Genomic DNA, 57,080 nt, shown 5'->3' with positions numbered 1-57,080 from the left:
TCGCACCGAGGCGCAATGGTACAGCGCCCCCATCAACTACCACTGGCGCGCCACCGCAGTGGCCGGTCATCTGGATACCAGCGACGAACTTGGCCACAACGTGAACTGGCAGGGAGCCGGCCTGGAATATCGCGGCCGCGACTGGCAATCACAGTTGACGATCAACAACCAGAACTGGGGTCAAGGCAACAAGATGGGAGCCAGCCTGCAGGCCGATCACGCGCTGAGCGATCACTGGAGCATCGGCGGCACCCTGGACTATCGCACCCTGGATATTCCGAACCGTGCCCTGGCCGCAGACATCACGGCCAATCAGGGACAAGTGCGGCTGCGCTGGCAAAACGGCCCCGAGCAGTGGGTGCAAGCCGCCTACACCGCGACAAAATTCTCTGACGACAACGTACGTCAGAGCCTGCAGATCACAGGCAACCAACGCATCTACACCGGCCCGCGCATCAAGGCCGACGCCCGGCTGGAACTATGGGCTTCCGGCAACAAAGACGAAGACAAACCCTACTACAGCCCACAACGCGAATACATGGCGGTGCCGGCCCTGCGCTTGGAACACCTGATCTATCAGCATTACGACGAGCGTCTGACCCAGGCGCTGACACTGGGCGTGGGCATACATCACCAAAGCGGCTATGGCAGGGCTGCCGTCGGTTCCGTCGCCTACGAACTGAACTACCAGCACGACCGCAATCTGGAAGTCGGCCTGCGCCTGCAGGCCCTGTCCCGCCCCTATGACGGCCAGCGCGAACAACAGTACAGCGGCATGGTTGAACTCAAGATCAAATTCTAAGCGGCCACGACAATGAGCACACCAATCCTGACCCTTCTGATATTGGCCTTCAGCGCCATTTTATCCGCCTGCAGCGTCAGCCCGCCGGCCCTGTATGTGTCGCCCGAACAGCGTCGCCTCGAACAGCAAGAGCAACCCTGGCGCAATGACGAGCTGATCATCATCGCCTATCACGACGTGGAGGACCACGATCCTAACCAGGCGTACCTGAGCGTCAGTACCGAGCACCTGCGTCAGCAGTTTTCCTGGCTACAGGAAAACAACTATGTGCCAGTCAGCGTGGAGCAAATTCTACGCGCCCGCCAAGGTATGGAGCCTCTGCCTGAAAAGGCGGTGCTACTGTCGTTTGACGACGGTTACCAAAGTTTCTATACCCGCGTGTTCCCGCTACTCAAAGCCTACCACTGGCCTGCACTGCTGGCCCCGGTCGGAAAATGGCTGGACACGCCTGAGAACGAAAAAGTGGACTTCGGCGGTCTTCCCACCGAGCGTTCGCGCTTTTTGCACTGGGCACAGGTCAACGAAATGGCCCACTCCGGTTTGGTGGAAATCGGTGCGCACACTCAAAACATGCATTACGGAGCCATCGCCAACCCACAAGGCAATCTCCAGCCGGTGGCCGCTGCACATCGCTACCTGACCGATCAGAAACGTTACGAGACCGATGCCGAGTACACCACCCGCTTTCGCGAGGATGTGCGCGCCATCAGTGCCCGCGTCAAACAGCACGCTGGCAAAACGCCGCGCGTCTGGGTCTGGCCCTATGGCCGGATCAGCGGCCTGGGCCTGCAAATTCTGGAGCAAGAAGGCTATCAAATGGCCCTGACGCTGACCGACGGTGTGGCCAACGTCCACGACCTGATGAATATGCCGCGCTATCTGGTGGATAACGACCCGGACCTCAGCACCTTTGCAGGCTTTATCACCGCCCGTGAAGATCGTCAGGCCGAACGCGTGGTGCATGTGGATCTGGATTATGTGTACGACCCCGATCCGGTGCAGATGGAACGCAACTTGGGGGCCCTGGTGCAACGCATCGCAGACCTGAAACCACGTAGTGTCTATTTGCAAGCCTTCGCCGACCCTGCCGGCGATGGCCTGGTGCGCTCGGTCTACTTCCCCAACCGCCACCTGCCCATGCGCGCCGACCTGTTCAACCGCACGGCCTGGCAATTAAGTTCGCGCGCCCACGTCAATGTCTTTGCATGGATGCCCGTGCTGGCCATCGAGACATCCGAGCCGGCGCAATACGTGCTGCAATGGCATGCCGACGGCAGCCCGCCTTCCCTATCCACACAAGGCTACCGCCGCCTGTCCCCCTTTGACCTGCGCACCCGCCAGATAATGGGCGATCTGTACGAAGACCTGGGGCGCAGCGCCATCTTCTCGGGTGTCGTATTCCATGACGATGCCACGCTGAGCGACTTTGAAGATGCCTCGCCCGCCGCCCTGGACGCCTACGAAAAAGCTGGCTTTGGCAGGGACATAGGGGCGATACGAGCCAATCCCGAGCAATTTGAACGCTGGACGCGCTTTAAATCGCAAGCCCTGATCGACTTGACCCAGGAACTGGCTGATCGGGTGCGCAAGCAGCGCGGCCCGCAGCTCAGCACGGCCCGCAATATGTATGCCCTACCGGTTCTGCAGCCCCAGAGCGAACAGTGGTTCGCGCAGAACCTGAACGATTTTCTGCAAGCCTACGACTGGACTGCCGTGATGGCCATGCCCCGCATGGAAAACATCCACGATCAGCATGCCGTGACCTGGCTGAACGCGCTGGTCGACAAGGTGGCCAGCCACCCAGAAGGCCTGCGCCGCACCGTGTTCGAAGTGCAATCCGTAGATTGGCTCGGCCAAGGTCAGCCATCCCGTCCACTGGATTCCAAACTGGTGGCCGGCTGGCTCAATGCACTGAAGGCAAGAGGGGCACGACATGTCGGCTATTACCCAGACGACTTTGTCAACAATCAGCCCAAGATGAACGTGATTCGTCCGGAAATCACGATTGACTGGTATCCAACGAAAAATGATTGAACGACTGATCGCCCTATTGGCCCTGTGCCTGATCGTCGGTATTCCCCTGGGAATCACCGTCGCCCTGACCAGCCACCTACTGCTCTACTTCATCTTCATGTACCCGCTGTTCATGTCGGGCATATGGATAGGCGGTGGCTTGATCTTCTGGTTCCAGCATGAACGCCGCTGGGCCTATAAACCACACGCCCCTCCTGAACTGGAAGGCATGCCGCTGGTCAGTATCCTGATCCCCTGCTTTAACGAACAGGCCAACGCTCGCCATACCATCCTATCCGCGCTGAACCAGGTCTATCCCAACATCGAAGTCATCGCCATCAACGACGGCTCCAGCGACCACACCGCCCAAGTGCTCAATGCACTGAGCGAGGAGCACGACAAGCTGCGCGTCATCCACCTGGCCCAGAACCAGGGCAAGGCACTGGCCCTGCGCATGGGAGCGATGAGCGCCAGCGGCGATTACTTCGTGTGTATAGACGGGGATGCCTACCTGGATCCGGAAGGCGTCAATTACCTGGTCGCCCCCATGCTGCGCAACCCGGAAGTCGGTGCCACGACCGGCAATCCGCGCATCCGCACGCGCTCCACCCTGATCGGCCGCATCCAGGTGGGCGAGTTCTCCTCGATCATCGGGCTGATCAAGCGCACGCAGCGCGTCTACGGAAAGATCTTCACCATTTCCGGCGTGATCGCAGGCTTTCGTCGCCAGGCCCTGGACGAAGTGGACTACTGGAGTCTGGACATGATCACCGAGGACATCGATGTGACCTGGAAGTTACAGCTGGCCGGCTGGCAGGTGTTCTATGAGCCGCGCGCCCTGTGCTGGGTATTGATGCCCGAAACACTGAAAGGCCTGTTCAAGCAGCGTTTGCGCTGGGCTCAGGGTGGTGCGGAAACCTTCCTGAAATATACCCCGCAAGTCCTGCGCTGGGAAAACCGCAGCATGTGGCCCCTGACCCTGGAATACCTGTGTTCAACCTTATGGAGCTTCGCCCTGGGCGTGGCAGTACTGGTCTGGGCGCTTGGACAAGTGCTGCACTTGCCTGCCGCCACCCAGATCAACGGCCTGTTCCCGCCCTCGTTCACCGGTATGGTGCTGGCCGGCATGTGCCTGCTGCAGTTCGCCGTCAGCATCTGGATCGACCGTCGCTACGAGCCCGATCTGCCCCTGTCGATGTTCTGGATCATCTGGTACCCATTTGTCTACTGGTTGATCAATTTTTTAACCACGCTGTGGAGTTTCCCCATGGTCATGCTGCGCCTGCGTCGCAACCGCGCCCGCTGGAGCAGCCCCGACCGGGGTATCAAGGAGCTGTCATGATCATCACGACTCAACGCCATCCCGTCACTCGCTGGATAGACCGTCTATTGACCATCGCCGGTTGGTTCGCCTTTAGTTACCTGATCGCCAAAGGCTTGCTCCTGTTGATCGGTCACACCATGGACAAAGCCGGCTACGAACAAATAGACCCGATCTTCCCCACCCTGAGCACCTTTCTGTTCTACGGGGCGGTTCTGCTGACCAACGGCTTGCTGCTGCTGGCCTGGTCACGCTGGCGGCGACAGCAGCGCCAGCAGCGCCATCTGCGCCAGGCTCTGTACCGCCAACGCAGCCGCTCGCATCGCGCCAAGCAGACACCCCTGCCGCACTTTGACCACGAACAGATCGATACCGTGCGCCACAGCCGCATCGTCGTCCTCTACAACGCCCAGGACGGCGCGGTACAGCATGTACATGCCGCCGATCCGTTGCCCATGCAGCAGACAACTGGCACTCACGACGGAAAGCCGCTGGCCCCGCTGATCTTTCGTCCGCGCGTCTACCCCAAACAGCCTACGCCGAATCAGTAGTACCAACGCACAACCACCCTGCGCAAGGGCAAACAGCCTAGGAAATGCGGCTCATGTAAATGCAGATGACCGTCTCTACCATAGTCAGTAACGCCGATGTATCAAGCCGTAAGGCGAAGGAACAACAGGTGCTGCAATGACAAAACCATACCAACAAGGGGCCGTGCTGCTGGCAATGCTGTGTGTCATGGGCAGTGCCGCCGCACAACCGGGCAGAGACACCGGCAAACCCAAACCAGCCAACTTCATGGAAGCCATCCGGCAGGCTGAAGTGGTTCGCAAAAACCTGTTTGACGACCCGCTCTCGGGCATCGTCATCAACCGCACCGTAACGGTGCAAGGACAAGACTTCTATCGCTACTTCAGCAATCGCTGGCGCGAGCTGAGCGGAGCCAGCTCCTTCACCCTAACGGTGGTGGAGCGCCCGTCGGCCCGCTGGGGCAGCGAAATCTGGGTTGAATACCGCCGCCAGCGCATGTACCACGCTTTTCTCACGCCCGCGCGCTCCGGCACAAAGAAGGCCAGTGAGCGGGCCGTGGATCTGGTTCTGGAAAACGTCAGTAAAAGCGAAATCGAACGCGTACTCATCAACAACCCGGACCTTGCTCCGGACGAACTTTAATAAGAGAGACATAACGTGAAGACTTTCCTGCCCCTTGCCTCCGCTCTGCTGACCGGTGCGCTATTTGCCCCCGTCCATGCGACCGAACTGATCTATACCCCCGTCAATCCGAACTTCGGCGGCAGCCCGCTCAATGGGCAATGGCTGCTGAACTCGGCCCAGGTCACCAACAAGCACACAGACCCCGACGCCGAAGACCTGGGCTCGTCCTTTGAGCAGCGCACACCCTTTCAGGACTTCAACGATCAGTTGGAACGCTCGGTACTCAGCCGTCTGGCCTCGGCCGCGTCCTCGCAGTTTGTGGACAGTAACGGCAAATTTGTACCCGGCACGTTCGAGACTGGCAGCTTTACTGTCAGCGTCGTCGATATCGGCGGCGGAGCACTGACGATCACCACCACGGACCGGATCACCGGCGCCTCCACTACTTTCCGGGTGATTCAACCATGACGAGCACATTGACCATCCTGAACGCGCGCCCAACGCGCCTGCTAAGCGTGCTGGCCCTGACCTCGACCCTGGCCGCCTGCGCCATGCCCTCCACCCCGGCCGATGTCAAAAGCTCTGCCTATCTGACGCCTCCCTCGCCAGCCACGCACGATCTGCTGGAGCTGCCTGCGCCCGCCCAGCGCCTGACCGTGGCCGTCTACGGGTTTCGTGACCAGACCGGCCAATACAAGCCCAATCCGGACAGCTCCTTTTCCACCTCCGTCACCCAGGGAGCCGCCGCCCTGCTGGTCAAAGCCTTGCGTGACTCGCGCTGGTTCACTCCGGTCGAGCGCGAAAGCCTGCAGGAACTGCTGACCGAGCGGCGTATCGTGCGCGCCCTGGACGGATCACAGGAAAACGGCCAGCGCACCTCTATCAACATCCCGCCGCTGGCCCCGGCCGAAATCATGATGGATGGAGGCATCATCTCCTATGAAAGCAATGTGCGCACAGGCGGCGCGGGCGCACGCTTTCTGGGCGTCGGCCTGTCTACCCAGTATCGGGTCGACCAAGTCACCGTCAACCTGCGCGCCATCGATGTACGCACCGGCAACATTTTGCAAAGCGTGTCCACCACCAAGACCATCTTTTCCTACGAAGTTCGGCCCAGCGTCTACAAGTTCGTGAACTTCAAAGACCTGCTGGAAATCGAGGCCGGCGTAACCAACAACGAACCGGCCCAGCTCTCGGTCAAAGAAGCCATTGAATCGGCGGTGGTGCATCTGATCGTGCAAGGCATGAAGGAAGGCCAATGGAGGTTGAAAAACGAGGCCGACCGTAACAACCCCATCGTGCAGAACTACCTCAAACAAAACGAAACCTACCGGAGCCTGCGCACCCAGGCCTCTGCAGCCGATCCCGGGACCATGCAGCCCAATGAAGCCACAAGCAATGCGGTGCAAACCGCTCCGGTCACCGGCAGTTGAACACGAGCAGACAGCGCGGTGGTTCCGAGAAGACCGGCCACCGCTCTTTTTCCAAACAACGGTCTTCGACATGCACTGAGGAGAAGTATATGAACGGCAAACTGTCCACATTAGCTATGGCCCTGGGCACCGCGCTGGCACTGCCCACACTGGCGCTGGCTGACAACGCCACCGTAACGCAGACCGGCAGCTTCAACAAAGGCGTCGTTCTTCAAAGCCACAACATCAACGCCAACGCGACCATCGACGTGAAGGGAGACCGTAACGACGATTACATCAATCAGTGGGATAACGGTACGGTTCGCACCACCGTGAAGGTCATCAACGGCAACGACAACAAGGCTGTAGTGGAACAAAGTCGCAGCGGCGGCAACGCCACGATCACCATCACGCAGTCGCGCAATCGCAACGACGCCTTTGCCAGCCAATGGCAGGCAAACGGATCACAAATCGGCATCAAGCAAGTACGCTCGGACAATCAAGCAGTTGTGGAACAAGTCCGCAGTACCGGTGACCAAGCCTGGGTAAACCAAACGGGGCAAATGGGCGACGCCTATGTCAATCAATACCGAACCCGTGACGCACTGGCTGTCATCAACGACAGCGGCGCGCGCAACGACTCGGTCATCGAACAGAACAACAGCAGCAATGTCAACGCCTTCATTACCCAATCGGGGTACAAAGGAGATGCGTATATCAATCAATACAAAAGTACGGGCTCAACTGCCAGCATCACCGACAGCGGCAAGTACGACAAAGGCGTGATCGATCAGTGGAATGTCTCCAACTCGAACGCCTCCGTCGTCCAGGGTGGTGGCCACAAAAATGATGCCACCATCAGCCAAACCGGCACGTGGTGGGGCAATTCAGATCGCCTGCACGCCAGTATTGTCCAGAGCGGCTCGCATAACAAAGCCGTTACGGAACAGACGGGCTACAGCAACGACAGCAACATCATCCAAAGCGGCCTGGGCAACGACGCCTACAACTCCCAAGCAGGTATCGGCAACGACTCCTACATCAGCCAGGGTGGCGGCTACAACAAGGCCGTGGTCACCCAGGTCGGTTTCAACCTGGACTCGTCGGTTATGCAGAACGGTTGGGGCAACCGCGCCCAAGTGGTGCAAAGCGGCCTGAACCACAACAGCACCGTTACCCAAACGGGTAATTTCAACAATGCGTATGTCAACCAACATTAACCGGCTTATTTAAGCTACCTGTCAGCGGCGGTATGTTATATAGTAGTCGCCGCTGACAACACCCAAGCCATTGATATGAAAAAGATTTAAGGGTTATGGAGCGTAGGAGTAACCCCAGTTTATAAAGCTTTCCAGATACCTAATCCGAGCTTTTTGGCACAGTTTGGCGTTTAAATAATCAAGTTTAAACAAATCCAAACAATCATTAACAATTTCACATAATTCGTCAGCCCTGAATATGGTTCGTCACCTGATAATTAGGCTGCGCAACCGCGATACAGAAACGAAAACACCCATAACGACCAAGAACAATGACACAAGCAATCCAACAAAAGGCTTATTCAACGTAATGACATAGAGCCTATAGACGCTGCTAGGGAGACATAAAATGACAACAATTATCGTCATGGAACCACACACCTTATTCAGGTTGGGTATCGTACGGCTGCTGGCAGACACCCTGCCCAGTGCGGAGCTGCTCAGCATGGATTACGAGTCAATGGAAACAGGTCTGCAGACACGGCGTTGTGAGCTGCTACTCTTGTCAGTACCATCCGCCGAGGCCTGTCTGAAGCTGCTGGCTGATGCACACCGCAGTCTGCAACCCAGCGCCGTACTCTTGATGGCCGAATCCTACTACGAGTTGCCTGCACTTCAGGACATGCCTGCCGGCGTCATGGGGCATTTGCTCAAGACCGCCACACCGGAGTTGATGGCGGCTTCCATCAATCTGGTATTGGCCGGTGGCTCCTGTTTTCCATCGCCTGTGCCCCAGCGTCCAACGACGACAATGGCCACGTCTATAACGAAGCCATCGAGTCCCTCGCCTTTTCCGGCGCAGCCCGACAATCTGATTACTTCCTACGAACCCGTACGCTGGCCGCCCGCCAATCCAGAAACTGAGCATCTTGACGAAGCACGGTTGTTGGGCCTGACGCCGCGCCAGTACGAGGTGCTGGTGCTATTGGCGCGCGGCATGACCATCAAGGGCGTGGCCCGGCAATTGAATATTTCGTCGGCTACGGCCAAGGCGCATGCCGAAACCCTGTATATGCGAATGAACGTACACAACCGCAACGAGGCCGTCTATCACGCGGTCTCCAAAGGGGCCAGGCTAGGGATGCCCAACACCCCTATCGAAAAAGCCTGCTAATCGCAGGCTTTTTCAGGATTACAACATGCCCAGTTGCAAACGGGCTGATTCACTCATCCGTTCCCGGCTCCATGGCGGGTCCCAAACCAAATCCACCACCGCCTTTTCCACACCTTGGATGGTCTCCAGCTTATAGCGGGCTTCATCAGCGATCATGGTGCCCATACCGCAACCCGGAGCTGTCAGCGTCATGTCCATGGTAATGGAAAACGTGTCTGGCCCAGTCTGGTTTACGTGACAGGCGTACACCAAGCCCAGATTAACAATATCAACCGGAATCTCTGGATCATAAACGCTAGCCAACACAATCCAGGCGGCGTCTTCAATGGTTTTTTCGCTCAGGGGCAGCTCAGGTACAAAAACCTCGGGCTTATCCTGGGACTCAAACCCCAGCGCATCGGCATCGACACCTTCAATCCGGTACAGGTTGCCCTCTACCATCACGGTATAGCTGCCACCCAGCTTCTGGGTAATCGTTGCTGTACAACCCGCTTCGATCGTAACGGGAGCACCGTAAGGGATACTGACAGCCGGGCAATCCCGGCTGACCAGCACATCATGTCGTTCAAAGTAGCTCATGGCTTGTTTGCGCCTTTATTCGGTTTGCGCGGTTTCTTTGGCCTGATTGATGGCGTTATGCAGGGTATGCCAGGCCAGCGTGGCACATTTAACCCGTGCGGGAAATTCACGCACGCCCGATAACACTTCCAGCTTGCCCAGATCTCGATCGGGATGGGCCTCTGTCAGCATGGCATGCATATCTTGAAAGAGAGACTCAAACTCGGCCAGACTCAGGCCCTTCACCGCTTCGGTCATCAGAGATGCCGAGGCTTTGGAAATCGCGCAGCCATGCCCCACAAAACTGACTTTCTGCACAATGCCATCTTCAACCACGGCATACACAGCCAGTTGATCCCCGCACAGCGGATTATGGCCATTGGCAAAATGGCTGGCATTTTCTATTACTTCAAAGTTACGCGGGCTACGGTTGTGGTCAAAAATGACCTCTTGGTAGAGCTCGCGCAGCCCGTCGAAATCCTGGCTCATTTAGCCAACTCCAAATAGTTTTTGAGCTTTGCGCAGGCTGCCCAGCAAAGCGTCAATATCAGCGTAATCGTTGTACAAGGCAAAGGAGGCACGAGCCGTACCGGGAATGCCAAAGCGCGTCATCAAGGGCATGGCACAGTGGTGACCGGCACGCACGGCTACGCCGTCCATGTCCAGAATGGTGCCCAGGTCATGCGGGTGAATGCCATCGACCAGGAAGGACACAATGCCTGCCTTGTGTGCAGCCGTACCGATAATGCGAATACCTGGCATGGCCAGCAAGGCTTGTGTTGCATAGTCCAGCAACAAGGCCTCATGATCCGCTATGCGCTGCATACCGATATCCATCAGATAGTCGATAGCGGCAGCCATGGTAATGGCACCAGCGATATTGGGCGTACCCGCCTCAAAGCGCTGTGGCACAGGCGCGTAATTACTTTTCTCGAAACTGACGGTGGTGATCATGTCACCGCCGCCCATCCAGGGCGACATGCTGTCCAGAATCTCGTAGCGCACGTACAAGGCGCCCATGCCGGTAGGACCGTACAGTTTATGGGCCGAAAACGTGTAAAAATCCGCATCCAGAGCTTGTACGTCCACCACACCGTGGGGAACGGATTGAGCACCATCGACCAGCACTTTGGCACCGACAGCATGTGCCTGACGGGTCATTTCAGCAACAGGGTTGATCGTACCCAAGGCATTGGAGACATGCACCAAACCCAGCAAACGGGTTTTCTCGTTAAGCAGTTGCTTGAACGCTTCCTGGTCCAGCTCACCATTATCCAGCACAGGCACTACGCGGATGACGGCGCCTGTGCGTTGAGCCACCAGTTGCCAAGGCACAATATTGGAGTGATGCTCCAGGCCTGTCAGCAAGATTTCATCGCCTGCTTTCAGGTTGTCCATGCCCCAGCTATAGGCCACCAGGTTGATGGATTCTGTGGTGCCACGCGTAAACACAATTTCTTCGTCGCGCGCGGCATTCAGAAATGCCCGCACTGTACTTCTGGCCTGATCGTACAGCTCAGTAGCATGCTGAGACAACCAATGCACACCACGGTGGATGTTGGCATTGGACTGCTCATAGAATCGCGCTTCAGCCTCAATGACCGAGCGCGGCTTTTGCGTCGTCGCACCGTTGTCCAGATAGGACAGACGTTGGCCCCGAATGGGACGAGCCAGGATAGGAAAATCCTCGCGGTGATTCAGCAAACCAGCAGCAGTTACGGGCATAGGCGCATTCATGCAAGCTCTCCAAGGGCAAGACCGCCAGGCAACAAAGCATTGATACCAACTGTGGCACGGCTACGCAGGCTCTCGGAAGCGATACGTTCCAAGGACTGAGCGGCAAATGCGTAGATCAGCATATTGCGTGCATCTTCCATGGTCATGCCACGCGAACGCAGGTAGAACAAGCTATCTGCATCCAACTGCCCCACAGTGGCTCCATGGGCGCACTTGACGTCATCGGCATAAATTTCCAGCTCGGGGCGGGAATCTGCACGGGCCATCTTGGACAAAAGCAAGCTATCCGAACGCTGTACCGAGTCCGTACCGTCAGCACCCTTGCCTACCAGGACACGACCGCAGAACACACCTCGGGCCGTGTCGGCCAGAATACCGCGATAGAACTCACGGCTTTGGCAATTCGGCTGAGCATGATCAATGATGGTGTTGTGGTCTACGTGACGGCGACCGTCTACAAAGTACAAACCATTGAACAGGGTTTCGCAGCGTTCGCCGTTAAAGACGGTAGCAATATCGTTACGGGCAATACGAGCACCGAACGACAAAGAGTGCGAATTAAACACCGAACCACGCCCTTGCTGCACATCAATGGCAGCCAGGTGGAAGTCTTGCACCGCTTCCTGCTGCAGTTTCATGTGCGTCAGGTTGGCATCAGAGGAGACGTTCAGGCGAGTCACTACGCTGCTCAAGGAAGCGTCAGCCCCGTCCTGGCCCAGATAATGTTCCACCACAGTCGCACTGGCACCGGACTCCAAGGAAATCAGATTACGCGTGAAGCTGGCACTGCCGCCTTGCGTGCGTACAAAAACCAAATGAACAGGCTGTTCCAGGTGCTTGCCAGCAGCAATATGCAAGGCAGCACCATCCTGAGCCAAAGCCAGGTTCAAGGCAGCAGTCGAAGCGCCCCGGGACTCATCCCCGTAAGCCTGTTGCAACCAGTCTGCATCCTGTTCCAGACAGGCACTGAGCGAGGCCAAGCGTACGCCCGCTGGCAATTCATTCAGGTGCGACAAAGCCGCATCGTAGTGACCGTCCACAAAGACCAGGAAGTAGCCGTCTTCCTGTTGGCGCACCGAGGCCACCAGTTCCGCAGCCGAAGCCGATTTCTGAGGCGCAAAACGTTGCTGCTCCAGCAAAGCCAAAGAGGTGTGATGCCAGGCTTCAATACGCGTCGTTGGCCAGCCTTCCTGTGCGAAACGATCCAGCGCGCGCTGACGCACGGCGCTTAGCCATGGCAGGCCGGCTCCAGGTGCTTGTGCAGCCTGAGCGGCAAAGCTGTTGACCCAATCCGGCAGACTCATACCGCAGCTCCCTTGGCTTTTTGTTCGGCGGCAGCTTGTTCCAGCACCCAACCGTAGCCGCGCTCTTCCAGTTCCAGAGCCAATTCACGGCCACCGGAACGAATGATCTGGCCACCGGCCAACACATGCACAAAGTCAGGCACGATGTAGTCCAGCAGACGTTGGTAGTGAGTGATCACCAGCAAGGAACGCTCGGGGGAACGCAGACGGTTCACGCCGTCAGCAACCACGCGCAACGCATCAATATCCAGACCGGAGTCGGTTTCGTCCAGAATGGCCAACTTCGGTTCCAGCAGGCTCATTTGCAGGACTTCATTGCGTTTCTTTTCGCCGCCAGAGAAGCCTTCGTTCACGGAGCGGTACAGAAACTCTTCACGCATTCCCACAATCTTCATTTCCTCTTTCACGCGCTTGAGGAAGTCCATGGCGTCCAGCTCAGGCAAGCCCTGATGACGACGCACAGCGTTCACGGAAGCACGCAGAAAATAGGCGTTGGACACACCGGGAATTTCGATGGGGTACTGGAATGCCAGGAACAGACCGGAACGGGCGCGGTCTTCAATCTTCATTTCCAGCAGGTCTTGACCCTGCCAATCAACCGAACCACCTTCCACAGTGTAGTCTTCACGACCAGCCAGAACCTGGGACAAGGTGCTCTTGCCCGAGCCATTCGGGCCCATGATGGCGTGGACTTCACCGGGTTTGATTTCCAGGTTCAGGCCTTTAAGGATAGGTTTATCTTCAACCGAAGCGCGCAAATCTTTAATCGTCAGCATTTCATTATTCTCCTTAACCTACACTGCCTTCCAAGCTGACGCCGAGCAAATTCTGTGCTTCGACCGCAAACTCCATGGGCAATTCTTTAATCACTTCTTTACAAAAGCCGTTCACGATCATGGAGACGGCATCTTCGGCAGTCAGGCCGCGCTGCATGGCGTAAAAGAGCTGGTCCTCGCCAATGCGCGAAGCCGTTGCTTCGTGTTCCACACTGGCGCTGGGATTCTGCACTTCCATCGTCGGGAAGGTGTGTGCAGCGCAGTGCTTGCCGATCAGCAGCGAATCACACTGGGTGTAATTGCGGGCGTTTTCTGCCTTGGGGGTAATACGAACCAGGCCGCGATAGGTATTGATACCTTGGCCCGCCGAAATCCCCTTGGAGATAATCGTGCTGCGGGTATTGCGTCCCATATGAATCATCTTGGTGCCGGTATCGGCTTGTTGACGGTGGTTGCTCAGGGCAACCGAGTAGAACTCACCTTGGGAGTCGTCGCCGCGCAACACCACGCTAGGATATTTCCAGGTGATAGCCGAGCCGGTTTCAACCTGCGTCCAGGAGATGTGCGAACGTGCGCCACGGCATTCGCCGCGCTTGGTGACGAAGTTGTAAATACCGCCTACGCCGTCCTTGTCGCCGGGGTACCAGTTTTGTACGGTGGAGTACTTGATTTTGGCGTCGTCCAAGGCGACCAATTCCACGACCGCTGCGTGCAATTGGTTTTCATCGCGCATCGGCGCCGTACAGCCTTCCAGGTAGCTGACCGAAGCGCCCTCTTCCGCGATGATCAAGGTGCGCTCGAACTGGCCGGTGTCACGGGCGTTGATACGGAAGTAAGTGGACAGCTCCATCGGGCAGCGTACGCCTTTGGGGATGAACACAAAAGAACCATCGGAAAACACGGCCGAGTTCAGTGCAGCGTAGAAGTTGTCGCTGGGAGGGACAACCGTACCCAGATACTTTTGTACCAACTCCGGGTACTCGCGCACGGCTTCGGAAAAGGAACAGAAGATCACGCCCACTTCTTCCAGCTCTTTGCGGAAGGTGGTGGCAACCGAGACCGAGTCAAACACGGCATCCACCGCCACACCGGCCAGACGAGCGCGCTCGTGCAAGGGCACACCCAGTTTTTCATAGGTGCGCAGCAATTCGGGATCCACTTCGTCCAGGCTCTTGGGGCCATCGGCCTTGCTCTTGGGCGCGGAGTAGTAGCTGATGTCCTGGAAGTCGATAGGTGGATATTCCACAATCGACCACTTGGGGTACTTCATGGTCAGCCACTGGCGGTAAGCAGCCAGGCGCCATTCCAGCATGAACTCCGGTTCGCGTTTTTTCGCGGACAGGAAACGGATGACGTCTTCGTTCAGACCTTTCGGTATGGTTTCAGACTCGATGTCGGTGACAAAGCCTGCCTCGTAATCACGATCGAGGAAGGTGTCCAGATGTTCGTTGACGGTACTCATTCGGTTAACTCCACGTTGGAGGTGTTCGCCTTGTTTCTGTTTTTCAATTCGGGACCCGGCTTGTGTGTCAGGGGAAATTCGTTAACGGGCACGCGTATCATGTCTGCAACACTGACCTCTTCGAGGGTGCGTCGGACAATATCGTTGATACGCTGCCAATTACTGCGTATATGGCAATCTGACTCCACGGAACAGGCTCCAGGAGTAGCTACACATTCAGTCAAGCCAAAGGGTTGATCTTCCAGTGCATCAATAATCTGCGCTACACTTATCTGTTTGGCGGGGCGGCCCAACACATACCCTCCGCGTGCGCCTCTGCTGCTGATGACCAGCTCGTGCTGGCCCAGCAGTTTAAGCACCTTGCTGACAGTTGGTTGGCCCAAACCCAGGATGGCGGCCAAGTCAGACGCACTGAACACACGGTCTGGATCGCCAGCCATGTGTGTCAGCACCAAAGTGCCGTAATCAATGATTTTACTGATTCGCAGCATTCCTTCTCTCTGAATGGGTCGTATCGGCATATAGTACCGCTTTGGTACTATATGGTCAAATTATCCCTCCAGACTTTGCTGGATATTCCACATACGGGCATAGGCGCCATCCAGGGCTAAAAGCTCGCTGTGCGTGCCCTGTTCCACGATCTGTCCGCGCTCCAGAACCAGAATCAAATCCGCATCCGTAATCGTGGATAAACGGTGAGCAATGATCAAGGTAGTGCGGTCGCGGGCAATCTCGTTCAACTCCGCCTGAATCGCCCGTTCCGTGCGCGTATCCAGCGCACTGGTGGCTTCGTCCAGAATCAGCACCGGCGGGTTTTTCAGCAAGGTACGGGCAATGGCCACACGCTGTTTTTCGCCCCCAGACAGCTTCAAACCGCGTTCCCCCACGACGGTGTCATAACCATCAGGCAGGCTTTCAATAAAGTCATGGATACTGGCGGCACGCGCCGCTGCAATGATTTTCTCCTTGCTGGCCTCGGGACGCCCATAGGCAATATTGTGCAAAATCGTATCGTTGAACAGGACGGTGTCCTGGGGAACGATACCGATATGACGGCGCAAGCTCTCCTGCGTCCATTCGCGCAGCTCACGGTCATTGAACAGGATGCGGCCTTCCGTCACATCGTAGAAACGGAACAAAAGGCGCGACAAGGTGGACTTACCTGCGCCCGACGAGCCCACAACCGCGACGGTCTTGCCTGCGGGAATCTCGAAACTCAGGTTCTGGATGACTTTGCGGCGGCTGTCGTAGGCAAAGCTGACGTTCTCGAAACGAACACCCGCCTGCTCACAGGACAAGACCTGGGCATTCGGCGCATCCTTCACCTCTTGCTTGCGACGCAGCAAGGAAAACAGGCGCTCCATATCGGCCAGGGAATTCTTGATCTCGCGGTACACAAAGCCCAAAAAGTTCAAAGGCGCATAAAGCTGGGTCAGAAAAGCAGACACCAGCACAACATCCCCCACGGTCATGGTCCCGGCCAGCACACCTTGCGCCGACATGAACAGCAAGGCCGTCACCCCGACACTGATAATCGAGGCCTGACCAATATTGAGCAGGTTCAGCGACACCTGATTACGCACGGCAGCCTGAACCCACTGGCCCATATTCTGGTCGTAGCGATTGATCTCGTAATCCTCGTTACCGAAGTATTTGACTGTCTCGTAATTGAGCAAGGCATCAATGGCGCGAGAATTGGCACGACTGTCCAAGTCGTTCATGGCACGTCGATAACGCATGCGCCGCTCGGTCACCAGCAAGGTGAACACAATATAGGCAGTAATCGTCCCCAAGGTCACCGCCGCGAAGGCCCAGTCGTATCGCCAGAGCAAGATGCCACAGACCAGAGCGATTTCCAGCAAGGTCGGCAAAATATTGAAGACCAGGAAATTCAGCAGGAAGCTGACGCCTTTGGTGCCCCGTTCAATATCCCGGCTCAAGCCTCCCGTCTGGCGTTCAGTATGAAAACGCAAGGACAGATCCAGCAGATGGCGAAAAACATGATTCGCTATCAGGCGCACCGAACCCTGCGTGACTCGCGCAAACAAGGCATCACGTATTTCACCGAAAGCACTGGACGCCAGACGCACAGCCCCATATCCCAACAAGGCCGCCACCGGCAGCATCAGCGCAGTCGCGGGCAGACTCAACGCATCGATCACCCGCTTCAGGTAGATTGGCATCATCACTGTGGCAACTTTTGCCAGCAGCAGACAGGACAAGGCCAAGACCACGCGAGTCTTGAATCGCCAAACGTAAGGAAACAAGGATTTCAGGGTGCTCAGACCACCGGAGACACCATCAAGCACTTCAGGACGAGGAGGCACACTCAATAGGTCCGTGTCCAACAGCACAAAGCCGAAGAACTGCGGACAGCTTCAAAATAAGTTGCAGCACAACGCTGAAATCAAGGCAGGACAAGCAGACTACGCTTTCCACTGGCAGACAGGCCCCTGTTGTATCCTTGATGCGAATAAAGAAAATAGGCCTTTCCCCTGAAAAACCGACAAAACAGCCAGGCAGCACCTAATCAATAAGTATAGCCTTTTACCCTGCCTATCCTAGCCAAAACCCTGCCGTGGGCATGCTTGTTGGGCTGCTCATTCGCCTGCACACCACAGTAACGACAACAAAGGGGCAAACTGGCAAGCATCCCACGCTGACAATGAGGTATTCACGGCGTGCCACGGCAAATAAAAGGCTGGCAATCCAGCACTTTGTTACCTTCAAGCCTTTAACGAAAGGCATACAATACCTGCTTGTCTGAAACAGGCGCAGACATCGTGAACATAGCGCCCGATACCAGACATCTGGCTCATGAATCCCTTTACCGTGCAAAATCCATCCATGCCGTCTTCTTCTTTTTCGTATTCTTCTTCCCTGGACCAGTTAGCCGCACAGGACAGCCAGGCGCTGGATGTCTTGTACGACCAGGAAGCGCCCTTGATGCTGGCTTTAGGCCAGGCTGTATTGGGCCGGCGTATTGATGCCGAAGAGGTGCTGCGCGATAGCTTTGTCCTGCTGTGGAAGAATGCCGCTGGCTACGACCCCGATTTGGGTGAAGGCCGCGCCTGGATTTACAGCATTCTGCGTTTCAGACTGCTGGCTCGTCTGCGTCAGCGCACGCAAAGTGGCGACCACCAGAACGCCCTGCCTGCCATCAAGCCGCAAGCCGGCCAGCGTTTCATCCCTGCCATGGGCAAACTGGATGGCACCAGTCAACGCGCCATGATCCATGCTTACCTGCATGGCAATAGTTATGAGCAGTTAGGCCCTCAATTGAACCGCTCTCCCGCCCAATTACGCGCCCTGGTTCAACATGGCTTGCAACAGCTCACTGCCTTGATCAATGAAAGCCATGCCAACGACCCACGCCATGCCGTGATGATTGGCGAGTACACCCTAGGCTTACTTAGCAAACATGAACTGGCACAAGCCCATACCCTGATGCAGCAAAATGATCAGGCCGCGCGCCTGGCATTAGCATGGGAACAGGCTTGGCTGGAACTGGTGGATTGCCTGCCCCCAACCTTGCCCGCCCCCACTAGCCTGGCTCACATTCACCATACCTTAGGCTTGCCGCCACCTGCCGCACGCCGTCAGGCTGGCAGCACGGCCACCGCTACTAATGAAGCAGATAAACCGGAAATCGCCAGCAACGTCAGGGCAGACGCACCAGCCCTCAAGCCAGAACGCCAGGAACCCAGCATCAAGACCGGCACTCCTGCAGACAACGTGGCTAAAACGCAATCAGCCACTCGCACTGAACCTCGCTGGTCCGCTACCAACCCCAACACGAACAGCAAGTCAGACGATCACACCCCTCCCTTCCCTACCCTGCTGCGTGCCGACTCCGACCCAAGCACGAAAACGGCTGCTGTCGCCCCCGACCCGGCGCTGAGCATAGCCCCCACAGCAGTCGACACGGCAAAGCCCGTTAAAAGCAAGCCTGAATCTGTAGCGGTAGAGCCGAACCACACACCCGAACCCATTGCAGGCGAACGCAAGTCTCGCGGCTTTGCCATGCCCCTGCCGATTTTGTTAGGTGGCTTGGCAGCGGTCATCATTCTGGGGCTGGTGATAGCCTTGCTCATGAATATGAACTCGGAGCCCCCTATCAATGTCATTGAGATGGAGCCGCGTCAGGCGGCCATCCTGCAAGCCCCCGGCCAATCGTCGACCCCGGCCTGGATTGCAACGGTAGATCCCCAAGGCAATGTCTTGTTAGTGCCCAAGGTCAGCACTGAGGTCAAGGCCACACAGTCGGTACAGTTGTGGACACACACCCCACGCGGCACACAAATCCGCTCTTTGGGTTTGATAGATCCGAATCGCCCCATCACGGTGCCTGCCACCTTGATTGGCACCGTGGAGGACGAGCAGATCTTTGAAATGACACTGGAAGCAAAAGGCGGCTCCAATAGCGGCGCTCCAGAAGGGCCGGTTCTCTATATTGGCCGCATCGTCAGCTTTGGACAGTTGGACAATCTACCCAAGACCAACACAGAAGCTAAGGCGTCGGCAACCCATTCTTAAAAGCGGCATCCAGCCGTTCCAGCTCATCGATTTCCTCGACAGTGAAGCCCGCCTCCAGGCGGGCTTCACGATTAAACGGGCCACGCAAACGCGGAGCGCGATAGCGTTGTGCCAACTCACCATACGTATCGAAATCAGGAAGGCCCTGCTCCTGACACACTTTTCGATACCAGTAATTCCCTAACGCCACATGCCCAACTTCATCGCGCAAGATGATAGCGATAATCGCAGCGGCTTTCTCATCCCCGGCATCCAACAACTTCCGATGTACCAGAGGGCAGGCATCCAGCCCTCGCGCCTCCAGGGTGCGCGGCACTAAAGCCAGACGCGCCAACAGATCAAAGCGCGTTCGCTCCGCCATATCCCACAAGCCGTCATGAACAGGCAAGTCCCCATAGCTGACACCTAGCGTTTGCAAATGGTCACTCAGCAACTCAAAATGCAAGGCTTCCTCGACCGCCACCTGCAACCAACCTGCATAGAATGCGTCAGGCAAACCGGGATAACGCCACAACACATCCAAAGCCAGATTGATGGCATTGAACTCAATATGAGCCAGGGAATGCAATAAAGCAGCGCGCCCCTGGATAGTCCGCACGGAACGCTTGGGAACCTGTTGAGGGCTGACAAAACGCAAACCCTCGGGCCGCCCAGGCACACCTGCCGGCTCGTCCAGATCATCGTCTGCCCCTACGGGCAAGCCATGTGCAATCGCCCTTACCGCTGCCAGCTTGGCAGTGGGGTCTTGCACTAACAATGCCGTTAAAGCCTGACTACGTAAGTTCACTATTGATCTCTCCCATAAAAAAAGGCCGGCCCCAAGGCCGACCTTCATTCTTGCTGGGCAATCCCGGATTACTGGGTAGAGCCTGGATCCGTCATTACCAAAGCCTGGTCCAGCATTGCCTGAATCTGGCCCAAATTGGTGCGCAAAGCCTGCATTTCCTGACCAGTCAAGCGCACAGCAGCTTCCTGATCAAAAGGCATATCCGGGCCATCGCCCAGGCGATTGCGCGCCCCGCTGATCGTAAAGCCTTCGTCGTACAACAAACCACGAATCCGGCGTATCAGCAGCACCTCATGGTGCTGGTAATAACGTCGGTTACCGCGTCGCTTGACGGGCTTTAACTGCGTAAACTCCTGCTCCCAATAGCGCAGGACATGGGGCTTGACCAAGCAAAGCTCGCTCACTTCACCGATTGTGAAATAACGCTTGGCAGGGATAGCTGGCAAGGTCGCCGTCTTTTCGTTTGTGCTCATAGCCACTGATGCTCATCGACAATAGGAATGATTTTACACGTTCAGTCAGGCAAAACTGTACGCAAACGTACCAGGGTTCAGCCCTGCTCATCCTCCGGTGCCACAGGCACCCCTTCGACGACACTTTTGAGCTTCTGACTGGCGTGGAACGTCACCACGCGTCGCGCCGAAATAGGAATAACTTCACCCGTCTTGGGATTACGACCTGGACGCGGGGGTTTGTCCCGCACCTGGAAATTGCCAAAGCCGGACAGTTTGACCTCGACGCCATCAGCCAAAGAATCGCGGATTTCGGCAAAGAAGGTATCCACAATATCTTTGGCTTCACGTTTATTCAAGCCAACACGCTCAAACAAGAGTTCAGCCAAATCCGCCTTGGTCAAAGTACGCTCTACGTTCATTGTGTCCCCTTATGCCCTTGCTCGTGCACCATGCCCGGATACCAGTGCCGCCAACAATACCTCCAGGCATTGCTCGACACGCTCATCATCCAGTGTGCTTGTACTGTCTTGCAGCCAGAATCGAATCGCCAGACTCTTTTCCGATGCATCATTCTTGTCGCGCCAGACGTCAAACAACTGAATATCCTTGACGATGGCCGCTTGTGCTGCCGTGCTGCGTACCTGATTCAGTGTATCCAGCACAGCTTGATAGGATACGTCTTTATCCAGCCAAACCGCCAGATCTCGTTGCACCACAGGCTGCTTGGATACTTCCTGAGCATGCACCACATCGTCGTGGGAGATGGCATCGACATCCACCTCAAAGACCACAGGAGCCTGATTCAGGCCAAACCCGCTCAACCATTGGGGATGGATTTCACCAATCCAGCCTATGGTTTTACCATCCAACTTTACACTGGCGCTACGGCCAGGATGCAAGGCAGGGTGAGCTTCAGGCTCGAAACGAACTTGAGCAGCACGTTGGCCCAGCAAGGTTTCCAGATCGCGCTTGACGTCAAAGAAGTCAACCGGACGATCAGGCTGCCCCCACTGTTCGGTCACCACAGAACCCCAGGCCGCAGCCGCAATGCGGTTGGGCTGATGGATACCGGCCACAGTCAAAGGACCATTTTCCTGAGTAGCGTCGCGCATGAAAACACGGCCGAACTCGAACACGCGCACACGCGACTGACGACGATTGGCATTGTGTTCGATATTAGCCAGCAGACCAGGAATCAAGCTGCTACGCATCACCGCCAACTGGCTGGCAATAGGGTTCAGCAAACGGATAGGATCAGCCTGCCCGTTAATCTCTTTTTCCCAGGATTCCTGCACAAAGGAAAAGTTGATCACCTCCTGGTAATCCTGGGCGGCCAGCACAGCGCGCAAGGCGTGTGGCCCACGCAAGGATTCGGCTGGCACACGCATTTGTGCTGCGGCGACCGGAGGCAGATCAGGAATATTTTCAAAACCGTAAATACGAGCGACTTCCTCGATCAGGTCTTCTTCGATTGTCAGATCGAAACGGAAGCTGGGAGGAGTAACCGTAAAAACACCATCAGCGACCGAGAAGCTCAGGCCCAGCAAGGTGAAAATACTCTCAACCTGTTTTTCATCCAGAGCAATGCCCAGAACACGGCGACAGCGATCCAGACGCATGGCCACTGGCTTGCGCTCGGGCAAAGCCACAACCTGATCATCCAGAGGGCCCGCTTGACCACCGCAGATCTCCAGAATCAGCGCAGTGGTGCGTTCCAGATGCTGAGTAATGGAGTCGAAGTCCACGCCACGCTCAAAGCGATGGCTGGCATCGGAAGAAAACTTGTAGCGACGGGCACGGCCCATGATGGCTTCTGGCCACCAGAAAGCGCCTTCCAGATACACATCCGTCGTGTCCAGCGTGACGGCACTGTGTTCGCCGCCCATGATACCGGCCATGCTTTGCGGTACATCGTTAACCGCAATCACACCCACATCGGTATCCAGCTCGACGTTCAAACCGCTCAACAGCTCCAGTTGTTCGCCTTTCCGTGCCCAACGCACTTCCAGACCAGGCTGTACGTGCTGCAAATCGAACACGTGCGTAGGACGGCCCAGCTCCAGCATGACGTAATTGGAGATGTCCACCAAAGCAGAGATCGAACGCTGGCCACTACGCTCCAGACGGGTTTTCATCCAGTCCGGGGTTTGGGCGCGCGCATTGACGCCACGAATCACACGGCCAGCAAAACGGCCGCACAGATCAGCGTCTTTCACGGTAACGGAAACGCGATCTTCAATCGTGACAGGAACAGGTGTGAAGTCTGGCAGTGTCAGTGGTTCGCCCGTCAGAGCGGCCACTTCACGCGCCACGCCCAACACGGACAGACAGTCCGCACGGTTGGGCGTCAATTTCAATTCGATAATCTGGTCGTCCAGATCCAGCAGTTCGCGCAGGCTTTGGCCTACTGGAGCATCTGCATCCAGCACCAGCAAACCATCGTGATCTTGCGACAGGCCCAGCTCGCGACCCGAGCACAGCATGCCGGCAGACTCCACGCCACGCATTTTGACCGGGCCAATTTTCATGCCTCCGGGCAGTGCTGCACCAACACGGGCGACCGGGATCTTGATGCCTTGAGCCGCATTGGGCGCACCGCACACAATCTGCAGCAGCTTGCCCGAGCCATCATCGACCTGGCAAACGCGCAGGCGGTCAGCGTCAGGATGAGGGGCAATCTCGGCAATAAAGCCAACGACAACATTCTCGAACGCTGGCGCGGCGGCTTGAATTTCTTCAACCTCCAGGCCAGCCATCGTCAATTGATGACTCAGTTCTTCAGTTCCCAGTTTGGGATTCACAAAGCGGCGCAGCCACGATTCGGAAAATAACATGATGCAAAGATGGAGACGTAAAACGGCATATACCGGAACCGACCGGGCCTAAAAGGCCCAGCGGCGCGAAGTAGGAATCAACGATTGAACTGCTTGAGAAAGCGCAGGTCGCCTTCAAAGAACTGGCGCAAATCGTTAACACCATAGCGCAACATAGTCAGGCGCTCCAGTCCGGAACCGAAGGCGAAACCGATGTAACGCTCTGGGTCCAAACCGAAATTGCGCACCACTTGCGGGTGAACCTGCCCGGAACCGGAGATTTCCAGCCAACGGCCCTTGTTGGGACCGGAGGAGAACATCATGTCAATCTCGGCAGATGGCTCGGTAAAGGGGAAGAAAGAAGGTCGAAAACGTACGACCAGATCGTCGCTTTCAAAGAAGGCACGCAGAAAGTTCGTGTAAACGCCTTTCAAATCGGCAAAGGAAATATCCTCGGCAATCCACAGCCCTTCCACTTGGTGGAACATGGGCGAGTGGGTGGCATCACTATCGACACGATAGGTGCGGCCGGGGGCAATAACCTTGATAGGCGCCTGATTCATGCGGGCGTAACGCACCTGCATGGGGCTGGTGTGCGTGCGCAGCAAATAGGGCAAGCCCTGCTCGTCGTTCATATCGATATAGAACGTGTCTTGCATCGAACGGGCAGGATGATTCTCTGGATTGTTCAGAGCGGTAAAATTTGTCCAGTCATTCTCGATTTCAGGGCCGTCAGCCACATCGAAACCGATAGAGCGGAAAATGGCTTCGACGCGCTGCCAGGTCTGGATCACCGGATGAATACCACCGGTGCCACGACCACGGCCAGGCAAGGTCACATCAATTTGTTCTTGAGCCAGTCGCTGGTTCAATTGTTCTGCCGCCAGGGCAGCACGACGATCGTTCAGCAAATCTTCAATTTCGCGCTTGAGCACGTTGATGCTGGCACCTGCTGCTTTTTTCTGCTCCGGCTCCATCTGGGCAAGGCCTTTCATCAAGGCCGTGATCGCACCTTGTTTGCCCAAAAATCGAGCTTTAGCATTTTCCAGCGAGGCGGCGTCCTGAGACTGCTCAAATAAGGCCCGAGCCTGGGCAATCAGATCGTCGTGAGAGGAAGTCATGGCGTGTTACTTTCCAAAAACAAACGGAGCCCCAAAGGCCCCGTTTGTGAACTATACAGTCAGATACCGCTTAAGCAGCCAGAGCGTTCTTAGCCTGTGCAACAACAGCAGCAAAACCTGCCTTGTCTTTAACAGCCAGATCAGCCAAAACCTTACGGTCCAAAGCGATGGAGGCTTTGTTCAGGCCAGCGATAAACTGGCTGTAGCTCATGTCCAGTTCGCGGCAAGCTGCGTTGATACGGGTAATCCACAGCGAGCGGAATACGCGTTTCTTGTTACGGCGGTCACGGTAGGCATACTGACCTGCCTTCATGACAGCCTGTTTGGCTATACGGAATACATTACCGCGACGGCCGCGAAAACCTTTGGCCTGGGCAATTACTTTTTTGTGGCGTGCGCGTGCGTTAACACCGCGTTTTACTCGTGACATGTGTGATTCCCCCTAATTAAGCGAAAGGCATCATTGCTTTTACGGAAGCGACGTCGGCTTTATGAACCTCGACGGCACCGCGCAACTGACGTTTGTTCTTGGTCGTCTTCTTGGTCAGAATGTGACGCTTGAACGCTTGGCCCCGCTTGATGGAACCGCTACCACGAACCACAAAGCGCTTGGAGGCGCTTTTTTTGGTTTTCATTTTAGGCATGAAATTACTCGACTCATTTGTGTCTGCGGGTGGTCGCCTAGGAAGCTGGCTGACACTTGTATGACCCAAAACAGGCACTTATTTTTTTCTTTACCCGCTGCCAAAATAGATCCAAACAGGGGAAAAGCCCTTGATTATAGGGTGATTCCTCAAGAATTGTCCAGATACCAAAGGGTTTTTGTAGTTAAGAATATCCGGCACACCCTCTTATGCAGAGGCACGAAGTTTCATACGCCGCCTGAAAATCTAAGCAAGCGACGCACAGGCCAACCATGAGAATCATGGTGCCTGTCAGCCTGCAGCCTACCCGCCCCGGCCTGCCAAACCCACCAATACCTGCCTTCCCCTTGCCTCGATTCACGGCAACTCAGGCCGAAACTGCAGGGCTTCCGCAATATGCGGTCTGGCAATCTGATCCACTCCAGCTAAATCAGCAATTGTCCGCGCCACCCGCAACACCCTACCCTGCACACGCTCTGACCAATGCCAACGCTTGCGTGCACTGGCCAGTAGCTGCAAGGCCTCCGCAGACAAGCGCCCATGCTCTTTCAGACCGGCCACCGACAGACGAGCATTACGCACTGTCTGGCGTACCCTCTGCCTCTCGATTGCCTCCTGTACCCGCAACCTGACCTGGCTAGACGCCTGAGCCACTTGATCCCGCTCCGGCTCGGACTCGCTTAAGGTCACCAAAAGATCAATCCTATCCAACATCGGCCCCGATAGGCGCTGCCGATACAGCTCTCGTTGAGCGGGAGAGCACCGACACGCCCGATGGCGGCTCGCCGCCCAGCCACAGGGGCAGGGATTCATGGCAGCTACAAATTGAAACTGTGCCGGAAAAACCGCTTGCTTCTGGGCACGAGAAATATGTACACAGCCCTGCTCCAAAGGCTCTCGCAACGCCTCCAAAGAGCGTCGACTGAACTCAGGCAGTTCGTCAAGAAACAGTACGCCATGATGAGCCAAGGACACTTCTCCTGGCCGAGGTCGGCTTCCCCCACCAATCAAAGCAGGAGTCGAAATACTATGATGCGGGGCGCGAAAAGGCGGTCGCCTGCTGAAACAGTCCTGCTCTTGCACAAAGGAATACAAGGCGGCCACTTCCAACTGAGCGTACCGATCCAGATCTGGCAATAAACCCGGCAGACGTTGGGCCAGCATGGTTTTGCCCACCCCAGGGGATCCATTCAACAAAAGGCTATGGCCACCCGCAGCCGCCACCTCTACAGCACGACAAGCCAAAGGCTGTCCCAGCACGTCCGACAAACACAGTTGCTGGCCTTCATTTTGCTCTGGCCAAGGCTTGGCAGATGCTGGCCCCAATTCCTTATCTCCCCGCAAATACCCCGCCGCCTCAGCCAGACTGGCAACCCCGCAAACCTGAAGGTCAGGAACATGGGCGGCAATTTCTGCACTCTGCGCAGGCAAAAGCAAACAACGCTCCGGATGCCGACGCGCCATGCCCAAGGCTATCGTCAGCGCGCTTTGCACAGGAACCACTGCCCCAGTCAAAGACAGCTCTCCCGCCATGACGTACCGATCCAGGCCTGTGATAGCCTGTTCACGCTGCTTGTCGTCCGAACGACTAAGCTGGCCGCTGGCCAACAAAATCGCCAAGGCCACGGGCAAATCGAAGCGGCCCGAATCCTTGGGCAGATCCGCAGGGGCCAGATTGATGGTCAGTCGGGCGGCGGGAAAATCAAAACCACTGGCTTGCATCGCAGCCCGTACGCGTTCGCGGCTTTCACGAATACCGGCATCGGGCAAACCCACAATATGAAAAGCGGGTAATCCTGGAGCGACATGCGCTTCAACGCGTACATCAATAAAATCCAGGCCCGACAAAGCGCAGCTATTTAAAACGGCCAAGGACATATGCCCTTCTCCCTTTCCAAGGCAAACATTCAGTCTGCCTGTCAGGAAAAAGAAGCTCCAGATATCTGCCTTAAAACATCACTGCGTATTTGTACGACACACAGGTCTTACTGAACCTGCACGCCCATGGAGCTGATCAGCTGGACGGCCTGCTCTACTGACAAACATGCGCCTTGGAAAGCGTTATTCAAGTCGTACAAGGTGATGCTGCCCAGTTCCACACTGCGCAGGTCTGCTCCCTTGAAGTTCACCCCTCTCAAGCTGGCGCCCCTCAAGCTGCCGCCTTCAAATACGGCATCCTGAAAATTGCAGCCACCCAAGTCGGCATCGGAGAAATCCAGTTGCACCAGATTTTGTTTACGGAAGTTAATCGCGCGCAAGGTGGCACCGACCAGCTTGCATTCACGCAGACTCAGATCCAGACCACGGGTTTCGTTAAAGATTGCCCCACTGAGTTTGGAGTCCTCGATCTGCAAGGAGGCAATCTGAGCACGCACCCACTTGCTCAAGTGCAGATCACAAGCCCGAAAGCGTGCCGCGTTTAAATCAGCCAGACTGAAATCCACTCGCCCCATCCTGCAGCGTTGCCAGACCGTGTCTTGCAGATGCGCACGTGTAAAGCAGGTATCCAGAAAACAACAAGCTGAAAACTGCAAACCCTCCAGCTCCAGACCCGACAAATCCTCACCATCGAAGGTACAGTGCTCGAAACGCAAAGACTCATGGGAGGCGTCCAAAAAATCGACTAATTCATCTCTAGTGATCTGGACATTACTGACGAGCATGCTGTTTTCCTTCAAAAAAACACAGGGCCAGCGTGACTGAGCTGACACCTTCATTATCGATTGACACGATCCAGCACTGAGCAGAGCAAGGCTTAAGGACCGTTAGGCAAACGCAATCGGGATAAGCGCCAAGCAATGAGCAAACCCAGAATTGCAAAACCCACTGTCGCAATCCAGGCCCACTGCCATCCACCCAAGGCATGTACGACCGACGCCACCACGGGCGGCCCTACAAACTGGCCTAATGAGGAACATTGCTGTACCCAACCCACCGAAGTCGAGGTGGTCTCCGGCGAAGGCGCTGCTGTGACCGCCAGGAAAAACAGGGTGGCGGGAATCAAACCGCCGACAATCGAAAACAGCAAAATGGCGACAAACTGAACCACCAGGCTTTGTGTCAGCCCAAACGCAAGGACCGCACACGCAATCATGCCCAGGTAGCCTGCTTGCAGCAGCCGATGAGGTGGGATACCTACATGCAGGCAACGCCCTGCGCCCAGATTGCCCACCACATTTCCGGCAGCAATCAGAGCCGTCAGCAAACCCGCTGTACCGACCGCAATCTCCGCCTGATTGTAGATAGTGGGCATGAAGCCTACGACTGCCGCCCATTGCGCCGCGTACACACCAAAGGCCAAAGCCAGCAACCAAACCCGACCAGAACTTAAGGTCGTACGCAACAGATTCGACCAACGGTGAGCGGGTGTACTCTGTGCCGCGCGCTGGGGTTGAGTCTGAGAGTCTGGCGGCACCAGCAGAAAGGTCAGGACCATGAAAATGGCCGTCAATATGCCCAGAACCACCCACAAGTTACGCCAGGATCCGACTGCTAACCAGGCAGCGCCAGCCCACAGCATCAAGACCGCTCCGGCGGGCATATAACAGCCCCACAAACCCATGACTCGGCTCAAGCGCGCCGTATCGGTAATGCGTTTGATCAAGGCAGGAATGGGCAGCACCACCATCAGAAAGCCACAACCTTCTATCATGCGGCCCAGCAACACCAGCGTACTGTGTTCAAAGAGCGAGCCGATCAGCGAAGCCAGACTTAAAATGCCCAGCCCCGTCAGAATGCAGCGGCGCAAGCCGATTTTCTCGGAAATCAGTCCTATGCATAAGCCCAGCAACATGCCGGCCATTTGCACACTGGCCAGCAAAAACCCCGACTGCACCAGGTCCATGCCCAATTCTCGCTGCATAAAAGGCAAAGCCGGGGGGACTTTCCACACATGCAGTGCGGCGCACACCCCGGTCAACACAAGAAACACAGCAATGAAAAAGGGGCTGGCCGATTGTTTGCCCCCAGGCCTGGCGACAGTGTTCAAATGAAGTGATCAGCCTTGGCTGCCCTCTTGAGCAGAAGCATCCCCTTCCTGAGGAACGGGAGTCTGGCGTCCTTCCAACACTTGCAAACGTGTTTCCAACGCGGCCACACGAGCCAGCGCACGCTCCAGCATCAACTGGTAAGTATCGAACTCTTCACGGGTGACCAAGTCCATACGGTTGAAGGCCTGACCCATAAAGGCTTTGACATTGCGCTCAATATCGGCAGCCGGACTTTTGGCGATCAGCTCCGAAACATTTTTTTGTAAATCTTCCAGCCACTCGCTACGATTAATCATGGTCCTCTCCTGAAAATATTGACACTATCAGCAGTATAGAAAAAGCGGGTACCAAAGGCACCCGCTTTTTTCATCTGGCCAGACAAGCTGCCCAATTATTCAAGCCTTAAGGTTTGGCTTGTTCCGAAGGAACGGAAGAGGGCGAGGAATCAACGCCATTACCCAACGTATCTTGAATGGCTTTATCCGCTTTGGCAGCCCCTTCTTTAATCGCATCGCCGGTACGGCTGGCCGCATCAGCCATAGCGTCCTTGGCTTCATCTGCTTTTTCAGCGATTTTATCGCCAGCAGCCTTGGCATCTTCCTTCAAGGAGTTAGCATTTTCCTTGGCGTTTTCTTCCTGTTTCTCTGCTTCTTTTTTGACGTCCTCAGTCACTTTAGCGGCATCCTGCTTCAACTCCTCCGCTTTTTGCTCCATGGACTTGTCAGCCTCGGGGGCAGGTGTAGTGGCAGGCGCTGTCGATTGCGGTGCAGTGACAGGCGCTGGTGGCGCGCTCGAAGCGGCTTTATCTTCCTCTTTGGAACACGCAGCCAAAAGAGTCATCGAAGCGGCTGCGGCCATGACAGCAAAATGAGCACGAGTCAGTTTCATAAGATTTCCTTCCTACTATTCCAAGGTCGCTAGATAGAATTGGCCGATGCCTGGTGCGACTTCCGGCTCGGCCTTGGGTCTGTTACAACTCCCCTAAAAGCCATTCTATCGGTGCTGGACACGCAGACCAATCTATTAGTGTAAATCCTGATTTCAATTCTTCTGACGATATAGCTCAAGGTTTGTGACAAACCCTTTAACAACAAGCACCTAGCCGGAAACCTCGCCAGGACGCCCTGTTACAAACAGAATCCCTCACAGAGTTACAGCCGGGGGTTTGTTACATATTTGTCAAATTAAATTGACTTACTTTCAAGAACTTAGGCAGCTAATGTGGCCAAATCAATGCGCTCGGCCCGATTCAGGGCACTGGCAACTTTAACGCGCAAGGCGTTGGAGTGCGATAGGCGCACTTCCTTTTTCACATCCAGCAATTGCTGCGGATGCATGGAGAATTCCTTCAGGCCCAGCCCCAGCAACATGCGAGTGACCGAGGCATCCCCTGCCATTTCCCCGCAAATCGCCACAGGTTTACCCGCGCGATCAGCCGCATTGATGGTGTGTGCGATCAATCGCAAAACAGCTGGATGCATGGGGTCGTACAGGCTGGCCACTTCGGCATCGCCCCGGTCTACCGCCAGAATGTACTGAATCAGATCATTCGTTCCGATGGATAGAAAATCCAGTTCCTGCACAAAGGGCTCAATCGCAATCGCGATGGCTGGTACCTCTACCATGGCGCCCAATAAATAATTTCGAGCGAAAGGTGTGCCGGACTTCTCCAACTCTCGCGCTGCCGACTCAATAGCCTGCCGGCTGGCATGCACCTCGTCCATAGAGGAAATCATGGGAATCAGAATGCGGATTTGTCCGTACTGGCTGGCTCGCAACAAGGCGCGCAACTGAGTAGCAAACATTTCAGGCTTGTCCAGACAGTAACGAATAGCGCGCAACCCCAACGCAGGATTGGTCGCCACGGTTGCGTCACCATCCAAGGTCTTGTCGGCACCAATATCCAGCGTGCGAATAGTAACGACCTTGCCTTTCATCGTCTTGACCACACGAGAATAGGCCTCGTATTGCTCTTGCTCTGAGGGCAGGTCCGCGCGCCCCATAAACAAAAACTCACTGCGGAACAAGCCAATACCGTCAGCACCCGCCTTCATGGCAAGCTCGGCTTCTTCGGGAAGCTCGATATTGGCCTCCAGACGAACATGGATACCATCTAATGTCACCGCGGGCGCATCCAACAATGCCTCCAGCTCGGCCCGTTCACGGCGATAGGCTTGCTGGCGTTCCCGGTACTCGGCAAGCACTTGCTCAGACGGATTCACGATTACCGCACCGGAGAAACCATCCACAATCAAATAATCGCCATCACGAATCAGACTGCGGAAACTTCCCAAACCCACTACGGCGGGAACACTCAAACTACGGGCTACAATCGCCGTATGCGAGGTAGGACCGCCCAGATCGGTCAGAAAACCAGCAAAATGACCACCACGCAAACGCAGCATGTCGGCCGGAGAAATATCACGTGCCACCACAATCAGCGGTTCTTCCTGGGCCGCAGAAAAACCCGGCAACAGAGCAGGCTTGCCCGCTAAAACGCGTAAGACTCGCTCAATAACCTGGCGCACATCGGCACCCCGTTCGCGCAGGTATTCGTCTTCCATTTGGGAAAACTGCTCAACCAGCATCTGGCCTTGCGAGGTTAGGGCCCACTCTGCGTTGTAATGGCGCTCGGCGATGATGGCGCAGGTTTGCTGCGTCAACATGGGATCGTCCAAAAGCAGGCTATGCACTGTCAAAATAGGAGCAAGCTCGCGCGGCGCATCCACGGGCAACTGATCAACCATGGCGCGCAGCTCATCGCGGGTGCTGGCCATGGCACTTAACAAACGCTGGCTTTCAGAGTCGACATCTTCGGCTGCAATCCGATAATGAGGAACTTCCAGTGCGGCTGCGCTCATCACTACCGCTTTGGCAATAGCGTACCCCTTACCGACTGCTTGGCCTTGAGCGGTAAACATCGAGGGCAAATCAGATGCCGGGGTACGAGCTGCAGCACTATTCATGACTGAATTTCTTCCCTATTCGTTTTCACCAAACTTGGCATCAAACAAGGCCTGAATATCATTGAGGGCCTGATCAGCATCCTCACCCTGAGCATCGATAACCACGGTGACCCCCATTCCGGCGGCCAGCATCATGACGCCCATAATACTTTTTGCATTCACGCGCTGAGAGCCACGCGCGATAAAAATCTCACTGCGGTACCGGCCTGCCAACTGCGTCAGCTTGGCCGCTGCCCGAGCATGAAGACCTAATTTATTACTGATCGTGATGGATACGCTAGGCATAAGGGCAACTGAAAAAATGAAAATTCAAATTAGCAATGGCAGTCGGCATGAACAATGCCACGCAATGCGCCTGCCATGACATCCCGAGCGAACTGCTCGGGATTGTCACGCCGCTCGGTCAAGGCTTTCAAGACCATGCACATATTGGTGCCGGTCAATAAGTAAGCGCCCTGCCCTTGATCTTGCAAAGCCTGCTGAACCCGACGGGCCACGTTAAAGGGAGTGGCACCGTAAAGATCACACAATATCAGTGTGGCGGGCGAGCCCGGCGCTTGCGTTTGCAACTGTCCCAGCAAGCGGTCCACTGCCGTATCCGTGCATTCGTCGGCCTGTATGTCAAAAACAAACAGATCGGGCTTTTCACCCAGGACGTGCTCGGCACAACTGGCAAACGCACTGGCCAGGGGCTCGTGCATGATCAAGGCAAGGCGAATCACGCGCGTTCCGTCGCTTGTTCGACGGCCTGGGCAAAACGCTGCGCAACGTCAAAGCCTGTCTGGTCCGTAATTTCAACAAAACAGGTTGGACTGGTCACATTGATCTCCGTGACGTAGTCACCAATCACATCCAAACCGATCAGCAGCAAACCACGAGCCGCCAGCACAGGTCCCAAGGTACGAGCAATATGCCAGTCGTGTTCGGACAAAGGTTGGGCTACCCCACGACCGCCTGCAGCCAGATTACCGCGCGTCTCACCTGCCAAAGGGATACGCGCCAAGGCATAAGGCACCGGTTCACCACCAATAATCAGGATACGCTTGTCCCCCTTGACGATTTCCGGAATATAGCGTTGCGCCATAATGGTTTGTGTCCCATTGGCCGTCAGCGTTTCCAGGATAGCTCCCAGATTAGGCTCGGGGTCTTGCAAACGGAAAATACCCATGCCGCCCATGCCGTCCAGCGGTTTGACAATTACATCCTTGTGTTCCTGGTGAAAGGCGCGCAAGCGGACCATGTCACGGGTAACCAAGGTGGGGGGGGTAAATTCCGGAAATTCGGTAATAGCGAGTTTTTCGGGGTGATTACGGATGGCTACACCCGAATTGAATACCTTGGCGCCCTGCTCTTGCGCAAAGCTGAGCAAATGCGTGGAATAGGAGTACTCCATATCAAAAGGCGGGTCTTTGCGCATGATAACTGCATCAAAGACATTCAATTCCTGCTCGGTGGCAGGCTCAGGATGCGTCCACCACGACGGCACACGCAAATCGGCATCAGCGGCAATGCTCACAGCCTGACTGCGTGTACAAACCCGGCTTTGGGAAATATACAAATCAGACTGCAAAGTGACGCTGACGCGATGACCACGCGCCAGAAATGCACGCATCATGGCAACGGAGGAATCCTTGTACGCCGACAGGCTGGACAAGGGATCAATGATGAATAAAACGTGCATATCACACCTAGAGAAAAACGCCTTTGCAGACGAGCTGCAAAGGCGATTGCGATCGACCCGCTACTTGGGAGAGAGTTGACCGGCGCAAAATACCCCTGGGCAGATCCAGGCCGTATTAGGCAAAAGTATCAGGACGTTTTCTTGCGAGGTGCCAAGACCATGACCATTTGACGGCCTTCCAGCTTGGGCATGGCTTCAACCTGACAGATTTCGCTGACTTCGTCGCGGACCCGTTCCAGTACGCGCATCCCCAATTCCTGGTGAGCCATCTCACGACCACGGAAACGCAAAGTCACTTTGACTTTATCGCCATCATCAATGAAACGCTTCACATTGCGCAGCTTGACCTGGTAGTCTCCTTCGTCCGTACCGGGACGGAACTTGACTTCCTTGATCTGAACGACTTTCTGCTTGGCCTTGGCTTCTTGTTGGCGCTTCTGTTCCTGATAACGGAATTTGCCGTAATCCATCAAACGACAAACGGGTGGTGCAGCCGTAGGGGCAATTTCCACCAAATCCACATCATGTTGTTCTGCCATTGCCAAGGCTTCAGGCACCTTGACGATACCTAGCTGCTCACCCTCGACTCCAATGAGTCGCACCTCTGGAATACGAATTTCACCATTGATGCGATGTTTTTTCTCGGTTGCGATGTCGAAAACTCCTAAAAATGTCGATAAAAACGATAGCGTTTCTGTTTTACTGACGGCTATCGATCTCTTGCTTCAATCGTGCTGAAAAATCGGCTATTGGCATGACGCCCAAGTCCACACCGCCACGCGCACGTACGGCAACAGCGCCGTTTTCACGCTCTTTTTCACCCACGACCAGAATATAGGGCACTTTTTGCATGCTGTGCTCACGAATTTTACGAGTGATTTTTTCACCACGCAAATCAGAGGAGGCACGGAACCCCATTTTCTTCAAACTTTGTGCTACGGACTGGGCGTAATCCGCTGAACTTTCAGAAATGCAGCATACCACCACATGCTCGGGGGCCAACCAGGCAGGCAAAGCACCGGCGTGGTTTTCAATCAGCATGCCGATAAAACGCTCGAAAGAACCTAAAATAGCACGGTGCAACATGACAGGCACACGACGCTGATCCTGGGCATCCACATACTCGGCACCCAAACGGGCTGGCATGGAGAAGTCCACCTGGATGGTGCCGCACTGCCAATGACGACCAATAGCGTCTTTCAATGTGTATTCAATCTTCGGACCGTAGAAAGCGCCCTCGCCTTCCGATATCTCGAACTCGCAGCCGGTACGGCGCAAGCTTTCGATCAGAGCCTGTTCCGCTTTGTCCCAAACCGCATCGTCGCCAATACGCTTTTCAGGACGAGTAGCCACTTTATACAGGATTTCGGTAAAGCCAAAGTCCGCGTAGACAGCTTGCAACTGCGCAGTAAAGGCGGCGCATTCGTCTTGCAATTGGTCTTCGGTACAGAAAATGTGGCCGTCGTCTTGGGTAAAGCCGCGTACGCGCATCATACCGTGCAAGGCACCCGAGGGTTCATTGCGATGGCACTGACCGAACTCGCCGTAGCGGATAGGCAGTTCACGGTAGGAATGCAGACCGGAATTGAAGATTTGCACGTGGCCAGGACAATTCATGGGCTTCAAGCCGTAAACACGGTTCTCCGACTCGGTCGTGAACATGTTTTCAGCGTAGTTGTCCCAGTGGCCCGTTTTCTTCCACAGCGACAAATCCAGAATTTGAGGTGCTTTCACCTCCTGGTAACCATTGTCCTGATAGACGCGGCGAATATATTGCTCGACCTGTTGCCAGATCACCCAACCTTTGGGGTGCCAGAAAATCAGACCGGGGGCCTCTTCCTGGAAATGGAACAGATCCAGCTCACGACCCAATTTGCGATGGTCACGGCGCTCGGCCTCTTCCAGCATGGTCAGGTAGGCTTGCTGATCTTCCTTGGTCGCCCAGGCAGTCCCGTAAATACGTTGCAGCATTTCGTTATTGCTGTCGCCACGCCAGTAAGCCCCGGCTACTTTCATCAGCTTGAATACTTTCAGCTTGCCAGTGGAGGGCACGTGAGGGCCACGGCACAAGTCGATGAAATCGCCTTCGCGGTACAGGCTGATCGGCTCGTTGGACGGAATGGAGGCAATGATCTCTGCCTTGTAATCCTCGCCGATGCTCTTGAAGAACTCGACAGCGTCGTCGCGCAGCCACTCTTCACGAGTCACCACTTCGTCCTTCTTGGCCAGCTCGGCCATTTTCTTTTCAATGGCTTCCAGATCCTCAGGCGTAAAGGCGCGCTTGTAGGAAAAGTCGTAGTAAAAGCCGTTGTCGATGACCGGGCCAATGGTGACCTGGGCATCCGGGAACAGGCTTTTGACCGCATAAGCCAGCAAGTGGGCGGTAGAGTGACGAATCAAATCCAGACCGTCGGCGTCTTTGGCGGTGATGATGGCCAAATGGCTGTCCTGGTCGATCACATACGAGGTGTCCACCAGACGCGACTCGGTACCGGGCGTGCCGACACGGCCTGCCAGGGCGGCGCGGCCCAGGCCAGTACCAATCGAGTTCGCCACTTCGCTGACGGAAACCGGGCCCTGAAACTCTCGCTGGGAGCCATCGGGCAGTGTGATTCGGACCATAACACTTCCTGAAATAAAAAACGCGGCTTTGAAAAAGCCGCGCTTTTGAATTGAACGTTCTTGGAAAGCAAACGAAACGCTACGCGGCCACGGCTAGTTTTGCCGACGGGTAGTTCGCGTTGAGTTCATAAGATTCTACTTCCCAAATAACACATTTGATTGGATAAGTTTATCACCTTCGCCTACGATCGCGGTGCTGTATCGCCACAAAAACCACATTTGGCAAAGAATTCAGTCCATACGGGGATACCAGCTACGGTAAAAGGCCCACTCTTCAGACTCCGAGCCATCTTTCATCAAGCAGGTCCCATACGCACCACGCTCACTTTTGTGAACAATGGTTTGTCCGCCCATGCTCTGACAAAATGTAGAAGCCAAATTAGCTTGAGCCACAGGTTTGGTAGCCGTTTGGGTAGAGCTGGCGCATGCCGATAACATCAAAGAGCCTGCCCAGGCAGAAACTAAGCGGAAAAACATGATTTCCTTCTCCTTGACCTGACGTTTACTGATGCCTGGCCTGTCATTTGACACGATGGCTGACCAAGCAGCGTCTGCTGTTAACGCAAGCTTAAAAAAGCCTTCGGGCGCTGGGCGCAACACAGATCGTGGAAATAGCTTACTACACTTGTTTGATGGGAAAAGTGAGCAATGGCAGGCGTGCAGCAAAAGCAACACATCAAGTAAAAGAAGACGTTGAAATCACGCGTAAGTAGCCGGGATTTATTACAAAACAAGACCGTGCCGGATGTGACTCACGAGCGATGCAGCCAGAAAGACAGCAGAATGAAGCCCAGAATCCCGCAACCAGCCAGCATTAATACCACTGGTACATAATCGATCAGATTCGAGGCAGTAATCATGATGCGTATCCTGAGGTGTCAACTAAAACAAGCTTGAAACCATGGTAACTGCCCACCTTCAGAACACGAAGTCAACGATTGTCAAGAACAGACACAGCGCAGACACAAAGACGAGAACCGAGCTACACAAACTTACTTCTGCGGCAAAAAAAACAGCAAAGGCTCACAACGCGCAACAACAGGCCACACAAAGACGCTTTGCATCTGTGCCCTATCACTTAAGAACGGTAAAAATCACATAAACCACAGGGACAGCCAAGGGCGTAATCATTAATAAAGCCGTATCCCGTTTCCATGTCTGGGGACGGGTATGACAGAGTGTGATGCCCAATAACACCATCACCAGCAGATATACGCCCACAATAATGACAGCAGCAGCCATCCCCTCTCCCTTGCGATTGTTCTACTCTGTTGTTTGTTGGGTAATCACAAAGCCAGAATATCCTCCGCGCTTTGCCCGAACAGAGGCGGAAACGTATTGGCCGCCCACTGTCCCAACCGTGCTGCCGCTGCCTGGTTGGCCAAATCCAGGGCCTCTGACGGTTTCAGGCCCCGTTTCCAGGCCAAGGCAAAGCTGGACAGGAACGCATCCCCGGCCCCAACTGTTGAACGCACCATGACTTTGCTCGCAGGCTGCACATACTGCTGTCCATTGAAAGCCAGCACCGCCCCCTGCACACCCAAGGTAATCAACACAGCTTGCCGGGAATGATGTTGCACATGTCGAGCCAGCTCGTACGCTTCCTGAATGGATAATTCCAGTTGAATATCAGCGTCCTGAACGCCTGCCAGCATTTGCGCCTCCACCGCATTCAAACCCAGCACATCTGCGCGTGCGTAGACCTGTTTGAACCCCTGGCCTTGATGCTGCAAACACGCCACACTGGGATTGACCACCAAGCAAGCTGAGGTATCCCTTCTTTCCGCCAAGGCCTGCGCCACACTTTCCATAGGCTGCAAGGCCAAGGGAGCCACATAAATCAGGTCTGCTTGCAAGTCTTGAGCCTGGACACGCAGGCAGGCATTTGCCCCACGTCGTGCCAGCACCGAAGCACTGCCGGACGGCTCGACCAGGACAATGGCTTTACCGGTGAGCTGATCAGGACAGATCTGCATACTGCTGACATCTATTCCCAACTGCTTGATCTGTGAGCGCAAACGCGCCCCCAGGCCGTCTCGACCCAGCGCCCCCAGCAGCCGAACCGACTCGCCTTGCCCCATAAAGCTGGCTGTCGCATTCAGCGCACCACCTCCGGGGTACAAATCGATCGAACCCACTTCCTGCTTGTCGCCACGCGCCAGCTCGGCTGGCATGCCTGAGACCACAATATCAACGGTAATACTGCCAATTACGACAAGCTGCACCCTGAACCTCGGCCATGAAAAAGAAAGCGTAAATCTGTTTGAAGCAGTATACCTACGGGCTCGGGTAGATCGTCTATGGTGGAAAATCAGGGCTGGGCGAGCTGTGCAAAGCCGAACAAGCGCACGCATCTTTTCAGCCTGTTTGGGGGTGCAAAAAAAAGCCGACTCATAGTTGATGCCACAGACATCACAAAAATCTGGCTCAAGATAAAAAGACATGCTAAATTACTGTTTATCCATACAGCAAAAAGAAGCATCATGTCCTATACCATCACTTTGCACGACGCTCCTTCCGATATCACCGAACGCGGCCGCCGCGAGGCTGAGGAGCGTTTTCGCCGCAGCTTAGAAAAAGTCATGCAAGGCCCGGAGGCCGTGGTCCAGGCCTATCGAGCGTGGCAACTGGCCGAAGAAACGGCAGAGACGGAATTGTCCGGGGAAGACATTGCCCTGGCCAAGAAATGGATTGCCGCCGCCACGCGCGCCATGAGCGATGGCTTTCGTGATCTGGGCGAGTCCGAAGCCTACTTTGAGGTCCGTATCGAACGCTAATATAAAAGCCAGCAAATAGCTGGCTTTTATGATCTGACATCAGGACTTTGCCGAAGGGTGGTCACGGCGCATCAGCTCCCACTCTTCAATCACCGTGCCATCCGGCAAGGTACACATGCCCACTTGCCCTGTTGGTGTGTTGACGATATCCAAACGCCCGCCCTTCTCCAGGCAATAAGCCGAGGCCGGATTGGCAATACCCACGGGTGGTTGTGTCGAGGCTTGATTGGCGCAAGCAGACAAGACGCCAACCAGTCCCAGGATTCCCCATTTCTTCATCGTGTTCTCCGGATAAGTTCTGTACTGCAGTGTACTGTGCACGGACTAGTTTTCGGGCTGATCTTTTGGTGCTGTCAAAGGATTGGAAATATTTCCCCAGTGCTGGCAGTGAACTGAACGGTGTTCGCCGTGTGAAATGAGCTTGCAATTCATACCAACCTTGGCTTTGCCCTCCACAAAAGGAAAGGCAAAATCGTAACGGGCCGGAATCCAGATTTTCAGTGATTGATCGTGAAAGCCCATCTTCCCTTTGGCGACGAAACGAGCCAGACCCTCTTCAAAATAATCGGGGCCGTTGTCGTAAATAAAGGGGCGCAGAACTGCTTCGCCCCTTTCATTTACATAAACCCAGCCTTGTTCATCCTGTATCAGGCTTTGCCCTTGTGCGGCGGGGCTGAATACAGGTTGTAGAACCAATATAAAAGCAGATAGGGCTGAAAGCATCCGTCGTCCGGATCCAAGTCCAACAGCTTGCAATCCTGCAATTGCTGTTGCTGTTGCTGTTGCTGTTGCTGTTGCTGTTGCTGTTGCTGTTGCTGTTGCCGTACCAGTATCCACGCATGAACCTATGCCATTGCTCATATCGCGTACGGTTTCCACCTTGGCCACCACACTAATACGATTACTGGCACCAGTCCCAGTCCCAGTCCCAGTCCCAGTCTTACAGCTTGCGCGCTTCAAACGAAATAATTCCGTCAGTGTCCTGCGGTGTCTTGCCGTACTGATACCCGCCGGAGATAACAATCTCGCCAAAGCCCACTTGCTCCAGCGCCATGCGCAGTTCCTGAACACCCCACCAGCGCAGCGAGAATTGTTCCAGCTGGGTTTCCAGCAAGACACCATGCTCCCACAACTCGTAGCGATGCATTTCACGGCTTACCTGGGCGCAGTAATCTTTGTCCAGAGCGGTGGCATTGAGGGTAATCAGTCCATGCGGAGGGGCCGACCAGGTCCGCATACCGGGATGCACATTGACAATCGCCGCGACCGGGTCCAGATCCAACAACAGCCGTCCACCTGGCTTCAGGTTGGCATGAAAACGGCGTAGCGCGGCCATGCCTTGCTCAAACGAGTCCAGTAGTTGAAAAGAGCCGGCCGGCACCACGATCGCCTCCCAAAGACGATCTGCTGTGAAATCCGTAAAACCGGCCAGTTGAATCTGTGAGTTCAAAGACCGCAGGTCCAATTCACGTTGGCAGTAATCCAACATTTCCTGCGACAGATCGAAGCCGCTGACCTCCAGCCCCGCTTGCAGCAAGGGAATCAAAATACGCCCTGTGCCTACTGCGGGTTCCAGAATTGGCCCGCTTGTTCCTCGCAGACGCTCCAGGTAGTACTCCACATCCCCGAAAGAGCGTCCTACCGGCTTATCCAGGTGATACACCAAAGAAGCCAGCTTGCCGTAGCGATTGTTCATCATCGTTCTAACACCCTGCTATTTATCTTGCTCAACAGCTTGAACACGCATTTCAGCACCTTCTACTGCCAAGACCACAACCGCAGCGCCCTGCTCCAGATTCCGGGTCGCAGTAGCACTGTAATAACTATCGTTCAGCCGAATACGTCCCCGGCCATTTACAAAACCTTCGCTAACCTGAGCATGAGCACCAACATAAGCACTCAAGCCGGTATTCAGAATGTCGGGCTGATTGCTCCGACTGCGCCGCTGCCAGCGCACACCGACCACCACCCAGCCCAGCATGGCAACGGCCAGAATCAGCCATTGCAACCAGGAGGGAGCATCCGGCCAGACGGCGGCAAACAAGCCCACCGTCAAGGCCCCCAGGCCCAGCCATAATAGGTAGACGCCGGAAATAAGGACCTCGGCGGCGACCAGCACGACACCAGACACCAGCCAATACCAAAAGGAATCGAAAATGAATGACAAGATCAGCACCTCCCGCTGTTCGCTTAGCCTTGCCCCGCCTTGTTAGCGGTGGTCTTGAGCAGCTCGGTCACACCCGCCACTGCACCAGTAATACCGCTTGCCTCCAAAGGCATCAGCACCAACTTGCTATTCGGGCCTGTACCCACCTCACGCAAGGCTTCCACATACTTCAAGCCAACAAAATACTGCAAGGCCTGAACGTCACCACTCTTGATGGCTTCGGACACTTCACGGGTGGCGCGGGCCTCAGCTTCGGCTTCACGTTCACGCGCTTCAGCACGCAAGATAGCAGCTTGCTTTTCACCTTCAGCACGCAATACGGCTGCTTGCTTTTCGCCTTCAGCCTGCAGCACTTCCGCTTCTTTCTGGCCACTGGCCTTGGTCACGGCAGCACGACGATGGCGCTCTGCCGTCATTTGCAAATTCATGGCTTCCTGCAACTCAGGCGCCATATTCAAATCACGGATTTCCACGCGAGTGACTTTCACCCCCCAAGGTGTGGTGGCCGCATCCACTGCCGCCAGCAAACGATCGTTAATGACTTCGCGGTTGGACAGCATATGGTCCAGTTCCATCGAACCCAGAACCGAACGCAGGTTCGTGGTCGTCAGGTTCACAATGGCCAGTTCCAAGTGATCAATCTCATAGGCAGCCTGGGCCGCATTGTCAATGCGATAAAACACGACGCCATCCGCTGTCACCGCCACGTTGTCGCGGGAAATCACACTTTGCGAAGGCACATCCAGCACAGACTCCATCATTTTGAGCTTGCGGCCCACGCGATCCATAAAAGGCACCAGCAAGGACAAGCCTGGTGTCAAGGTGCGGGTGTAGCGACCAAATCGCTCAACTGTCCATTGCTGACCCTGGGGCACAACTTTGACCCCCGCCATCACCACGATCACGGCCAAAAACGCCAATACCACCATAAAAGTAAAGGAGCCACTCATATCGATACCTTCTCCAAGAACACAACTGAAAAAGCGATTTTAGCCCAGCCTTAGTGACAGATCCGCTAAAGCGGATGTTTGACCACCCCGCAGCCTTTCTCAGTGCTGTTCAAGCTGAACGGCGATGAAAGCTATGCACGTAAAAGTCAACGAAAAGACACGATCAAGCTTTAGTAACGCGGTGCAGGGGCATAGTGCCCATTGCCCTTATCGGCAGGAAAAGGATTGGGCGACCGCACGGCGGGTTGGGCAGACGTCACCGGGCGCACTTCATACAGCACCGTACCGATCACCCCAATATTGCGCGCGTCGCCCGCCAAGGTATTCGCGGCATAGGACCTATCTTTAGGAGAAAAACGGAAAGCCGCCACTTCATCAGCACTTTTACGAAAGCCTTCAATACGCAAGACAGCGCCAGCCTGCAAGAGATAGCCGTTATGACTGCGGCTGCCCGGTTTGCCCGACAAGACATCCAGGCCATCTACCGTGGTGACGATCTCATAAGGCCTGGAGCTGCGATTGGTATAGACCAGGACGTACCGCTCGCCTGCTTTGCCCGCCAACTGATAGTTTTTCTGCCCGATGCTGCTGTAAATCGTCAAAGGCACGTCACGTCCATCATGCACAGACAATTCCACTTTACCTTGATCCAGCAAGATGCTGCGCTGGGCATCCAGGTTTCGGCCCAAAGCCTGATAAATACTACGCTCATCGGAATAGGTCAATTGCAGCTCATCGCGCTGTGGCTCGATGGGCTGGGCCTGGACGGAATAGACTCGAGACTCACGCCCTTCTCCCCATTGCGTACCCAAGGTCGAGGCCGTTTGTGGGACAGTCGCCAAGACCGCCTGGCGCTGTACCGATTGTTGAGGCACACTGCTGCAAGCCGATAGCAACAAGGCAGCGGCCAACACGCTCCAGCATCGATGATGGCGTGCAGATAATAATGATTGAGACAGACTCATGCGCTTCCCCTTTTGTCATTACAAGTGCCATGACGAACCCTTGTTGAGCGCGAGTATTACTGATCTGGCTGCGTTTGTGACATCAGCAAATTTCTAAATTGAAATCGCCTGTATCAGGAAAAATTGATAAGGCGGCAAATCAAACGCCGCAAACAGGCCTACTATAAACAGCCCCCCTTCAAACGAGCCACAAAAGCATGGATATTCAGAACCTACCCTTTTGCACCGTCAACTGGTCTGACATTACGCCCACTGAACACAAAGGCGAAACAGGCATGGCCTTGTGGCGCACCCAGCAATTTGGCCCCATTCGCGTACGCATGGTGGAATACAGCCCCGGTTATCTGGCCGACCACTGGTGCGTAAAGGGCCATATGTTGCTGTGCCTGGAAGGCAAACTTGATACTGAACTGAAAGACGGACGCTGCTTCACCCTGGAGCCAGGGCAGTCCTACCATGTGGCTGACAATGCCGAGCCGCATCGTTCCTCCACCCAGACGGGCGCCAAGCTCTACATCGTCGATTAAAGCTGGTTACGTAAAAACATCCTTTGGGCGGTCAGGGCTGGCTGCTTGAAGGAGCACTAGCATTTTGATTTCCCCTGCAGCAGGCAATTGGTTTTACGCTGCTCTCGAAGTTGCTCTTGCATCAATCTACGGTTTTCTTCTTGTTGCGCGCGCAGTTGCCGCAAGGTCTGCACCCGCAAACCGTAATCCGCGTCCTGTGCATAACCGTCTCCCAAAGGACGTTTGGCCATTTGATAGCCAAAAACCGGAATCCGGGGAAGGTGCACCCGATTGCTATACGAAACCCGGTATCCACTGAGCCACTGCGCATAACAAGAGTCCGTATAAAGAACTCCTATGCGCTTATCGTCATCGCTAAGCGCATAGCGAATGGTCAGTGGGGTCTCACCATAGACGTTGCCATTGCAAACGACAGTGGCTCCTTCGGGGTCGCTATGATAAGTAACGGCGATACTGGAGCAAGCGCCAAGAAGCAGGGGAAAACATAAAACAAACAAGGTCTTGACGCCCGTCATTCTTTTTCTGCTCCGTATTGTTTCAAGCCACCAAGCGCAATAAATCATAATTTAAGATAGCCCAGTGGGGATTCCCTGTCATAGGCGATTCAGCATTGAAATATTATCAATAAACGACAGGGTGAACCTTAAAATACATCACTACAAAAACCAGAACACTTAAACACCAATGAAAAAGCCGCCCATAGGGCGGCTTGGCTGGTTAATGGTCTCCGTTTTTCTTGGAAATCTTATATTGAATCGTGTTTACTCGGGAAATCACTGGGCCAGTTCATGGGCATATCATTCATATCCAAGCCTCCTGCTATTTATGTAATAAAAAAGCCTAGGACGAGTTTTCATCCTAGCAAAAAAATTACAAACTTCAAGGATTAAACAACATATTCAGTGTTTACCCTGTACAAATAGAAACACAAACAAAACGGGCACTTCCCACAACAACATGGGAGTTTTCAAGCTTTTTGTATTGAACTAAAAAAAACACCCATAAAAACATGAGGCTTGGCCTTGCCAAGCGGATGACAGACATAAAAAAGCTCTCGCAAGGAGAGCTCTTTTTCACAGACCTAGGCGGGCCTATCACATCAGGAACGTCGCGCCATGGCCAGGATCACACCAAAACCTATCATCATGCTGCCGCTAATGCGGTTCACCCAGCGCAGACCACGCGCATTTTGCATCACGCCGGACAGCCTGGTCCCCACATAGGCATACGCCGCAATCGCGATCACTTCCAGCAGCAGGAAAATCACACCCTGTGTCATGAAGCTGGCCCAATAGTTATTCATATCCACAAATTGCGGGAAGAAGGCGGTGAAAATCAGAATGGCCTTAGGATTACCAATCGCCACGAAGAACTCCTGACGCACCAGGCCCCAGATATCTTTTTTGCTCACCTCAGTCTGCTCTGCTGACGTTTTACCACTGGCACGCAGTACCTTGATGCCCAGCCAGATCAGATACGCCGCCCCCGCGAGCTTGACCACGGTAAAGGCCGTTTCCGAGACCATCAACAAGGTTCCCATTCCCAAGGCCGCCACCACAATCATGATGGCAAAAGCGACCAGACGCCCCATGGCCGCCACCAGGGCAGTCGACACGCCTTGCTTGGCCCCTACCGTCATGGACAGCAGGTTGTTGGGGCCGAAGGCCATATTCAGAGCAAAACAGGCGGGTAAAAATAACAAAAAACTGCTGGCGGTCATGATTCTGGCTAGCTCCATAGACAATGCCAGCCATTCAATTTGAAAGGCTGGCATGCGTCGATTGAAAACGGTGTAGATGAACCTTGCTTCTGGCAGCCCCACAATCAGGAAGCTGCCGGAAAGAACAAGTATAACGATCTGGAGCCTGTTGGCACGACTCAAGCCCGTTGAGAACTTGGCATGACCATTTCTCCACCTGCCCTGGTGCTTTCAACCTACCACAGCATTGAAAGCCACTTTAGGTGATGAACGCGAGGATGCCAGAAACACCAGAAACGCGAGCATGGCGATAAGTCCCGGTACGGCAAAGGCCATGAAATTCATCTGCAAGGGCAACTTCGCCGCCATCAAGGTACCGCCCAGGAAAGGCCCGGCAATGGCACCGATTCGCCCTACTCCTGACGCCCAACCCAGGCCCGAAGAACGCATGGACAAGGGATAGAACTGCGCCGTATTGGCGTACAGCAGGATCTGCGTGCCAATGGTGGTGGCACCGGCAATCACGATCAACACGTACAGCACCAGCGTCGGGCTCTTGAAACCCAGCAAGGTAATGGACACCGCCGACACCAAAAAGAACCAGGCGACCACTTTAGGCAAGCTGAAACGGTCTCCCAGCCAACCACCCAGAATCGCACCAAACATGCCGCCCAGGTTCAAGGCCACCAAAAAGGACAGGCTGGAACCCAGGCTATAGCCCGCATTGGCCATCAGTTTAGGCAACCAGGAACCGAGGGCATAGACCATCAAGAGGCAGCAGAAAAACGCCACCCAGATCATCAAGGTGCCCAGCAAGCGCCCTTCCTTGACCAGATCCAGCATGGGCACGCCCGTCTGTTTCTGTTCATTCAAAGTCAAAACGGTATCTTGAGACACGCCCATTTCAGGGGCCAGAGCCTGAACAATACGCCGTGCTTTTTCCTCTTGCCCCTGACGCATCAGAAACGCCAACGATTCTGGCAGCTTCCAGACAATGAAAGGCAGCAGCAACAACGGAATGGCCGCACAGAAAAACATGGACTGCCAGCCAAAACGCGGCAGCATGTAGATACCGATCGCCGCCGACAACAGGCCGCCCAATGAATAGCCACTGAACATGATCGCCACCAAGGTACTGCGCGAACGTTTAGGCGAATACTCATTCATCAAGGCTACGGCATTGGGCATCAAGCCGCCACAGCCCAGGCCAGCCAGAAAGCGATACACACCAAACTCGGTCGGTGAACTCGCAAAACCATTCAAGAATGTAGCCAGACTGAACAAGGCAAAGCAGATCGTCACGCCTTTTTTGCGGCCAATCTTGTCTGCCAGCGGCCCGAATACAAATGCACCAAACATCATGCCAAACAAGGCGTAGCTGCCCAAAGCCCCGGCTTGCACCGGCGTCAAATTCCACTCGTCCATCAGCACCGGCAAGACCACGCCGTAAATGAACAGGTCATAGCCATCGAATATCAGCAACAAGGCGCACAGGCTCATCACCATCCAGTGAAAGCGCCCGAAGCGCGCCTGCTCAATCACTTCATTAACTTCTCGTGTGTTCATGATTTGTCTCCCCCAAATGGAGTTTTTTTGTCTTGATGCCCTTCGCTCTACCAGCCGCGCGCATCGCTTGATCAGCCCTGGTCGCCGCCTCCTACTGGCAAGACAGTGCCGGTGATATAGGACGCCTCGTCCGAGGCCAAAAACAAAATGCTGGCGGCCTGTTCATCCAGGCTGCCGTAGCGCTTCATCAAACTGCTGGACACGGTCTGATCCACAATCTGCTGATACCAGATCGCTTCCTGGGGATCTTCCTGGTTCTGGGTATTGCGAGGAATGCGCCGTGGCGGTGCCTCGGTCCCGCCGGGTGAAACAGCATTGACCCGAATGCCGCGCTGGGCATTCTCGAAAGCCAAAGAGGCGGTCAAGGCATTGACGCCCCCTTTGGCCGCGGCATAAGGCACGCGGTTGATGCTGCGAGTGGCAATCGAGGACACATTCACAATGGCCCCGCTCCCCTGCTTTTGCATGCTGGGCAACACGGCATGACAGGACCACAGGGTTGGAAACAGGGAGCGGCGTATCTCGGCCTCGATCTGCGTCGGCGTGTAATGTTCGTAAGGACGCGTCCAGATCGTGCCCCCGACGTTATTGATCAAAACATCAATACGCCCCCACTTATCCAGCGCCGCCTGGGCTGCGGCCTGCGCACCTTCAACGGTTTCCAGATCCACTTCCAGCGTCAAGACCGCCTCGTCGGCCAGTTCCCGCACCAGTTCCGAACGGTCTACGGCCAGCACCCAAGCCCCTTCGGCCTGCAAACGCTCGGCAACACGACGACCAATGCCTTGGGCTGCGCCCGTAACAATGGCCACTTTTTGATGAAAACGCACAGGCGCAGTCATGATCTTTCCTTGTAAGAGTCATCCAGCACAGTACGCCCCGCCAAGGGGGCGCTGCTTGAATGCATTTATTGGCTGGTGATGAATTTTTCGTAATAGAAATTCATGGGGGCATGGGCTTGCGCATCAATGAACTGGCTGACCGCATCCACCATGGGGGGTGGCCCGCACAGGTACACATCCACCTGCCCCTCATGCCAATGCGCCGGATCCAGGTGCTGGGTGACGTAGCCTTTGCGTTCGTGGCGGGATTCTGGATCGACCACGCAGGTGGTGTAGCTGAATCCGGGCAAACGCTGGGTATAGGAATCCAGCTCAGCCAACATCACCAAGTCCTGATCACGCGTGACGCCATAAACCAGATGCACAGCTTGCGTACAGCCTTGCTGGACCAGGACTTCCAACATGGACAAGAACGGCGCCAAGCCTGTGCCACCGGCCAGGAACAGCAAGGGGCGCGTTACCTGACGCAGATAAAAACCGCCCAAAGGTCCGGTCATTTCCACCTGCTGACCTAGCGGCTGCGCCGCCAGCCAGGAACTCATCAGGCCGCCCGGCACTTGCTTGATCAGGAAACTCAAACGCGGCCCTCCCGGCGCAGAGCTGAAGGAATAGGAGCGATGCGCCTGCCCGCCGGGCACCGTGATATTCACGTACTGCCCAGGCAGGAAAGGCAAGGCCTCATCGGCCGCATCAATCTTCAGTTCGTAAGCCGCATCCTCATACTGACGGCATTCCGATACCTGCCCCTGCCACTTAGCCACGGCGGTCTTGCACACACCCGATGAAATCGGCACAGCAATCACGCAGTCCGACTTGGGAATCATCTGGCAGGTCAGAACCAAACCCTTGTCCGCTTCCTCTTGCGTCAGGGCATCCTCGATATAGTCATCGCCCTGCTCATACTGACCACTTTCGGCCTGACATTTACAAGTGCCGCACACCCCGTCCGAGCAATCCATAGGCAGATTGATCTGATGGCGATACGCGGCATCCAGCACTTTTTCGTGTTCCCCACAGTCCACGAAACGGGTGACACCGTCCTCAAAATTCAGCGCAATACGATAGCTGTTCACGACTAACCCCCGGCTTTAAATGTGATACACATCAATCACTTGACGGATATAGTCGTTCTTGAGCACTACCTTTTTTTGCTCGATCAACCAGCCCTGTTCCTGAGACGACAAAGTCAGATAAATGGTGCCGAAGAACTGATCCGTCACCCGGTAGCGATGGTTCATCGTCAAAAAGTTATAGCGGACGTCCACCTGTCCCTCGCGCTCGGCCAGAATCTCAATATTGCTGAGCATATGAGCAGTACGCGGCTCCGGCGTAGAAGCACCAGAACGCTCGGTCTTGATGCGAAACACCCGATCTTCCAGACCGTTACGATTGGGATAAAAGATCAAGGAGATCTCGCTGTGCGGATCTTCGGTCAGTTGATCATCATCGTCCCAGCAAGGCATCCAGTATTGGGCGTTGGGGCTATAGCATTCCAGCCATTCATCCCACTGACGATCGTCCAGCAAACGGGCTTCGCGATAGAGGAAAGCGCAAATCGAGTGATACGTTGCGTGCATGGCTTAGGCCTCCCCGTTTTCTGCTTTCAGTGCCTGGCTCATGGTCTTGGCCCAGTACTCGTGCTGGCAGACAAACAAGCCTTCATCTTCACTACGCCCGCCACTGATCAAGGGCTTCATGCCCATGGCAGTAGCGTTCTCGTCCGGGCCTTGCACCCACAGGGGGGCGCCTCGGCTCAAGTCATTCCAGGGGGCAGCCATACCGGCATAGCCTTCCTGACAGGCACGGAACTCCTCCAGATCGTCTGCCGTTCCCATGCCAGACACATTGAAAAAATCTTCGTACTGACGGATACGGATGGCACGCTGCTCGGCGCTTTCACCCTTGGGGCCAAAGCAGTAAATCGAGACTTCCGTCTTGTCCACGCTGATAGGACGCGTTACCCGAATCTGGGTAGAGAACTGGTCCATCAGATACACGTTCGGGTACAGACACAGGTTGCGGGTCTGATTCACGATGAACTCGGCACGTTCCTCGCCCAGACGCTGCTTCAGCTCCTCGCGGTGCTCATAGACCGGGCGCACGGTTGGATTCATGGTCTTGGTCCAGAGCAATATATGGCCATAATCAAAGCCATACACACCGCCCAGACTTTTGCTCCAGCCGTTCGCATCCACCGCTTGCGTGCCGCCCTCTTTGCGACGACCCATCGTGGCGGAATAATTCCAGTGCACGCTGCTGACGTGGTAGCCGTCGGCGCCGTTTTCAATCTGCAGCTTCCAGTTGCCGTCGTAAATATAGGAAGAATTGCCGCGCAGCACTTCCAGGCCTTCAGGGGCTTGATCCACGATCTGGTCGATGATGACCTTGGTTTCACCCAGATATTCGTCCAGAGACACCACATCCGGATTCAAACTGCCAAACAGAAAGCCGCGATAGTTCTCAAAGCGCGCGACACGCTTCAAGTCGTGCGAGCCTTCGGTATTGAACTGCTCGGGATACTGGGTGTTCTTCTCATCCTTGACCTTGAGCAGCTTGCCGGCGTTATTGAAGGTCCAACCATGAAAAGGACAGGTAAAGCTGCCCTTATTGCCATGTTTACGGCGACACAGCATGGCGCCCCGGTGCGCACAGGCATTGATAAAGGCATTCAAGCCGCCGTCTTTGCCGCGTGTCAGAAACACGGGCTGACGACCAATATAGGTCGTGAAGTAATCATTCACATTGGGCAGTTGGCTTTCATGCGCCAGATAGACCCAATTGCCTTCAAAAATATGCTTCATCTCCAGCTCGAACAAATCCGGATTCGTGAAGATGTCGCGACGGCAGCGATACACGCCTATTTCTGGGTTTTCTTCCAGGGCAGTATCAAGCAAGTGCCTGATATCGTTGGTTTTATCCATAAGGACTGACATGATGTGGCCTTTATGAGAGTGGCAGCCGTCCCTGCCCATGCCCTTGAAGGCATAGCAAGTACGCGTGATAGAAAAGAAAAATCGCTCCGGATTGAGACCGGACTGACTCGTGGCAGCGTATTGCTGGCTTAACCTTGAGCCTGATTCAAACCCGACAGGGACACCATCGGGCTGATATTGCCCAGCCCTTTTTATCTAAAAACCCTGGGCTGTTCTGCATGGCTTTCATTACAGTCTTTGGAGTGGCAGCCTTCCAATACCATATTGGTCCCGCTTCATAGCAAAATACTATAGTTTGTTTTTTTATGAATAAAATCAACACCTTGAAGAAAAACAAAAACAAAACCTATCGTTAACCCTAGAGCTTGTCGGGTATATGCTTGAAGCTTGGATGGTCGAGATAGGTGATATATTGGTCCGGATTTTCTGGACCTGGACCACAGGCATGGACTTGAAACAAATCCGCTATTTTGTTGCGGTCGCCAAAGCGCGTAATTTCACTCGTGCTGCCGAACAATTACACATCGCCCAACCTGCACTCAGCAGGCAGATCCAGTTGTTGGAACAAGAACTCAATGTGCTGCTGCTATCACGTGAGAGCCGCCCCCTGCAACTGACCGAGGCAGGCCGCATTTTTTACGAGCAATCCCTGCAATTGCTCAATCGTGTGGAAGTGATGAAGGCGGCGACCACTGAAGTCGGTCTGAACCAGCGCCCGCAATTATCAATTGGCTTTGTGGCCTCCACCTTGTACGGTGGCCTGCCCATCCTGATCCAGAAGTTCCGCCACGCCTACCCGGATATCCGCTTTCACTTTCTGGAGCTGACCTCCAGCCAGCAAATTGCCGCCTTGCGCGCCGGACGCATTGATATTGCTTTTGGACGTGTGCGTATTCATGACAGCGCGGTCTGTCGCACCGTTCTGCGTGAAGAACGCCTGGTGCTGGCGATCCCGCCCAAGATTGACTTGGCCAAGGACCGGGGGCCAGTGTCCTTGCAAGTCATCGCTGATCACGCCTTTATTGTGTATCCCAAGTCTCCACGGCCCAGCTTTGCCGATCATGTATTGAACATTCTGCACGACAACGCCGTTTTCCCCTCCGAAGTACACGAGGTTAAGGAACTGCAAACGGCCATGGGACTGGTCGCAGGCGGCGTGGGTTTGTGCCTGATTCCTTCCGCCGCCCAGATACGCAGCGATCTGGTGTACCGACTGATTGACGACGAGAAAGTAACCTCGCCCATTATTTTCAGCCACAGAAAAAACGACAACTCCTGGTACATCGCTCAGATGCATGCGTTTATTGAAGAGATGTATGCGGAAAAACCACCCTGGCTAATTCCAGGGCACAGCGCCTTTAGCAACGGGCCGCCATCCTGTTGATGGCTGCAAGCCTATGGGCAACTGGCCTGCTCAGGCTTGCAGCGAAACCTTCTGCCTCGGCTGCTTGCGCTGATACGGTCAGACGGCAAAGCTGCCACCGACTAATACAAAAAGGCCCTGCAAAGCGTCGTTAACGCGTCTTGCAAGGCCAGAAAGCTGCGGCGTTCACGACCACCAGCCGCAGATCTTTTCACTGAAAAAAGTCTGGTCGGCAGTCAGTTAAAACCGCTTAGATACGCTTGAACAGCGCTGAGCGTACCTTGCCGGTTGCACCATCCGCGGCTGTCAGGAATTGTTCCATGTGAATATCGCGCTCGAAGAGGCGGCTTTGCATCAGGGTGGAAATCGCCGCTTCAATCATGGGAGGCGGGCCGCACAAATAGGCTTTATTGCCTGAACAACGTTGCTCAAAGAACTGACCCACGGCTTCATGCACAAAGCCCACAAAACCTTCCCAGGCATCATCCGGCAAAGGTGCATTCAAGGCCGGAATGTAGTGGAAATTGTCGTGCTTTTCGGCCAGTTGATAGAAATGATCCGCGTGATACAGCTCGGCTTTATTGCGCGCACCCTGGAACAGATAGATAGGACGGGTATCGCCCTCTTCCAGCAAATCCATAATCATGGATTCGGGGCTGGACAGGCCCGAGCCGCCGGCGATGAAAATCGCGCCTTGCGGGTCGGACTTGCGCACAAAGAACTGACCATAAGGGCCGGACACATCCAGAGACTGCCCCACTTGCAGTTCATCATGAAGCCAGGTCGTGCCTGCGCCCCCTTCTACCTTGCGTACGTGCAAATCAATAATGCCGCTCATGGACGGCGGATTCGCAATGGAGAAAGCACGGGTACTGTCGATGGACGGCACATGCAGGTTGATGTACTGCCCGGCCTGGAACGCCATCGGACGATCCAGTTCCAGACGAATGTGCTTGATCGTGGGCGACAAGTCTTCAATCAGGACAACCTTGCCCTGATAATCCTCGACGGGCAGGCCTTGGAAATCCGGGTCCACGTCCACGTCGGCCTCGATGACCATATCGGATTCGGGCAGGCAGCAGCAAGCCAGCAGCTTGCCTTCGTCCCGCTCCGAATCCATCAGGGCAAAGCTGGACGCATCGCCTGCGTCTGCATAGCCTTCCAGCACCTGCACCTTGCAGGTGCCACACGTGCCATGTCCACAGGCAAAAGGCAACCAAACCCCTTGTCGCAACGCAGCGTCCAACAAGGTTTGTCCATCTTCCACCTCTACCACATCACCTGTGGGTTCTACGGTTACCTGATACGTCATTGCTGCCTCCGCCTCTTATACGCCTGTACCCTTGTAGCCATTCAGGCCAGGGGTTTTGAAACGCAACAAGGATTTGTGATCGAAACCCTTGGCACCCAAGGTGTCATCAGGATTCAGTTCGACCGCTTCGCCATTCAGATTCCATTGCACCTTGCTCCATTCGATCTGCTCAAAGTCAGGGTGCTGGGCAAAGCCGGCAGGCAACAGTTGCTGGATCATCTGAGACACGGTCATCTCGGGCTGAACCAGAAAGGCCTTGGCCGAGCAGAACAAAAGGTGCTCGTCCCAGCCTATATACAGCAACATGCTGTCGCCATAGTGCGACTGCTGGTCGCGCGCATAGCCTTGGTAGTCCGGGGTAATTGCAGTAACTGCCATATTGATCTCCAATTTTTATAGGTAGTGGCAGTGCCTACCGAGGCACTGCCCTTTTTCTCGTGTGACTAGGCCGTCACTCCTTTCCATTCGTTCCAGCGTGCCTCGTCCACCGAGCCCTTGAAGTCCATATTGTCGACACCCACGTTCAGTTGGTAGTAGTCGCTCAGGATCTTCTCCAATTCGGGGCCACCGCAACCGCCTTGCAGGATCTGGTTCACCGGCAGCCAGGCCTGGATGTACTTTTCAGGCTCGTGCTCGAAAATGTCGCGGCAGCCGTCCGAGCAGGTGTGGTAACGCTCGCCCTTGTACTGGCTTTGGCGGTAGGTAATTTCGTCGGGTTTTTCCATGTCGGTAAAGGTCATGGGCACCTGACATACCTGGCACAGCTGGGGCAGACCGCTGGAGTAGAAGCGCTTGCCTTCGGCTTCCATTTTCTTGGCCATTTCCCAGCGTGGGCGGTAGTACTTGTCGAAGGTGTCGGGGTACTTGGCGCTGAGCCAATCCAGTTCCTCGTCGCTGGGGATCCAGGTGTGGAAACCAGCAGCGTGACCGAAGTTGTAGAAAATCCACCAGGCCTGGTGCGAGATGTGCTCTTTCTCTTTCTCGATCACTTCGCTGTACTTGGGCATACGAATGCCGTAGCGAGCCAGATCCTTGAACAGAGCACCACCAGCCTGCTCGAAATAAACCTCCCAAGCTTCTTTCCAGGACATGACCTTGTTGGGCAACATATAGTCCATCATCATGCCGACCACGGACAGCAAACGGGTACCACGCCAGAACCACTTGTCGATCCACTGCTGAACGATAGGTACGTTGTCCTCGTGCTGCTCCAACAGGAACTTGATCACTTCCAGGCCCAGCGTCATGTGGCGTGCTTCGTCAGACTGCGAGCTGAAGCCGAAAGTCACCGTGGCCATATCGCCGTTGTAAGCCGCGCCCGACATGAAGGGCACAAACAGCAGGTTGGTCAGCACGTACTCGAAGGAGAAGCTGATTGCCAGCAGGAACTCGAAGGGACCAGCAGCACGGGCATCTTCAAAAAAGGACTTGGGCACGGACAGGTACCAGACGCGGTCGTGCATATGGCTCCAGTCCTGGAAGCCATTGAAAAACTTGTTGTAATGGCTCATGGCGTGAACCTGCGTCTGGACGTGACGCAGCTCGTCAATCGACTGCATCTGGCACGCAATACGTGCGCCGATGCCGCTGAATTGACGGCCCACATGGGAGTAGCCCTGATAAGCCTGGTACTCCAACGGGGTCACCGCGGTCAGGAACACCTTGATCGCGTTCAGGTAACGCGGATCGGAAATATTCATCTGGCCATTATTCTGCGCGAAGGCATCAAAAATGGCGTACAGCTTCTTTTCTTTTTCGGCCTGGTACTTCCAGTACGCGTCCATTGTCAGACGGAACGGATCTTCCCATTTGGACCAATCGGTAATCTTGATGCCCTCGAACTCCTCGTAGGGGAAGGCGTCCTTGCGATCCTGGTAGCTGAATTCCCAGTCCAGATCACGCGTCAAATAGCGATATTTGTCTTTGATATTTAGTTTTTTCGTGGCCATATTGCCCCCTTTTCTGATTTAGCTGTTCCAGTGCAAAAACAAGCGGTCTTCATCTTCATCCACGTTGCCACCCAAGGTGATCAGATTCAGATGCAGCTCCTGCATGTCCCACTGCTGTCCATACTTTTCTTCCACGGTCTCGCGCTTGACGGTCAACTGGCCCACGCACTCAATGCGAATCATGGCTGGCTGATAAATCACCGTGGCGTCCGGGTTGTCTTCTTCGATGGCCTCGACGATGTAGCGCGACATGTCGTTATCTTGCAGACCGATATAAACCTTGGATGTCATCAGGCTTCTCCACCCAGGCTCAGGCCTGCTTTCGTGACGCGTTTGGCAATGGTTTCCTGCGCTTGTGTCCAGACTTGATCAGCCTGGTCGGCAAAGGCAGCCTGGATATAGGGCATGAAGGCGGCTTGCACTTGCGGCAACCACTGATTCAGCCAGTTTTGCAGTTGCTGCTTGTTTTCCTCGCTTTCAGCAGCCGCAATCTTGAAGACGCTATCGCTCCAGTTGGACAGGTCTTTATGGCACTCCAGCATGAACTCCAGCAGCATATCCAGATCGCGGCCGCCCTCCTTGGCCAGATCCGCCACCAAACCCTGATACACCACGTGATGCACCACGGTGTTGATCAGCAAGGACTGCACCAGCAGCAGTTCAAACCAGTCTTTCTGGACCAGCGTTTTTTCGCACAAGGCGCGCAGACCTTGCCAGGCCGCATCCTGCATCCAGGCGTCTTTGGCCTGGCTCAGGGAATCGGCGCTATTGCCATCAATCAGCAGGCCAATACGGGAGACGTACTGCGCCATACCCAACGAGTCCATTCCGGCATAGAGACAGGCTTGGGTAATGGTGGTGCCATAACCGTAGGCCGAGCCGGACATGAAATTCAGGTTCGCGGTTTGCTCGATGTGACGCAAAGGCAGCAGCAGGCGGGTGACCTTGGCTTTGACGTCCTCGCTCAGGTATTGGGCCAGCTCGCGCTTTTCAAAAAAGCCGTAATTGGTTTCAGCCGATTCCTGCATGCGAGCACGGTTCTGCACGTAAGCGCCGTAGTAGAACTGGCGTGGGTCACGGAACACATACCAGTCCTTCATCTGAATGGCAGTGTGTGTAGGGTCGTTCAGGGTCTTGTCCGGCATCCACAGGGGCCGGTAATGAAAGTTGGCCGTTGCCTGGGCGTCGTATGTTGCTTCCTGGTAGCGGGTAGCCGGCTTTTCACCAAAGCGGCGGGCCACGTTGGCGAAGGTTTGCCGCACGGGCTGCAAACTGGCCGTTTTAATTTCTAATGTCATCCTCTTGTTCTCCTGAATAAAACCTACTGGGCTTCAGCCTGGCGGCTGTTACCGACCAAAGTGTCATAACCAAAACGCCATTTTTCTTCGTTCTCGTCATTGACCCGCATTTGCTCTTCGCTCATGGGCTGGACATTGTTCTGCAGGCAAAACTGCTCAAATGCCGCTGGCGGCATGACCAATTCCACAAACAGGTCCGCCTGGC

61 protein-coding genes (2 of these 61 cut by a window edge) are annotated in these 57,080 nt (G+C 55.0%); 13 read left to right on the top strand and 48 right to left on the bottom strand.

The window, feature by feature from the left end; translation table 11 throughout:
* The 9 genes from pgaA to ACDI13_RS17135 form a co-directional block, all read left to right on the top strand.
* Positions 1 to 802, top strand: the 3' portion of a protein-coding gene (pgaA, locus tag ACDI13_RS17175) for a poly-beta-1,6 N-acetyl-D-glucosamine export porin PgaA (protein WP_372372531.1). Its footprint begins 1,577 nt before the window's first position; only the last 802 of its 2,379 coding nucleotides appear in the window; the start codon falls outside the window, past its left edge; its stop codon occupies positions 800 to 802.
* A gap of 12 nt (positions 803 to 814) precedes the next feature.
* Entirely contained in the window at positions 815 to 2,836 is a 2,022-nt protein-coding gene (gene pgaB / locus ACDI13_RS17170; protein ID WP_316990055.1) for a poly-beta-1,6-N-acetyl-D-glucosamine N-deacetylase PgaB, read from the top strand.
* Entirely contained in the window at positions 2,829 to 4,157 is a 1,329-nt protein-coding gene (gene pgaC, locus ACDI13_RS17165) for a poly-beta-1,6-N-acetyl-D-glucosamine synthase (RefSeq protein ID WP_316990054.1), read from the top strand. The genes pgaB and pgaC overlap by 8 nt, the downstream gene beginning before the upstream one ends.
* Positions 4,154 to 4,687, top strand: a complete 534-nt coding sequence (gene pgaD, locus ACDI13_RS17160; RefSeq protein ID WP_316990053.1) for a poly-beta-1,6-N-acetyl-D-glucosamine biosynthesis protein PgaD — start codon at positions 4,154 to 4,156, stop codon at positions 4,685 to 4,687. Before pgaC ends, pgaD begins: the two co-directional genes overlap by 4 nt.
* Before the next feature lie 136 nt (positions 4,688 to 4,823).
* Positions 4,824 to 5,309, top strand: a complete 486-nt coding sequence (locus tag ACDI13_RS17155; protein WP_316990052.1) for a curli production assembly/transport protein CsgE — start codon at positions 4,824 to 4,826, stop codon at positions 5,307 to 5,309.
* Positions 5,310 to 5,324: 15 nt separating this feature from the next.
* The gene (locus ACDI13_RS17150; protein ID WP_316990051.1) at positions 5,325 to 5,759 is read left to right on the top strand and encodes a curli assembly protein CsgF; all 435 of its coding nucleotides are present in this window, start codon (positions 5,325 to 5,327) and stop codon (positions 5,757 to 5,759) included.
* A complete protein-coding gene (locus tag ACDI13_RS17145) occupies positions 5,756 to 6,724 on the top strand; it encodes a CsgG/HfaB family protein (RefSeq protein WP_316990050.1) in 969 nt (322 codons plus the stop codon). The genes ACDI13_RS17150 and ACDI13_RS17145 overlap by 4 nt, the downstream gene beginning before the upstream one ends.
* Before the next feature lie 89 nt (positions 6,725 to 6,813).
* On the top strand, positions 6,814 to 7,923 hold the full coding sequence (locus ACDI13_RS17140) for a curlin-associated protein (protein WP_316990049.1): 1,110 nt from the start codon (positions 6,814 to 6,816) through the stop codon (positions 7,921 to 7,923).
* A gap of 388 nt (positions 7,924 to 8,311) precedes the next feature.
* Complete coding sequence (locus tag ACDI13_RS17135; protein WP_316990048.1) at positions 8,312 to 9,076, top strand: response regulator transcription factor; 765 nt, start codon at positions 8,312 to 8,314, stop codon at positions 9,074 to 9,076.
* A gap of 18 nt (positions 9,077 to 9,094) precedes the next feature.
* Here the strand turns inward: ACDI13_RS17135 and sufT are convergent, their stop codons facing one another.
* From sufT to ACDI13_RS17095, 8 genes are read right to left on the bottom strand one after another with little or no spacing between them, the layout of a single operon-like run.
* Complete coding sequence (gene sufT / locus ACDI13_RS17130) at positions 9,095 to 9,655, bottom strand: putative Fe-S cluster assembly protein SufT (RefSeq protein WP_316990047.1); 561 nt, start codon at positions 9,653 to 9,655, stop codon at positions 9,095 to 9,097.
* 15 nt (positions 9,656 to 9,670) lie between these two features.
* Entirely contained in the window at positions 9,671 to 10,123 is a 453-nt protein-coding gene (sufU, locus tag ACDI13_RS17125) for a Fe-S cluster assembly sulfur transfer protein SufU (RefSeq protein ID WP_316990046.1), read from the bottom strand.
* Complete coding sequence (locus ACDI13_RS17120) at positions 10,124 to 11,371, bottom strand: cysteine desulfurase (RefSeq protein ID WP_316990045.1); 1,248 nt, start codon at positions 11,369 to 11,371, stop codon at positions 10,124 to 10,126.
* Positions 11,368 to 12,675 (bottom strand): Fe-S cluster assembly protein SufD, encoded by a 1,308-nt coding sequence (sufD, locus tag ACDI13_RS17115; protein WP_316990044.1) that lies wholly within the window; start codon positions 12,673 to 12,675, stop codon positions 11,368 to 11,370. Before sufD ends, ACDI13_RS17120 begins: the two co-directional genes overlap by 4 nt.
* Complete coding sequence (sufC, locus tag ACDI13_RS17110; protein WP_316990043.1) at positions 12,672 to 13,451, bottom strand: Fe-S cluster assembly ATPase SufC; 780 nt, start codon at positions 13,449 to 13,451, stop codon at positions 12,672 to 12,674. The genes sufD and sufC overlap by 4 nt, the downstream gene beginning before the upstream one ends.
* A gap of 13 nt (positions 13,452 to 13,464) precedes the next feature.
* On the bottom strand, positions 13,465 to 14,913 hold the full coding sequence (gene sufB / locus ACDI13_RS17105) for a Fe-S cluster assembly protein SufB (protein WP_316990042.1): 1,449 nt from the start codon (positions 14,911 to 14,913) through the stop codon (positions 13,465 to 13,467).
* On the bottom strand, positions 14,910 to 15,404 hold the full coding sequence (locus ACDI13_RS17100) for an SUF system Fe-S cluster assembly regulator (protein WP_003800349.1): 495 nt from the start codon (positions 15,402 to 15,404) through the stop codon (positions 14,910 to 14,912). Before ACDI13_RS17100 ends, sufB begins: the two co-directional genes overlap by 4 nt.
* Before the next feature lie 60 nt (positions 15,405 to 15,464).
* Positions 15,465 to 17,246, bottom strand: a complete 1,782-nt coding sequence (locus ACDI13_RS17095; RefSeq protein WP_316990041.1) for an ABC transporter ATP-binding protein/permease — start codon at positions 17,244 to 17,246, stop codon at positions 15,465 to 15,467.
* Positions 17,247 to 17,760: 514 nt separating this feature from the next.
* Here ACDI13_RS17095 and ACDI13_RS17090 point away from each other — a divergent pair.
* Positions 17,761 to 19,449, top strand: a complete 1,689-nt coding sequence (locus ACDI13_RS17090; protein ID WP_372372530.1) for an anti-sigma factor domain-containing protein — start codon at positions 17,761 to 17,763, stop codon at positions 19,447 to 19,449.
* Here ACDI13_RS17090 and ACDI13_RS17085 read toward each other — a convergent pair.
* The 21 genes from ACDI13_RS17085 to ACDI13_RS16985 all read right to left on the bottom strand — a co-directional run bounded on the left by ACDI13_RS17085 (position 19,424) and on the right by ACDI13_RS16985 (position 38,752).
* Complete coding sequence (locus tag ACDI13_RS17085; RefSeq protein WP_316990039.1) at positions 19,424 to 20,284, bottom strand: ferritin-like domain-containing protein; 861 nt, start codon at positions 20,282 to 20,284, stop codon at positions 19,424 to 19,426. The genes ACDI13_RS17090 and ACDI13_RS17085 overlap by 26 nt on opposite strands.
* A 20-nt stretch (positions 20,285 to 20,304) precedes the next feature.
* Positions 20,305 to 20,709, bottom strand: coding sequence for a MerR family transcriptional regulator (locus ACDI13_RS17080; protein WP_316990038.1), 405 nt, complete (start codon positions 20,707 to 20,709; stop codon positions 20,305 to 20,307).
* Between the two features lie 77 nt (positions 20,710 to 20,786).
* On the bottom strand, positions 20,787 to 21,110 hold the full coding sequence (locus ACDI13_RS17075) for an integration host factor subunit alpha (protein ID WP_316990037.1): 324 nt from the start codon (positions 21,108 to 21,110) through the stop codon (positions 20,787 to 20,789).
* A 9-nt stretch (positions 21,111 to 21,119) separates the two neighbouring features.
* Entirely contained in the window at positions 21,120 to 23,525 is a 2,406-nt protein-coding gene (gene pheT / locus ACDI13_RS17070; RefSeq protein WP_316990036.1) for a phenylalanine--tRNA ligase subunit beta, read from the bottom strand.
* Positions 23,526 to 23,602: 77 nt separating this feature from the next.
* Positions 23,603 to 24,625, bottom strand: coding sequence for a phenylalanine--tRNA ligase subunit alpha (gene pheS / locus ACDI13_RS17065; RefSeq protein WP_003800363.1), 1,023 nt, complete (start codon positions 24,623 to 24,625; stop codon positions 23,603 to 23,605).
* A gap of 70 nt (positions 24,626 to 24,695) precedes the next feature.
* A complete protein-coding gene (rplT, locus tag ACDI13_RS17060; RefSeq protein WP_009454390.1) occupies positions 24,696 to 25,055 on the bottom strand; it encodes a 50S ribosomal protein L20 in 360 nt (119 codons plus the stop codon).
* A gap of 16 nt (positions 25,056 to 25,071) precedes the next feature.
* A complete protein-coding gene (rpmI, locus tag ACDI13_RS17055; RefSeq protein WP_003800367.1) occupies positions 25,072 to 25,269 on the bottom strand; it encodes a 50S ribosomal protein L35 in 198 nt (65 codons plus the stop codon).
* A gap of 357 nt (positions 25,270 to 25,626) precedes the next feature.
* Positions 25,627 to 27,147 (bottom strand): YifB family Mg chelatase-like AAA ATPase, encoded by a 1,521-nt coding sequence (locus tag ACDI13_RS17050; RefSeq protein WP_316990035.1) that lies wholly within the window; start codon positions 27,145 to 27,147, stop codon positions 25,627 to 25,629.
* A gap of 107 nt (positions 27,148 to 27,254) precedes the next feature.
* The gene (locus ACDI13_RS17045; RefSeq protein WP_316990034.1) at positions 27,255 to 27,932 is read right to left on the bottom strand and encodes a pentapeptide repeat-containing protein; all 678 of its coding nucleotides are present in this window, start codon (positions 27,930 to 27,932) and stop codon (positions 27,255 to 27,257) included.
* Between the two features lie 92 nt (positions 27,933 to 28,024).
* Positions 28,025 to 29,131: a CynX/NimT family MFS transporter gene (locus ACDI13_RS17040; RefSeq protein ID WP_372372529.1), complete on the bottom strand. Its 1,107-nt coding sequence runs from the start codon at positions 29,129 to 29,131 to the stop codon at positions 28,025 to 28,027.
* Positions 29,132 to 29,266: 135 nt separating this feature from the next.
* Positions 29,267 to 29,554 carry an accessory factor UbiK family protein gene (locus tag ACDI13_RS17035; protein ID WP_316990033.1) on the bottom strand — a complete coding sequence of 96 codons (288 nt, stop codon included), beginning with the start codon at positions 29,552 to 29,554 and terminating at the stop codon, positions 29,267 to 29,269.
* Between the two features lie 106 nt (positions 29,555 to 29,660).
* Positions 29,661 to 30,146, bottom strand: coding sequence for a hypothetical protein (locus tag ACDI13_RS17030; protein WP_372372527.1), 486 nt, complete (start codon positions 30,144 to 30,146; stop codon positions 29,661 to 29,663).
* A gap of 320 nt (positions 30,147 to 30,466) precedes the next feature.
* Complete coding sequence (gene ptsP, locus ACDI13_RS17025; RefSeq protein WP_316990111.1) at positions 30,467 to 32,179, bottom strand: phosphoenolpyruvate--protein phosphotransferase; 1,713 nt, start codon at positions 32,177 to 32,179, stop codon at positions 30,467 to 30,469.
* A 60-nt stretch (positions 32,180 to 32,239) separates the two neighbouring features.
* Positions 32,240 to 32,509 (bottom strand): HPr family phosphocarrier protein, encoded by a 270-nt coding sequence (locus tag ACDI13_RS17020; RefSeq protein ID WP_094196578.1) that lies wholly within the window; start codon positions 32,507 to 32,509, stop codon positions 32,240 to 32,242.
* A gap of 29 nt (positions 32,510 to 32,538) precedes the next feature.
* Positions 32,539 to 32,946 (bottom strand): PTS sugar transporter subunit IIA, encoded by a 408-nt coding sequence (locus ACDI13_RS17015; protein ID WP_316990031.1) that lies wholly within the window; start codon positions 32,944 to 32,946, stop codon positions 32,539 to 32,541.
* Positions 32,943 to 33,905: a glutathione synthase gene (gshB, locus tag ACDI13_RS17010; RefSeq protein WP_316990030.1), complete on the bottom strand. Its 963-nt coding sequence runs from the start codon at positions 33,903 to 33,905 to the stop codon at positions 32,943 to 32,945. Before gshB ends, ACDI13_RS17015 begins: the two co-directional genes overlap by 4 nt.
* A gap of 128 nt (positions 33,906 to 34,033) precedes the next feature.
* The gene (gene infC / locus ACDI13_RS17005) at positions 34,034 to 34,558 is read right to left on the bottom strand and encodes a translation initiation factor IF-3 (RefSeq protein WP_316990110.1); all 525 of its coding nucleotides are present in this window, start codon (positions 34,556 to 34,558) and stop codon (positions 34,034 to 34,036) included.
* Between the two features lie 46 nt (positions 34,559 to 34,604).
* Entirely contained in the window at positions 34,605 to 36,527 is a 1,923-nt protein-coding gene (thrS, locus tag ACDI13_RS17000; RefSeq protein WP_316989975.1) for a threonine--tRNA ligase, read from the bottom strand.
* Positions 36,528 to 36,758: 231 nt separating this feature from the next.
* Positions 36,759 to 37,004, bottom strand: a complete 246-nt coding sequence (locus ACDI13_RS16995) for a DUF333 domain-containing protein (protein WP_316989976.1) — start codon at positions 37,002 to 37,004, stop codon at positions 36,759 to 36,761.
* Between the two features lie 597 nt (positions 37,005 to 37,601).
* Positions 37,602 to 37,769: a hypothetical protein gene (locus ACDI13_RS16990; RefSeq protein ID WP_316989977.1), complete on the bottom strand. Its 168-nt coding sequence runs from the start codon at positions 37,767 to 37,769 to the stop codon at positions 37,602 to 37,604.
* Between the two features lie 44 nt (positions 37,770 to 37,813).
* The gene (locus ACDI13_RS16985; protein WP_316989978.1) at positions 37,814 to 38,752 is read right to left on the bottom strand and encodes a carbohydrate kinase family protein; all 939 of its coding nucleotides are present in this window, start codon (positions 38,750 to 38,752) and stop codon (positions 37,814 to 37,816) included.
* A 258-nt stretch (positions 38,753 to 39,010) separates the two neighbouring features.
* On the opposite strand from ACDI13_RS16985, the gene ACDI13_RS16980 reads away from it, so the two are divergent.
* On the top strand, positions 39,011 to 39,304 hold the full coding sequence (locus ACDI13_RS16980) for a hypothetical protein (protein ID WP_003800394.1): 294 nt from the start codon (positions 39,011 to 39,013) through the stop codon (positions 39,302 to 39,304).
* Positions 39,305 to 39,343: 39 nt separating this feature from the next.
* Here the strand turns inward: ACDI13_RS16980 and ACDI13_RS16975 are convergent, their stop codons facing one another.
* From ACDI13_RS16975 to ACDI13_RS16950, 6 genes are all read right to left on the bottom strand, one after another.
* Positions 39,344 to 39,583, bottom strand: coding sequence for a DUF333 domain-containing protein (locus ACDI13_RS16975; protein ID WP_316989979.1), 240 nt, complete (start codon positions 39,581 to 39,583; stop codon positions 39,344 to 39,346).
* A gap of 45 nt (positions 39,584 to 39,628) precedes the next feature.
* Positions 39,629 to 40,183, bottom strand: a complete 555-nt coding sequence (locus ACDI13_RS16970) for a WG repeat-containing protein (RefSeq protein ID WP_316989980.1) — start codon at positions 40,181 to 40,183, stop codon at positions 39,629 to 39,631.
* Positions 40,184 to 40,244: 61 nt separating this feature from the next.
* Entirely contained in the window at positions 40,245 to 41,003 is a 759-nt protein-coding gene (locus tag ACDI13_RS16965; RefSeq protein WP_316989981.1) for a class I SAM-dependent methyltransferase, read from the bottom strand.
* Between the two features lie 15 nt (positions 41,004 to 41,018).
* Positions 41,019 to 41,480, bottom strand: coding sequence for an NfeD family protein (locus ACDI13_RS16960; RefSeq protein ID WP_316989982.1), 462 nt, complete (start codon positions 41,478 to 41,480; stop codon positions 41,019 to 41,021).
* Positions 41,481 to 41,494: 14 nt separating this feature from the next.
* Positions 41,495 to 42,421: an SPFH domain-containing protein gene (locus ACDI13_RS16955; protein ID WP_316989983.1), complete on the bottom strand. Its 927-nt coding sequence runs from the start codon at positions 42,419 to 42,421 to the stop codon at positions 41,495 to 41,497.
* 170 nt (positions 42,422 to 42,591) lie between these two features.
* On the bottom strand, positions 42,592 to 43,386 hold the full coding sequence (locus ACDI13_RS16950; RefSeq protein WP_316989984.1) for a hypothetical protein: 795 nt from the start codon (positions 43,384 to 43,386) through the stop codon (positions 42,592 to 42,594).
* A 197-nt stretch (positions 43,387 to 43,583) separates the two neighbouring features.
* Here ACDI13_RS16950 and ACDI13_RS16945 point away from each other — a divergent pair, with 197 nt between their 5' ends.
* A complete protein-coding gene (locus ACDI13_RS16945) occupies positions 43,584 to 43,913 on the top strand; it encodes a DHCW motif cupin fold protein (RefSeq protein ID WP_316989985.1) in 330 nt (109 codons plus the stop codon).
* 56 nt (positions 43,914 to 43,969) lie between these two features.
* Here ACDI13_RS16945 and ACDI13_RS16940 read toward each other — a convergent pair whose 3' ends face one another.
* The 7 genes from ACDI13_RS16940 to ACDI13_RS16910 form a co-directional block, all read right to left on the bottom strand.
* Entirely contained in the window at positions 43,970 to 44,428 is a 459-nt protein-coding gene (locus ACDI13_RS16940) for a PEGA domain-containing protein (protein WP_316989986.1), read from the bottom strand.
* A 584-nt stretch (positions 44,429 to 45,012) separates the two neighbouring features.
* Positions 45,013 to 45,633: a LysE family translocator gene (locus tag ACDI13_RS16935; protein WP_316989989.1), complete on the bottom strand. Its 621-nt coding sequence runs from the start codon at positions 45,631 to 45,633 to the stop codon at positions 45,013 to 45,015.
* A 210-nt stretch (positions 45,634 to 45,843) separates the two neighbouring features.
* Positions 45,844 to 47,178, bottom strand: a complete 1,335-nt coding sequence (locus ACDI13_RS16930; RefSeq protein ID WP_316989987.1) for an MFS transporter — start codon at positions 47,176 to 47,178, stop codon at positions 45,844 to 45,846.
* Between the two features lie 71 nt (positions 47,179 to 47,249).
* Complete coding sequence (locus ACDI13_RS16925) at positions 47,250 to 48,020, bottom strand: 1,6-dihydroxycyclohexa-2,4-diene-1-carboxylate dehydrogenase (RefSeq protein ID WP_372372525.1); 771 nt, start codon at positions 48,018 to 48,020, stop codon at positions 47,250 to 47,252.
* A gap of 65 nt (positions 48,021 to 48,085) precedes the next feature.
* The gene (gene benC, locus ACDI13_RS16920) at positions 48,086 to 49,093 is read right to left on the bottom strand and encodes a benzoate 1,2-dioxygenase electron transfer component BenC (protein WP_316991076.1); all 1,008 of its coding nucleotides are present in this window, start codon (positions 49,091 to 49,093) and stop codon (positions 48,086 to 48,088) included.
* 15 nt (positions 49,094 to 49,108) lie between these two features.
* Positions 49,109 to 49,597, bottom strand: coding sequence for a benzoate 1,2-dioxygenase small subunit (gene benB / locus ACDI13_RS16915; RefSeq protein ID WP_316991075.1), 489 nt, complete (start codon positions 49,595 to 49,597; stop codon positions 49,109 to 49,111).
* Between the two features lie 3 nt (positions 49,598 to 49,600).
* On the bottom strand, positions 49,601 to 50,953 hold the full coding sequence (locus ACDI13_RS16910; RefSeq protein WP_316991074.1) for a Rieske 2Fe-2S domain-containing protein: 1,353 nt from the start codon (positions 50,951 to 50,953) through the stop codon (positions 49,601 to 49,603).
* Positions 50,954 to 51,398: 445 nt separating this feature from the next.
* Here ACDI13_RS16910 and ACDI13_RS16905 point away from each other — a divergent pair, with 445 nt between their 5' ends.
* Positions 51,399 to 52,337, top strand: coding sequence for a LysR family transcriptional regulator (locus tag ACDI13_RS16905; RefSeq protein ID WP_316991073.1), 939 nt, complete (start codon positions 51,399 to 51,401; stop codon positions 52,335 to 52,337).
* 229 nt (positions 52,338 to 52,566) lie between these two features.
* Here the strand turns inward: ACDI13_RS16905 and ACDI13_RS16900 are convergent, their stop codons facing one another.
* From ACDI13_RS16900 to ACDI13_RS16875, 6 genes are all read right to left on the bottom strand, one after another.
* Positions 52,567 to 53,628, bottom strand: a complete 1,062-nt coding sequence (locus ACDI13_RS16900; RefSeq protein WP_035267734.1) for an NADH:ubiquinone reductase (Na(+)-transporting) subunit F — start codon at positions 53,626 to 53,628, stop codon at positions 52,567 to 52,569.
* Between the two features lie 15 nt (positions 53,629 to 53,643).
* Positions 53,644 to 54,006 (bottom strand): phenol hydroxylase subunit P4, encoded by a 363-nt coding sequence (locus ACDI13_RS16895; protein WP_045931447.1) that lies wholly within the window; start codon positions 54,004 to 54,006, stop codon positions 53,644 to 53,646.
* 65 nt (positions 54,007 to 54,071) lie between these two features.
* Positions 54,072 to 55,577: an aromatic/alkene/methane monooxygenase hydroxylase/oxygenase subunit alpha gene (locus ACDI13_RS16890; protein WP_021446663.1), complete on the bottom strand. Its 1,506-nt coding sequence runs from the start codon at positions 55,575 to 55,577 to the stop codon at positions 54,072 to 54,074.
* Positions 55,578 to 55,595: 18 nt separating this feature from the next.
* Positions 55,596 to 55,868, bottom strand: a complete 273-nt coding sequence (locus ACDI13_RS16885; RefSeq protein WP_003800437.1) for an MmoB/DmpM family protein — start codon at positions 55,866 to 55,868, stop codon at positions 55,596 to 55,598.
* The gene (locus ACDI13_RS16880) at positions 55,868 to 56,875 is read right to left on the bottom strand and encodes an aromatic/alkene monooxygenase hydroxylase subunit beta (RefSeq protein WP_316991072.1); all 1,008 of its coding nucleotides are present in this window, start codon (positions 56,873 to 56,875) and stop codon (positions 55,868 to 55,870) included. Before ACDI13_RS16880 ends, ACDI13_RS16885 begins: the two co-directional genes overlap by 1 nt.
* 23 nt (positions 56,876 to 56,898) lie before the next feature.
* Positions 56,899 to 57,080 carry the 3' portion of a phenol hydroxylase subunit gene (locus tag ACDI13_RS16875; RefSeq protein ID WP_316991071.1) on the bottom strand. The gene runs 91 nt beyond the window's last position, so only the last 182 of its 273 coding nucleotides appear in the window; its start codon lies off the right edge, out of view; the stop codon is at positions 56,899 to 56,901.

This window comes from Alcaligenes faecalis (assembly GCF_041521385.1).
Classification (GTDB): domain Bacteria; phylum Pseudomonadota; class Gammaproteobacteria; order Burkholderiales; family Burkholderiaceae_B; genus Alcaligenes; species Alcaligenes faecalis_E.
This window is presented reverse-complemented; position numbering and strand designations above follow the sequence as displayed.

Coding starts and splice junctions, on each gene's coding strand:
- pgaB (WP_316990055.1), top strand. CDS start 815: ATGAGCACACCAATCCTGACCCTTCTGATATTGGCCTTCAGCGCCATT.
- pgaC (WP_316990054.1), top strand. CDS start 2,829: ATGATTGAACGACTGATCGCCCTATTGGCCCTGTGCCTGATCGTCGGT.
- pgaD (WP_316990053.1), top strand. CDS start 4,154: ATGATCATCACGACTCAACGCCATCCCGTCACTCGCTGGATAGACCGT.
- ACDI13_RS17155 (WP_316990052.1), top strand. CDS start 4,824: ATGACAAAACCATACCAACAAGGGGCCGTGCTGCTGGCAATGCTGTGT.
- ACDI13_RS17145 (WP_316990050.1), top strand. CDS start 5,756: ATGACGAGCACATTGACCATCCTGAACGCGCGCCCAACGCGCCTGCTA.
- ACDI13_RS17140 (WP_316990049.1), top strand. CDS start 6,814: ATGAACGGCAAACTGTCCACATTAGCTATGGCCCTGGGCACCGCGCTG.
- ACDI13_RS17135 (WP_316990048.1), top strand. CDS start 8,312: ATGACAACAATTATCGTCATGGAACCACACACCTTATTCAGGTTGGGT.
- sufT (WP_316990047.1), bottom strand. CDS start 9,655: ATGAGCTACTTTGAACGACATGATGTGCTGGTCAGCCGGGATTGCCCG.
- sufU (WP_316990046.1), bottom strand. CDS start 10,123: ATGAGCCAGGATTTCGACGGGCTGCGCGAGCTCTACCAAGAGGTCATT.
- ACDI13_RS17120 (WP_316990045.1), bottom strand. CDS start 11,371: ATGAATGCGCCTATGCCCGTAACTGCTGCTGGTTTGCTGAATCACCGC.
- sufD (WP_316990044.1), bottom strand. CDS start 12,675: ATGAGTCTGCCGGATTGGGTCAACAGCTTTGCCGCTCAGGCTGCACAA.
- sufC (WP_316990043.1), bottom strand. CDS start 13,451: ATGCTGACGATTAAAGATTTGCGCGCTTCGGTTGAAGATAAACCTATC.
- sufB (WP_316990042.1), bottom strand. CDS start 14,913: ATGAGTACCGTCAACGAACATCTGGACACCTTCCTCGATCGTGATTAC.
- ACDI13_RS17100 (WP_003800349.1), bottom strand. CDS start 15,404: ATGCTGCGAATCAGTAAAATCATTGATTACGGCACTTTGGTGCTGACA.
- ACDI13_RS17090 (WP_372372530.1), top strand. CDS start 17,761: ATGCCGTCTTCTTCTTTTTCGTATTCTTCTTCCCTGGACCAGTTAGCC.
- ACDI13_RS17085 (WP_316990039.1), bottom strand. CDS start 20,284: ATGAAGGTCGGCCTTGGGGCCGGCCTTTTTTTATGGGAGAGATCAATA.
- ACDI13_RS17080 (WP_316990038.1), bottom strand. CDS start 20,709: ATGAGCACAAACGAAAAGACGGCGACCTTGCCAGCTATCCCTGCCAAG.
- ACDI13_RS17075 (WP_316990037.1), bottom strand. CDS start 21,110: ATGAACGTAGAGCGTACTTTGACCAAGGCGGATTTGGCTGAACTCTTG.
- pheT (WP_316990036.1), bottom strand. CDS start 23,525: ATGTTATTTTCCGAATCGTGGCTGCGCCGCTTTGTGAATCCCAAACTG.
- pheS (WP_003800363.1), bottom strand. CDS start 24,625: ATGACTTCCTCTCACGACGATCTGATTGCCCAGGCTCGGGCCTTATTT.
- rplT (WP_009454390.1), bottom strand. CDS start 25,055: ATGTCACGAGTAAAACGCGGTGTTAACGCACGCGCACGCCACAAAAAA.
- rpmI (WP_003800367.1), bottom strand. CDS start 25,269: ATGCCTAAAATGAAAACCAAAAAAAGCGCCTCCAAGCGCTTTGTGGTT.
- ACDI13_RS17050 (WP_316990035.1), bottom strand. CDS start 27,147: ATGTCCTTGGCCGTTTTAAATAGCTGCGCTTTGTCGGGCCTGGATTTT.
- ACDI13_RS17045 (WP_316990034.1), bottom strand. CDS start 27,932: ATGCTCGTCAGTAATGTCCAGATCACTAGAGATGAATTAGTCGATTTT.
- ACDI13_RS17040 (WP_372372529.1), bottom strand. CDS start 29,131: ATGCAGCGAGAATTGGGCATGGACCTGGTGCAGTCGGGGTTTTTGCTG.
- ACDI13_RS17035 (WP_316990033.1), bottom strand. CDS start 29,554: ATGATTAATCGTAGCGAGTGGCTGGAAGATTTACAAAAAAATGTTTCG.
- ACDI13_RS17030 (WP_372372527.1), bottom strand. CDS start 30,146: ATGAAACTGACTCGTGCTCATTTTGCTGTCATGGCCGCAGCCGCTTCG.
- ptsP (WP_316990111.1), bottom strand. CDS start 32,179: ATGTTTACCGCTCAAGGCCAAGCAGTCGGTAAGGGGTACGCTATTGCC.
- ACDI13_RS17020 (WP_094196578.1), bottom strand. CDS start 32,509: ATGCCTAGCGTATCCATCACGATCAGTAATAAATTAGGTCTTCATGCT.
- gshB (WP_316990030.1), bottom strand. CDS start 33,905: ATGCACGTTTTATTCATCATTGATCCCTTGTCCAGCCTGTCGGCGTAC.
- thrS (WP_316989975.1), bottom strand. CDS start 36,527: ATGGTCCGAATCACACTGCCCGATGGCTCCCAGCGAGAGTTTCAGGGC.
- ACDI13_RS16995 (WP_316989976.1), bottom strand. CDS start 37,004: ATGTTTTTCCGCTTAGTTTCTGCCTGGGCAGGCTCTTTGATGTTATCG.
- ACDI13_RS16990 (WP_316989977.1), bottom strand. CDS start 37,769: ATGGCTGCTGCTGTCATTATTGTGGGCGTATATCTGCTGGTGATGGTG.
- ACDI13_RS16980 (WP_003800394.1), top strand. CDS start 39,011: ATGTCCTATACCATCACTTTGCACGACGCTCCTTCCGATATCACCGAA.
- ACDI13_RS16975 (WP_316989979.1), bottom strand. CDS start 39,583: ATGAAGAAATGGGGAATCCTGGGACTGGTTGGCGTCTTGTCTGCTTGC.
- ACDI13_RS16965 (WP_316989981.1), bottom strand. CDS start 41,003: ATGATGAACAATCGCTACGGCAAGCTGGCTTCTTTGGTGTATCACCTG.
- ACDI13_RS16955 (WP_316989983.1), bottom strand. CDS start 42,421: ATGAGTGGCTCCTTTACTTTTATGGTGGTATTGGCGTTTTTGGCCGTG.
- ACDI13_RS16950 (WP_316989984.1), bottom strand. CDS start 43,386: ATGAGTCTGTCTCAATCATTATTATCTGCACGCCATCATCGATGCTGG.
- ACDI13_RS16945 (WP_316989985.1), top strand. CDS start 43,584: ATGGATATTCAGAACCTACCCTTTTGCACCGTCAACTGGTCTGACATT.
- ACDI13_RS16940 (WP_316989986.1), bottom strand. CDS start 44,428: ATGACGGGCGTCAAGACCTTGTTTGTTTTATGTTTTCCCCTGCTTCTT.
- ACDI13_RS16935 (WP_316989989.1), bottom strand. CDS start 45,633: ATGACCGCCAGCAGTTTTTTGTTATTTTTACCCGCCTGTTTTGCTCTG.
- ACDI13_RS16930 (WP_316989987.1), bottom strand. CDS start 47,178: ATGAACACACGAGAAGTTAATGAAGTGATTGAGCAGGCGCGCTTCGGG.
- ACDI13_RS16925 (WP_372372525.1), bottom strand. CDS start 48,020: ATGACTGCGCCTGTGCGTTTTCATCAAAAAGTGGCCATTGTTACGGGC.
- benB (WP_316991075.1), bottom strand. CDS start 49,597: ATGCACGCAACGTATCACTCGATTTGCGCTTTCCTCTATCGCGAAGCC.
- ACDI13_RS16910 (WP_316991074.1), bottom strand. CDS start 50,953: ATGTCAGTCCTTATGGATAAAACCAACGATATCAGGCACTTGCTTGAT.
- ACDI13_RS16905 (WP_316991073.1), top strand. CDS start 51,399: ATGGACTTGAAACAAATCCGCTATTTTGTTGCGGTCGCCAAAGCGCGT.
- ACDI13_RS16900 (WP_035267734.1), bottom strand. CDS start 53,628: ATGACGTATCAGGTAACCGTAGAACCCACAGGTGATGTGGTAGAGGTG.
- ACDI13_RS16895 (WP_045931447.1), bottom strand. CDS start 54,006: ATGGCAGTTACTGCAATTACCCCGGACTACCAAGGCTATGCGCGCGAC.
- ACDI13_RS16890 (WP_021446663.1), bottom strand. CDS start 55,577: ATGGCCACGAAAAAACTAAATATCAAAGACAAATATCGCTATTTGACG.
- ACDI13_RS16885 (WP_003800437.1), bottom strand. CDS start 55,868: ATGACATCCAAGGTTTATATCGGTCTGCAAGATAACGACATGTCGCGC.
- ACDI13_RS16880 (WP_316991072.1), bottom strand. CDS start 56,875: ATGACATTAGAAATTAAAACGGCCAGTTTGCAGCCCGTGCGGCAAACC.